The following is a 56,846-nucleotide window of genomic DNA, read 5'->3' as shown; positions in this document are numbered from 1 at the left end:
CTGAAGACTATTAAGTGTATGAAAGAAATCTTTTTTCAATATAATTTGAGGGCTTGTTCTAAGCCAGAAAATGACACTTAGAAGGGTAAAATTATGATCAGAAAGTTATTAATTGCCAACCGTGGAGAAATTGCAGTAAGGATCATCCGGGCATGCAGGGAAATGGGAATAGAAGCTGTGGCAGTCTATTCTGAAGCAGACAAGGAAAGCCTGCATACACAGCTTGCAGACGAAGCCATCTGTATTGGCCCTGGACCTTCCGCCGGAAGCTATCTGAATATGGAAAGCATTATCAGTGCGGCTATGATCTCTGGTGCAGATGCCATACATCCCGGCTTTGGTTTCTTATCCGAAAATGCCAGATTTGCCCAGATCTGTGAGCAGTGCTGCATTACTTTCGTAGGACCGCCATCCCAGGTGATCCAGAATCTTGGAAACAAGCAGATTGCCAGAAATACCATGATGGCAGCCGGAGTACCTGTCATTCCTGGAACAGAAGAGGCTATTCTGGACGCAAAAACAGGAGCTGAAAAAGCAGCTCAGATTGGCTATCCTGTCATTATAAAAGCAGCTCTTGGAGGCGGTGGAAAAGGGATGCGGACTGCGTTTTCCCCAGAGGAATTTGAACTGGCATTTCTCACTGCCCAGAAGGAATCCCAGATCGCATTTGGGGACGGAACCATGTATATCGAGCACTTTGTGGAGCATCCAAGACATATTGAATTTCAGATCCTTGCAGACAGCCAGGGAAATGTAGTACACCTTGGGGAAAGGGATTGTTCCATTCAGAGAAACCACCAGAAAATGATCGAGGAATCTCCGTCTATGGCAGTGTCAGAAGATCTGCGAAAAGAGATGGGAATTGCGGCTGTGAAGGCTGCAAAAGCAGCCCATTATGTGAACGCCGGAACCATTGAATTCCTTCTTGAAAAGACTGGAAAATTCTACTTTATGGAGATGAATACCCGTATTCAGGTGGAGCATCCGGTGACAGAATGGGTGACCGGACTGGATCTGGTAAAAGAACAGCTAAAGATTGCATCCGGGGAACCCTTAGCCTTTTCCCAGAAGGATATCCGCATTCAGGGACATGCCATTGAGTGCCGCATCAATGCGGAAAATCCATGGAAAAACTTCCGCCCGTCACCTGGAACCATTACAGATCTGCATCTTCCAGGCGGTCAGGGAATCCGTGTGGATACGGGAATCTACAGTGGTTATCAGATCCCGCCGTACTACGATTCCATGCTTGCCAAGCTGATCGTGCATGGCGATAACCGGGAGGAAGCAATTGCAAAAATGAAAAGTGCTCTTGGAGAAGTGATCATCCAGGGCGTTGATACAAATGTAGACTATCAGTTTGAAATTATGAACGATCCGGACTATCAGAAAGGCGAATTTGATATCGGTTTTCTGGAAAGCCACCAGATCGGAGGAGTGAAGGTAAATGAAGCTTAGATATGCCTTTAAACGTACAATTGCAAACAGATCTGCAAATGCAGAAAAGGAAATAAGACCGGAAGTACCAGATGGTATGCTGAAGAAATGCAACGCCTGCAAGGCGGCTGTTTTTGTAGATGAGGTGAAAAAGAATGCCTATATCTGCCCTCATTGCGGCAATTATTTCCGGGTTCATGCAAGGCGTAGAATCGAAATGTTGGCAGATGAAGGAACCTTTGAAGAGTGGGATCCGGTAATGTCTGTAAGTAATCCGCTGTCCTACAAAGGCTACGAAGAAAAGGTGAAAAAGCTTCAGGAAAAGACAGGTCTTGATGAAGCAATTGTGACTGGAAAGGCAGAGATCGGCGGAGTTCCGGTAGCTCTTGGGGTGTGTGACAGCCGTTTCCTCATGGCAAGCATGGGGGAAAATGTGGGCGAAAAGATTGCAAGAGCAGTGGAAAAAGCCACAGAAAAACGGCTTCCGGTGGTCCTGTTTGCATGCTCTGGCGGCGCCAGAATGCAGGAGGGAATTGTATCTTTAATGCAGATGGCGAAGACCTCCGCAGCATTAAAAAGACACAGTGATGCAGGGCTTCTTTACATCAGTGTTTTAACCAATCCAACTACTGGCGGAGTGACTGCAAGCTTTGCCATGCTTGGAGATATTATCCTGGCAGAGCCAAATGCGCTGATCGGTTTTGCAGGTCCAAGAGTCATTGAACAGACCATCCGGCAGATGCTTCCGAAAGGATTTCAGAGGTCTGAATTTCTGCTGGAGCATGGTTTTATCGACCAGATCGTAGAACGAAAAGACATGAAGGAAACCCTGGCAAAAATCCTGAAAATGCACTGTGGAAGCGGTCTCAATGAACGGAGAAAAAAAGCAGAAAAGAAACTGGGAAGCGTAGTTGGAACAACACAGAACGATACTGACGATAAAGAATGCAACGTAGAGAAATCCGCCTGGGACCATGTCTCCCTTGCCCGCAGCAAAGAACGTCCCACAGGAAAAGACTACCTTCCATGGCTGTTTGATTACTTCACAGAATTTCACGGCGACCGGCTTTTCGGCGACGATCCGGCACTCATAGGGGGAATTGCATACTTCGCTGGAATGCCTGTAACTGTTCTTGTGCAGGAAAAAGGAAACGGCACAAGAGAGAATATCGCCCATAATTTTGGCATGGTTTCCCCGGAAGGCTACCGCAAGTCCCTGCGCCTTATGAAACAGGCAGAAAAGTTCCACAGGCCAGTGATCTGCCTGGTGGATACTCCTGGAGCCTTTTGTGGGCTGGAAGCAGAAGAAAGAGGACAGGGAGAGGCAATCGCCCGGAACCTGTTTGAGCTTTCCGGACTAAAAGTCCCCATACTTTCCATTGTGATCGGAGAAGGAGGAAGCGGCGGAGCCCTTGCTCTTGCAGCCGGGGATGAAGTCTGGATGATGGAAAATGCGATCTACTCCATTCTTTCTCCGGAGGGGTTTGCCTCTATTTTATGGAAGGACAGCTCGAAAGCAAAGGAAGCTGCCGAAGTAATGAAGCTGACTGCGGCAGACTTGAAAGAGCTTAGGATCATTGAACAGATGATCCCGGAAAAAGAGCCTCTTACCAGAGAAAATATGGCAGATACCATGGAGCTTTTGAAGAGCCGGATCAGTATTTTCCTGGAGGATTACAGTACTTTTGATTTGGAAAAATTACTGAATAAGCGCTATAATCGTTTTAGAAATTTGTAAAATTGTAGAAAAAAATATGAAATTGTGGTATACTTACCGTAAATATTTGCTTGAACGTTTTGCAGAAATGTTGTCACATTATAGGCTGCTGGTCATGTGGTGAACAGTGGCCATTATAGGAGAGAAAAGAGTGGAGAACAGAGAAGTTATTAATGATGTACTGGTGCATCTGTTTAACGAGATCATGGAGCTGGAAGAGCAGGCAATCATTACGGAAGAATATAAGGATATCACCAACAACGATATGCATATTATTGAGGCGGTTGGTCTTGGCGGAAATAAAATGTCTGACATTGCAGCCAAGCTGAATATTACCGTAGGTTCCCTGACGACTTCCATGAACAGTCTGGTAAAGAAAGGCTATACTACAAGAGAGAGAAGCGAACAGGACCGCCGTGTGGTATTCATCCATCTTACCTTGAAGGGAAGAAAAGCATATCATCACCATGCAGAATTTCACCGGAAGATGACCGATGCAGTACTGGAGGTACTGGATGAAAAAGAGGCTCTTGTTCTTGCAAAAGCACTGGACAGTCTGGCACTTTTTTTCAGACAATATAAGGCATGACAGCAGCAGAAAGCTCAGCAGCAAATCAAAAACAAATCCTATGAAATGGATCGGGACGAGATCCGGAAAGGAAGTTTTATGAAGAAAAAAACATTGTCATGGCTTATGACCGCAGTACTTGGTGTTGGAGCATTAACAGGCAGTATTGCAAGTGCAGATATTGTATTTGCAGAGGAGCAGAGTGAGGAAACAGAAGCCGCTGGTGAAGAGGCAGAGGAAGCAGATGCAGCTGCAGATGAAACGGATTCAGATGGTTCTGTAATGAAAATCGGAGCTATGAAAGGTCCTACCGCAATGGGAATGGCGCAGCTTCTTGATGACGAAAATTACGATTTTTCCATTGTGGCATCCCCGGATGAGATCGTTCCAATGATCGTTCAGGGACAGGTGGATGTGGCAGCAGTTCCTTCCAATCTTGCCTCTGTTTTGTATCAGAAAACAGACAAAAATGTCAGTGTTCTGGCAGTTAATACCCTGGGTATTCTTTATCTGGTAGAGAACGGTGACTCCATCCAGTCTGTGGAAGATTTAAAGGGAAAAACCATCTACGCCAGCGGCAAAGGTGCCACTCCTGAGTATGCCTTAAATTCAGTCCTGGAGTCCAATGGATTAGATCCGGAGAAGGATGTCACCATCGAATATAAATCTGAACATGCAGAGGTTGTAGCGGCTCTTGCAGAAGACCAGACTGCAGTGGGTCTTCTTCCACAGCCGTTTGTAACTACTGCACTTATGAAGAATGAGAATCTTCGTGTAGCCCTTGACCTGAATGAGCTTTGGGAGTCTTCTGTAACAGATGGCAGTAAGCTGGTAACCGGTGTTGTGATTGCCAGAAATGATTACCTGAAAGAGCATGAAGCAGATGTAGATGCGTTTATGGATGCCTATAAAGCTTCTGTAGAATTTGTAAATTCAGATACAGAAGCCGCAGCTGAGATCATTGGAAACCACGATATTATTCCAGCAGAAGTTGCAGCAAAAGCCATTCCGGAATGCAGCATTGTATTCATGGAAGGTGACGAAATGCAGACCATTCTTTCTGGTTATCTGAACACCTTAAATGAGCAGAATCCGGAAACCATCGGAGGCCAGTTGCCAGATGAGGACTTCTATTACAAGCGCTGATCGCGTCAAAAAACATCGTACATTATATAAAATCCTGGCAGCTGCTGTATGGATCATGATATGGCAGCTGGCCAGTATGTGGTTGAAACAGGAGATCCTTCTGGCATCTCCTGTTTCTGTTATAAAGAGGCTGACGGAGCTGATCGTACGGACGGATTTCTGGAAATCAGTGGCATTTAGTTTTGGAAGGATCATTCTGGGATTTTCCCTGGCACTGGTTCTGGGAACTGTTCTGGCCGCACTTTCCTGTGCCTTTTTTGCAGTGGAAGTGCTGATGGAACCCTTGATCATTGTCATAAAAGCTACCCCGGTTGCCTCGTTTATTATTCTGTGCTTAATCTGGATCCCGTCCAGAAATTTATCTGTTTTTATTTCGTTTCTTATGGTTTTTCCTGTGGTATATACGAATATCCTGGAGGGCATCTGGCAGACGGATAAACAGCTTCTGGAAATGGCAGATTCCTTTGGTGCAGGCGTAGGGAAAAAGGTGCAGTTTGTGTATCTTTCCCAGGTGATGCCTTATGCAGTGACTGCCTGTAAACTGGGACTTGGTCTTTGCTGGAAGGCGGGAATCGCAGCTGAGGTGATCGGTATTCCAACTGGCTCCATCGGCGAAAAACTATACAAAGCCAAGGTCTATCTGGAAACCCCGGATCTGTTTGCATGGACCATTGTGATCATTGCGGTGAGTGTGGGGTTTGAGAAGATTTTTATGTTTGTATTGAAAAAAATTGTTGGAGAACAGCACTAGAGCCTGAAAGCCTTTTCAAAAATGCTCTAAAAAAGGAAGCATATTTGCTATGATATTTCAAGCAATATGTTTCCTTTTTTCGTGAACATGCAAGTTTAAAATTATGGTTAGTCTACTCCATTTTTTGCGCAGATATCAGCCAAACAACATCTATCGCAATATGGTTTTGTTCGTGCTGTACAGACTTCCCGTCCGTGGTTAACCAGGCGGTGGCAGAAGTCATTTCCCTCTTCTGGCGGAATGATCTTCCACAGTGCCATTTCCACTTTCTTAGGATCCTTGATACCGTCAACAAGCCCGATCCGGTTGGTAAGACGGATACAGTGTGTGTCTGTGACAATAGCTGGTTTTCCGAACACATCCCCCATGATCAGGTTTGCACTTTTACGTCCTACGCCAGGGAGGGCAAGCAGTGCATCGAAGTCACAGGGAACATTGTCGTGGTATTTTTCATGAAGGATTTTCATACAGGCGCTGATATCTCTTGCTTTACTTTTTCCCAGTCCGCAAGGCTTTACAATCGCCTCGATTTCTTCTGGAGCAGCAGCTGCAAGTGCGGCTACATCCGGATATTTTGCATACAGATCCTGGACTACTACATTGACTCTGGCATCTGTACACTGTGCCGCCAGCCGTACACTTACCAGCAGCTTCCAGGCCTCATCATAATCAAGAGTACAGTCTGCCAGCGGGTATTCTTTTTTTAACCGGTCTATTACTTCAAGAGCAAGTTCTTCTTTTGTCATCTTATAAAATCCTTTCGTAAATCCTGTGTAGTTCTGTTGTTACGCTCCACCTTTTTGAACCTTAATCTAACGTCCATTGTAATTGGAAATTCTCAATTTTGCAAGTTTACGCTGTTTTATTTTTGTGCTAATATAAGGAAAAGGAGGAAGCAACAATGAAAGTACGTATGTATAATGTAGGCTGCGGCGATTGTTTTTGCCTGAAAGACCGCAAGGGGAGTTTATTAGTAGATTTTGGTACCAGCAATAACCGCATTGACGGGCGTCCGAGAAGCGATATTTTTGACGTGATCATCTCAGATTTTACTACAATTTCCCACAAAAGCTTTCTGCTTACCAACTTTCATCTGGACCACATATCCGGTCTTCTTTACATGCTGAAAAAGTACAAAGGAAGCAATGATTTCAACACTATTTATCTTCCAGATGTATTTAGAGAGCCTTCCATGAGCCGCACACTTACCCTGCTTTTACTATCGGACCTTTTGAAAAATACCTATCTTCCCAGTCGTCAGATCAGCCTTTATGCTTTCGTAGAAGCCCTTCTGAAGCAGCCCCAGCACATTGAATTTTTGAAAAGAGGAGATGTTTTCGAAGGAAAATATCAGGCATTATGGCCAGATTGCAATGTGATTGAAGAAGAAACACAGGCGGCACTGAAACATATATTGAGTTTGAAAAAAATAGGATCTGAAGAGAAAACCGAAGCGCAGAATAGAGGCACGTACCAGGAAGCTCTGACACTATTGGAAAGTTTCGCAGAAAAGCTCCGTCAGATCGTCTGCGATACTTTGAAAACCAACGCCTTTGCCCTGGAATGTGAGTTCCGTGACCTGCGGGAAAAGCCGGAAATTGCAGAACTGATCCAGGCTTTAGAGCAGGAAAACATCCATCTCCGGCAGTTCAAAAATAAGATCAGCCTGGTCTTTCAAAGCAAAAACGACGGTGAGATGAATGTACTTTTTACCGGTGACATTCCACAAAAGTACATGAACATGATCGCTGCCAACTATGACGACACTCTTCCCCTTTACGAACATTACTGGTGTGTCAAAGTCCCCAATCACGGCATTCAGGCAGACTACTTTGACTTCACCGATTGCACCCCGGAGAACATGCTCATCTCCAACGGCATCTACTACGCAGACAACAAAAAACAGACCAAAGCTTACCGGACTTCTGCCCAATACGCCGGTCTGTTCTACATCAACGACACCCACATGTACTGCTCCAGCAGCGACTGCTGTGACGGCTACCGCAATGGCTGTACCTGCAAAGAATGTGACGTAATTTCTCCACAATACTATAAAGATATTTAAGATCCTCTTTTTATAATATATTCTAAACAGTCCGCCAGGAAGAGATATTTGGCGAAAGTCAGACGGGGAGAGGGTGTGCGTTGCAGACAGTTAGTCAAAAAAGGCGATTTCGTGAGCATAGCGACAGCCGCATGAACACTGTCTGAGCCCTTGGGCGAATTTGTTCATGCGGCTGTCAATAGGCGGCGGAGCGAAATCGTCTTTTTTGACGTTGTCTGCAATGCACACCCTCTCCCCGGTGTCCGTTTTGAATATATTTTTTTCTATTTTAGTTCAAATGCCAGATATCTTTATTATACTGTGCAATCGTCCTATCAGAGGAGAAGAATCCAGCCTCCCCAATATTCACCAGCATCTTCTTAGCCCAGTTATTGCGGTCCTCATAATCCGCAAACACCTGATCCTTTACCTTAATATAATCCTTCAGATCCAGCAAAGTCATAAACCAGTCTTTATTCAGAAGTTCATTATAGAAGTTTCTCAGATGCTCTTCCTTGCCAAGCTTCAGCATCGGCTCGCTGACAATGAAATCCACATACTTCTTAATGTCAGCATCGCTCTCATAAATCGCTCTGGAATTGTAATCCATCTTCTCATAATGCTTGATCACTTCATCACTGGACTCGCCAAAGATATAGATATTTTCTTTGCCAACCAGGTCGCTGATCTCCACATTTGCACCATCCATAGTGCCAAGAGTAACAGCACCATTGAGCATAAATTTCATATTTCCAGTACCGCTTGCCTCCTTGGAAGCCAGGGAAATCTGCTCAGAAATATCACAAGCTGGGATCAGTTTTTCAGCAGCACTGACATTGTAATTCTCTACCATAACAAGCTTCATATAAGGAGCTACATCCGGATCATTCTGGATCAAAGTTTCCAGAGTCAGAAGCAGATGAATGATATCTTTTGCAATGTAATAAGCAGGAGCTGCCTTTGCACCAAAGATGAAGGTGATCGGTCTTTCTGGTTTCTTTCCACCCTTGATCTCCAGGTATTTATAGATGATATAAAGGGCATTTAACTGCTGGCGTTTGTACTCATGAAGTCTCTTGATCTGGATGTCAAAAACACTGTTCTCATCGATCTCAATACCAGTATTTTCCAGTACAAAATCCCTGCAGATCTTCTTTGCGTTTGTCTTGATCTCAAGAAGCTGATCCAGAACTTTCTGGTCATCCTTGTAAGCCAGAAGCTTCTTCAGTTCATCAGCATCCTTCTTAAAACCATCTCCAATTAGAGAAGAAATAAACTTGGTAAGAGGCTGGTTGCAATACATTAACCAGCGGCGGAAGGTAATACCATTGGTCTTATTATTGAATTTTTCCGGATAGATCTCATAAAACTGGTGAAGCTCAGAGTTCTTCAGGATCTCTGTATGAAGGGCTGCAACACCGTTGATGGAGAAGCCATAATGAATATCCATATGAGCCATGTGAACCAGGTCATTGCTGTCAATAATAGCAAGATTCTCAGCCGGATATTTTGCTTTTACCTTCTCGTCCAGTTTGCGGATGATCGGAACCAGCTGCGGAACAATGTCCTCCAGATAGTGGATCGGCCATTTCTCAAGAGCCTCAGCAAGGATGGTATGGTTGGTATACGCGCATACATGGGAAACGATTTCAGCTGCCTCGTCAAAGGCAATTCCGCGCTCGCCAAGGAGACGGATAAACTCCGGAATGATCATACTTGGGTGTGTATCGTTGATCTGAACCACTGCATAATCAGCCAGATCATGAAGATTGCTTCCCTTAGAAACTGCTTCGTCCAGAATCAGCTGGGCTGCATTGCTTACCATGAAATACTGCTGGTAAACACGAAGCTTGCGTCCATCCTCGTCACTGTCATCCGGATACAGGAACAGTGTCAGATTGTGCAGGATGTCTTTTTTATTAAAGGTAATCCCGTCGTGAACCATGGACTCATCAGCCAGGTCAATATCAAAAAGACGAAGGCGGATGGCCTTATTTTCATAGCCGGCAACGTCAATATTGTACATGGTAGATTTCAGGGAAAAGCCTCTGAATGGAACCATATAAGTCACATCTGTAGCACTCAGCCAGGACTCCGGAGTGATCCATGGGTTCGGTACTTCGTGCTGAAGATTGTCCTCAAAAACCTGTTTGAAAAGTCCAAGATGATAGTTCAGTCCAATACCTTCGCCTGGCAGTCCAAGTGTTGCAATGGAGTCCAGAAAACATGCAGCCAGACGTCCAAGACCGCCGTTTCCAAGGGATGGTTCCGGTTCAACAGACTCAATTTCTGCTAAGGATTTGCCGTTCTTTTTCAGGAACTCTGCAACCTCATCGTAGATTCCAAGGTTGATCAGATTGTTGGAAAGAAGCTTTCCAATCAGGAATTCTGCAGAAATATAATAGATTTTTTTCTTGCCATCGTGATAGCCCTTTGCGGCTAATTGTTCCTTTGTATATGTGAGAAGTGCTTCGTATACTTCCTGGTCTGTACATGCTGCGCAGTCTTTGTGGAACATGTCCTGAATCATAGTTTCTAAAGCTTTCATGATTTTCTCCTTTCGAGAGTGTATGAATGTTGATCAAAGTCCACTGATCAGTCAAGTGTCATGGACCTTACCTATGTTTGATGCTGTTATATTAGCATATGCAACTCTGGGAAAAATACAACAAAACTGTTCTGTTATGACATTTTTTTGCGAAATTTATGAGGGGAAAGCTGATTAGCCTCCTGGAATTTTTTTATAAAATAACTGGTATTGTTAAAGCCAACATCCAGGGCAATGTCTGTTACAGAGGCATCTGTGTGCAAGAGCAGGGACTTTGCCTTTTCAAGCCTGTAGTCATTTAAATAGGCAGCAGCTGTTTTTCCAGTATACTGTTTAAAAAGCTTCATAAAATAAAATTCGCTGTAATTGGAAAGCCCGGACAGCTCTTTTACAGATAAAGGTTCCCGGTAGTGGGTGCTGATATAGTCCAGCACCTTTTTCATGGATAAAAGATTCCTGTTCTGGTCTGCTGCGATGGTAATAATGTAATTTCCTGCCAGCATTTCATAAAAAAGCCCATAGAAAAGGCCCTTTAATTTCATATAATAGAAAGGCGGTTTTTCATTATGGCACTTATGGATTTCACAGAAAAGATGGAAAATATTGTCATAGTTTTCATGGGAAGGGGTGATCAGATGAGTGAACTCTGCACGGTTTTCCATAAGCAGGGAGATCACTTTTTCCTGGCAGAGATCCCCTGCAGGACCAGCCAGAAAATTCAGGTCAAACACCACACTTCTATAATATAAAATATGTCTGGAATCGGATTTGATTCCATGGAGAACACCGCTGTTCACAATAAGAAGATCCCCTTCCTTCAGACGCAGCGTTTCCCGGTTTAACCTGGCCAGACCGCTTCCCTTGTCGATACAGATGATCTCCATTTCTTTGTGCCAGTGATTGTATAAGGAACGGAAAATCTCACAGTTATCGGTATAAGTTTCCACAGGCAGTTCAAAAGAGCCATGAGTTTCCAGCTCCTTCATGGTTTCGTCTACATTTGGTGAATTATCTGGTGTTTTATCTGCCATGGGTATCCTCCTTTTTTCCAGATCCGTGATAATGTGATGCAAACTATAGTGTGCGAAACAGTCTTTTCTAGAGCGTGATTTCTGCCTTGTATTATACGTTATGGACAGAGCTGGTGCAAGCTGTAGAAATTTCCGAAAATCCGAAGCTTCTATTGGAAAAGAAATGCTGGTAGTTTATAATAAGAGTGTAGCCGCATCTAAGATGCAGCAGAAAGGAAGACATTTTGAAAATCAATTTTAAACACGCAAGGGACGTTTTCGAAGCGTACCTGGATGGATACGACAGAGAAAATGAGAAGATAAAATTAAAGATCATCCACACATACGGAGTGGTAAAAAGCGCCCGGGAAATTGGGCACAGAATGCATTTAAATGAGGAGGACCAGCAGCTGGCTGAGTTGATCGCGCTGCTTCATGATATTGGAAGGTTCGAGCAGCTGCGTCTTTATGACAGCTTTTCCCCGGATACCATGGATCACGCAGCATTTGGTGCGCAGTTATTGTTCGAAGGGGAGAATCCTATGATCAGCAGGTTCTTGGAGGACCGGCAGTATGATGAGATCATCCACACTGCGATCGCCAGACACAGTGATTTCAAGCTGGAAGAAATCCAGGATGAGCGGACTCTTTTTCATGCAAAAATGATCCGTGATGCGGACAAACTTGACAATTGCAGAGTGAAGCTTGTGGACTCTGTAGAAGCCATGATCGGGGTGCCGCAGGAACGCGCAGGGGAGGGGAAAATATCCCCGAAGGTGTGGGAATCCTGCCTGAAAAAAGAAGCTGTTTTGTCCCAGGACCGGGTAACCTCTGTGGATTACTGGGTATCCTATGTGGCACAATATTATGACCTGAATTTTAAGGAAACATGGCAGATTATGAAGGAAGAGAATTATATTTCCAGGATCATAAAGAGACTGGATTATAAGGATAAAGACACCAGGGAGAAGATGGAAATCCTGGACAAGCAGATGAACGATCATATGGAGAAAATCCTATGCTGAACCAGAAGATTTCCTATCAGATCATCCGCAGCAGCCGCAGAACAATGAGCCTGGAGATCAAGCCGGATGGCAGGATCATCGTGCGTGCACCTCTTCGTTTGTCAGAAACCAGAATCCGGAAATTTGTGGAAGAAAAACAGGAATGGATTTTGAAAAATCTGGAGAAAATCCAGAAAAGGGACGAACAAAGAGAGCATGTTCCAAGACTGTCTGCACTGGAAAGACAGCACTTACAGAACAAAGCCTGTGTGGTAATTCCAAGACGTGTCGCTTATTTTGCAGAAAAAATAGGAGTCACTTATGGAAAAATTACCCTGCGGCAGCAGAAAACAAGGTGGGGAAGCTGTGCTGCGAATGGAAATCTGAACTTTAACTGGCTGTTGATCCTGGCACCCTCTGAGGTGCTGGATTATGTGGTGGTGCATGAGCTTTGCCACCGCAGGGAAATGAACCATTCCCAGGCATTCTGGAACGAAGTGGAAGCCATTCTTCCAGATTACCGGGAGCGGCAAAAATGGTTAAAAGACAATGGCTGGCGCTTAATGGAGGAGGGTATGTAATGAACGAGAAAAGAAAGAAATGGTTTGGATTGCTTCTTATGTGTTTGCTTTTATGCACACTTTGCGTGCCGGTATCTGCAGCTTCGAAGCTTTCAAGACTGCAGGTAAAAGGCACGAAGCTTGTGAACAGCAGTGGAAAAACAGTGCAGCTCCGCGGTGTGAGCACCCATGGCTTATCCTGGTATCCAGAGTATGTAAATCAGAGTGCATTTACTTATATTAAGAAGAACTGGAAAGTAAATGCAGTCCGCCTTGCCATGTATACTGCGGAATATAATGGGTATTGTACTGGTGATGCAGCCAATCAGCGCAAGCTGGAAAAGTACATCGACAACGGTGTAAAATATGCCACAAATGCTGGTCTGTATGTGATCATTGACTGGCATATTTTAAGTGATGGAAATCCACAGCAGCATCAGAAAGAAGCCTTAAAATTCTTCAAAAAAATGGCTAAAAAATATAAAAATAACACCAATGTGATCTATGAAATCTGCAATGAACCCAATGGTGGAACCTCCTGGAATACCATAAAAAAATATGCAGAAAAGATCATAAAAGGTATTCGCACCTATGATAAAAAAGCCGTGATCCTGGTTGGAACACCAAACTGGTCACAGGATGTAGACCAGGCTGCATTGTCCCCGGTTGCGAAAAAATACAGGAAAAATGTAATGTACACCCTGCATTTTTATGCAGCGACTCATAAGCAATGGCTGAGGGACAAAGCGCAGACAGCACTTAACAAAGGGCTTCCATTATTTGTTTCGGAATTCAGTATTTGTGATGCTTCCGGAAACGGCGGACTGGATAAAAATGAAGCGAAAAAATGGCTTACCTTCCTGGACAAAAACAAGATCAGTTATATGGCATGGAGCCTGTCAAATAAGGCTGAAAGCTCTGCACTTATTAAATCTAACTGCAGCAAGACCAGTAAATGGACATCCGGAAATCTGACTGCTGCAGGAAAGTGGATTACAAGCTGGTATAAAAAGAAGAAATAAAAAAGAAAATGTCAGGCAGAATTGAAAGCCTTGCGGTTTATAGAGCGCAAAGAAGATCAGAAGAGATAAATGCCTGAAATGGAGTAAAGAAAAGTGGAAATAATCGCAGATCTTCATATTCATTCCAGATATTCCATGGCAACAAGCAAGCTTGGAACCCCGGAATATCTGGATCTGTGGGCTAGAAAGAAGGGGATTTCTCTTGTAGGAACCGGAGATTTTACCCACCCTGCATGGCGGGAAGAATTAAAAGAAAAGCTGGTTCCGGCAGAAGCAGGATTATATCGTTTAAAGGAAGAATACGTTCTGGAAGAGGCAAAACTGCTTCCGGGACAGACTCCCAGATTTGTTATTACAGGAGAGATCAGCTCTATTTATAAGAAGAATGGTAAGTGCAGAAAGGTGCATAACGTGCTTCTTTTACCAGGGCTTGAGGCAGCAGATCAGATGGCTGGGAAGCTGGAACAGATTGGAAATGTCCACTCGGATGGAAGACCGATCCTGGGGCTTGACTGTCACGATCTTCTGGGGATTTTACTGGAAAACTGCGAAGACGGAATGCTGGTCCCGGCTCATATCTGGACGCCTCATTTTGGCCTTTTCGGTGCAGCTTCCGGCTTTGATACTATGGAAGAATGCTTCGAAGATCTTACCAAATATGTTCATGCTGTGGAGACCGGTCTTTCTTCAGATCCTCCTATGAACTGGAGATTATCTGCACTTGATGGGCTTCAGCTGATATCTAATTCCGATGCCCATTCCCCATCCAAACTGGGCAGGGAAGCCAATCTTCTGGACATGGAATTGTCTTATGAAGGCCTTTATAACGCCATTCAATATGGAAAAGGTCTTATGGGAACTTTGGAATTTTTTCCGGAAGAAGGGAAATATCATTATGATGGACACCGAAAATGCCACATTTGCCTGAGTCCGGAGGAAGCCGAAAAATATCATGGAAAATGTCCTGTATGTGGGAAGAAACTGACCATGGGAGTGGATCACAGAATCCTGGATCTGGCGGACCGGGAGACTGGTTTTGTAAAGAAAAATGCCAGACCTTTTGAAAGTATCGTGCCTCTTCCGGAAGTGATTTCTGCCTGTGTTGGCAAAGCTGTGACAACCAAAACAGTGGCCGGTGAATACGAAAAAATGCTTCAGAAGCTGGGAAATGAATTTCAGATTTTAAGGGAAATTCCCATTGAAGATATAGAGAAGGAAAGCAGTGAAAAGATTGCAGAAGGCATTGGAAAACTGCGAAGGAAAGAAGTGATCTGTAAGCCGGGATTTGATGGCGAATATGGAAAAATATGTCTGTTTACCCAGGAGTAGGAGAAAAAATGACCGAAACAAAAAAGATAAAAATTGGAATTATTTCAGATACCCATGGACTTCTGCGGCCGGAAGTGGTGGCAATACTGAAGAACTGTGATTATATTTTTCATGCAGGAGATGTAGACCGGCCGGAACTTCTGGATGCCCTCAGACCGCTGGGGGCATTATATGTTGTGCGGGGAAATAATGATGGATACTGGGCGCAGAATTTGAGAAGAAGCCTGAATTTTACTGTTGGAAATGTGAAATTTTTTATGGTTCATGATAAAAAGGATGTGGCCTGGGAACTGGGAGACACGCAGGTAGTGATCTTTGGACACAGCCATCAGTATTTTTCAAAAGAGATTGACGGACGGTTGTGGTTAAACCCTGGAAGCTGCGGCAGAAGCCGTTTCGGAGGAGATGTGACCATGGCTGTCATGACAGTGGAGAATGGAAGCTGGACGGTGGAAAAGGTTACATTTTAAATCCTTGTCATGTGGAAAAAGAGATATACCGAATAAGACTTTCAAATTATATTGTAGAAAAAACAGGGAAAACAGGCTGCAGAATTGTCGAAAGATGACATTGCAATTTTAACGAGATAAGGTATAATGGGGCAGAAGAAAAATGCCATGAAAGAAATGAGGATTTGCAGTGGAGAAAAAAGAAATTGATGTGAAATTCATTGTAGGGATTGTCATTCTTCTGGTGATCTTTGGCGTAGTTGGCGGTTCTTTCTGGAATCTGGTTGCAAAACAGGCAGAGAAAGACAAGCAGGAGGAAGCCCGTCTGGAAAAAGAAGCGATTCGGGCGATTTATGTAGAAGCCGGAGATGTACTGAAGGAAATGGTATTCGTAGATATGGACACCAAAACTGTCTTCAAGGCAGCGATTCCCAAGGAAGGAATTTATAATAGAAATGATAAATTGATTGCCGGGGACACGCTGGAAAATGGTGATATGGTCAAGATCTACGGTGATGGAAATATGACAAGATCCATTCCTGCACAATATCCAGGAGTTACGAAGATGAAGCGAAATGGAAGAGCTACTTTGGAAGAATTTCAGCCATATCTGGAAATTGCAAATGAACTTCTTTGTGGAGACAGCGAGGAGGAAGACGGAAATTGAAGTATCTAAGGCAATTTTGTATTATTTTGCTGGTTTCAGCATTAGGTGAGGGACTGCATATCCTGCTGCCCCTTCCGGTACCAGCCAGTGTTTATGGACTTGTATTGATGCTGGGAGCGCTTACAAGCGGGATTCTGAAGCTTGAACAGGTGGAGGATGCAGCGGATTTTCTGGTTGAGATCATGCCGGTTATGTTTGTCCCGGCAGGTGTGGGCTTACTGGAAGCATGGGGTGACCTGCAGCCGATCTGGATTCCTGTTGTGATCATCACAATTCTGACTACGGTTATTGTAATGGTAGTAACTGGCCGCAGTACGCAGTTTGTGATCAGAAAAGACAGGAGGAAAGATAAGAAATGATGTCCTTTATTGAGAATTCCCTGTTTTTCGGGGCAGCATTAAGCCTGGTCGGATATGAGATCGGTCTTTTGCTGAAGAAAAAATTTAAGATGGCGCTGTTTAATCCTCTTTTGATCGCAATTCTTTGCGTAATGGGAGTCCTTCAGCTGATGCAGGTGGATTATAAGACTTATAATGCCGGTGGCCGGTATATCAGTTATCTGCTTACTCCGGCTACAGTATGTCTTGCAGTGCCTCTTTACAGACAGCTTACCTTGCTTCGCAAGAACCTGAAAGCGGTTATTATCGGGATTGTTTCCGGCGTGCTGGCAAGTATGGTAAGTGTTCTTATTTTTGCAAAACTGTTCGGACTTTCCCATGCCGAGTATGTTACCCTTCTTCCGAAATCCATTACAACAGCCATTGGAATGGGCGTATCAGAGGAGCTTGGCGGACTTGTAACGATCACTGTCGCGGTTATCATCATTACCGGTGTGCTTGGAAATGTGATCGCGGAAGCGGTACTTAAATTGGCGAAGATAGAGGAGCCCATTGCCAAAGGCCTGGCTCTTGGAACTTCTGCCCATGCCATCGGTACATCCAAGGCAATGGAACTGGGACCTGTAGAGGGTGCAATGAGCAGTCTTGCAATAGCAGTTGCCGGTCTTCTGACCGTTATCACAGCTTCTGTGTTTGCAGGATTTATGTAAAACAGAATCTGCCTGAAAGCCAATATATTGTAATGAATACCGTCTGAAAATGCCTGGAAAGGTGTTTGCAGGGCGGTATTTTTATGAATGAAAAAACGAACAAATATTCGGAAAAAGTAAACTCGTTCCGTTTTATAGGACTAATAATGTGGTAGACTAATCTCATAAAAGAAAACATGTTCGGAAAATATGTTCGGTATTTGAAGAACAGATGATGGTGATGTTTGGGAAACGGAGGAGAGATTATGTGGAATTCAGGCAGAAATTTAAATAATAGAAAGGCAGCTCTCGCAGAAGGATACATAGAAGAAGCGCAGGAGAGCCAGGGCAGAAAGTTTTCTGGAAGTACAGCCATGGTACTGGGACTTTTTATTACATTGGAGATCATGATCGGGGGAGCTATGATCTTTAATTATGATTTTCATGGTGGGGATATTGTTGCCCTGATATTTGCTTTTGTGGTATTATATTCTGGAGTCGTAGCAGTATTGACAGATAAATAGGAGTAAGGACATGCCGAAATCTTTCCAGCAGAAACTGAAAATTTTATATCTTATGCGCGTCTTTTCTGAGAAAACAGATGAGGCACATCCCATGAGTGTGAAAGATCTGATTTCCTATCTGGAGAGTCTTGGAATCCATGCAGAGCGAAAGACCATATATGACGATATAGAGACTTTGCGCGTATTTGGAATGGACATTGTGAACCGCAGGGAGAGACCGGCTGGCTTTTATCTGGCGAGCCGTGAGTTTGAGACTGCAGAGCTGAAATTGCTTGTGGATGCTGTTCAGTCCTCCAGATTTCTGACCAACGGAAAATCACGTCAGCTGATCCAGAAGCTGGAACATCTTACCAGTATTTATCAGGCCAGGGATCTGCAGCGGCAGGTGATCGTACAGAACCAGGTGAAGAATACCAATGAGAGCATCTACTACAATGTGGATGAGATCCATAGAGCAATTTCACAGAACCGGCAGATCAGTTTCCAGTATACAGAATGGACCGTATCCAAGGAACGGCATTTGAAGAAGAACGGAGAACGATACCAGATCAGTCCCTGGCAGATGATATGGCAGGATGGAAATTATTATCTGGTAGGAGTTGATGAGAAGAGCGGCATTGTGAAGCATTATCGTGTAGATAAAATGCTGAAGATCGTCACTGAGAAGGAACTTAGGAACGGTGCTGAACTCTTTGAGAAGTTTGACAGTGCAAAGTTCGCTTCCGGTACCTTTGGAATGTTTGGAGGCAGGGAAGAGAATATCAGTCTGGAATTTGAGAACCATCTTGTGGGAGTAATGATAGACCGCTTTGGACAGGACATCATGATCATGGCGAAAGATAATGAGCACTCTGTGACCAGAGTACAGGTGAGTGTGAGTTCCCAGTTTTATGGTTGGCTCGCAGCTCTTGGAAATGGTGTGAAGGTGCTCTCACCGGAGAATGTACGGAAAGAATACCGGGACTTTTTAAAGAAAGCCCTGGAGAATTATGAAGGATGAGAGCATGACAGTGAAATCCAGACTTTTGGAGTTGTTGGAGCAGCATAAAGGGGAAACTTTATCTGGCGAGGATATTGGCAGAGAGCTTTCCTGTACACGGGCTGCCGTGTGGAAGGCAGTGAACAGTCTCAGACAGGAGGGGTATCCCATAGAGGCTGGACCGAATAAAGGGTATATGCTTGCAAGGGAGAGCAATCTGATTTCAGCAGAGGGAATCCGGCTTTTTCTGGAGCATCCCCAGGTAGAAGTGCGGATCTTTGATGAGATCAGTTCTACCAATCTGGTGGCCAGACAGATGGCTGTGAGCGGTCAGGCAGGACATGGTTCTTTTGTAGTTGCCATGGAGCAGACTGCTGGCAGAGGGCGCAGAGGCCGGGAGTTTTATTCCCCGAAGGGCAGCGGTATTTATCTAAGTGTGATCCTGGAGCCACAGGGGACACTGGAGGGAAGTCTTTTGATCACAACTGCGGCAGCCACTGCGGTATATAAGGCCGTAAAGGAAGTGTGCGGCGTAGAACTTGGGATTAAGTGGGTAAATGATCTCTACAAAGAGAACCGCAAGGTTTGCGGAATCCTGACAGAAGCTGTAACTGATTTTGAGAGTGGAAATATTGAGTTTGCTATTGTGGGGATCGGGTTGAACCTGTACGTGGAACCTGAATTGTTCCCGGAAGAATTGCAGGAGGTGGCTGGTGGAATCTACGAGGACCAGCAGTCCGCGAAGAAGGCAGACCGGAATCGCCTGGCAGCCCAGATCGTGAATCATCTGCTTGAGGAGACCAGAGAACTGAAGCTGTCAGAAGAATATGTGGAGCATAATATTGTTCCAGGAAATGAAATTACAATTATAGATAATAAAAGCAGCCGAAGTGCCAGGGCATTATCCATCTGTCCAGATGGGAAACTGCTGGTTCAGGAGTCTGATGGGACACAGAGCAAGCTGTCTTTTGGAGAAATTTCAATAAAAATACCGCCGATGAAGAAATGATTCATCGGCGGTAACGTTATCTTAGACACTTTTGGGACATGCGCCAGCGTTAATCTGCATTGTCTGTGTTGGCATTGGAAGGAGCAGCGGCAGCAGATGGCTGAGCTGGGGTATCTGTGACTCTTGCAGCTGTGTTGTTATTGTCTGACTGCTGATAAGGGCGATATGGCTGCCAATAGTGCTCCTGTTCGTTTTTCTTATTATCTGTTTTTTCTTCCAGTGAGAAGCTTTTAATCTTTCCAGTAAGAAGATGACAGCCTGCAATAATGATCAGGATTCCAATGATGACAGATGGAATCTGGTACATGATGTCCTGTACAATAATAGCCAGCGCGTTGGGAAGAATCCAGAACAGCAGGTCACGGAATCCGTTCCAGAGGATAGCAGCACCGAAAATGATCAGAAGAATAGCAATGATTTTCGTATGCTTTTGAGCAATCTTTTCGGAACTTTGGAATACACGGTCAAGGTTCAGAATGTAATTATCTTCTACAGCATAGAATTCTTCCTCTGGCAGCTCTTTCAGATTATGCACATGAAAGAAACTATAGAACCAGACTACTGGAAGGAAAATAACCAAAGAAGAGATATTTAATCCTCCGGCGATCGCGACCAGCGCCCAGAAAAGGGTCATAATACTGATTCCCTGTTTGAAGAAGCCCATATACATTTCTCCGGCTCCAGGAATCAGAGAACAGATAAACAGGAGAAAGCCTCTTTTTTGTTTTTGCATGTTAGTTACCTCCATTTGTTATAGTATTGGAAATAGAATTAATATAGTCAACAACTTTTTGGGATCCGTCCGTGAGTCCATCTGTCAGGCCATCTGAGAAATTACGGAAGGAAGTCTGGGCCTCCCTGCGGGCCTGGGCGGACCTGGCTGTGGACTGTGGAAGCTGTGGTGTGAACCAATCCATCTGTCCAAGGCTGAATAACATGATCAGTGCCAGTACAACTCCCACCACTGTGCGAAGTCCCTGGTAGAAAATACGCATTTGATGAGTTGCATTTACGGCTGTTTTCTGAACCTGTGTATCGGCAGCTGTGGCACGTTTCATGATCGTTTCTTTCATGTAAGCAGGAGCGGGAGCCGGGGACTCTGACTGAGCATCTATTAATTGCTCCAGGCAGTAATCGCAAGTGTCCAGATGCTGGAGAAATGCGATCAGTTCATCCGTATTCATTTCTTCGTCTTGAAAATTGCTTAGGTCATTATTATTGATATGCATTTACTCGCTCCTTTCTGCTAACATTTTTTTCAACATATTTTTTGCCCGATATAACTGTGTCTGAATAGTCTTTGGATTTTTTCCTTCTTTTTGCGATATTTCCGTTACGGACATTTGCTTACAGAAATGAGCAATGGCAATTTCACGATAAGGACTTTTCAGACTGCTGCATATTCGGAATACCTGCTGTTCAGAATCAGACTGCAGGCATTGTTCCTCTGGTGAGGACTGATTTTCCTGATCTGGAACCTGGGAAAAATAAACGTCTTCCGTTGGAATAGAACGGCGCCCGGCTGCTTTCAGAAAATCAAGACATTTACGTACTGCAATCTTGCTAAGCCAGGCTTTTTCATAAAGCCCATCGAAACTGGCAAGATTTTTGTAGGCGGACAGGAACACCTCTTGGGTAAGGTCTTCTGCATCGAAAGGGTTGCCTACGGATTTCAGACAAATGGAATAGATAAGATTCTGGTATTGCTCAATTAAATATTCCAGATATTGTTCCTGTGAAATGCTATCAGCCCCCTTCCTGTCCGTTCTCTAATTATAACGCGGCTGTAGGGAAAAGTACTTCAGAAATTTATGAAAATTTTTATTTTGTAAATGAAAGGATAAAAATTGCAGGAAGGAAACAAATAGACTATAATCAAGCTTGTGAAAAAGCTTAGAAGAATATTACCGGCAAGTAAAGCGAAAGAAGGAGCATATATGTACGAGACAACGAAATTATACTATGAAGATGTTTATAAGAAAGAATTTAAGGCCAAGGTTGTGGAGTGCCGTGAGGGAAAGAAAGGCTATGAAATAATTCTTGACCAGACTGCTTTTTATCCGGAAGGCGGCGGACAGCCAAGTGATAACGGTACGTTAGGGGATGTAAATGTAAAAGAAGTGCACGAAAAAAATGGCGAACTGATCCATTATACAGATGGTCCGCTGGAAGTTGGCACAGAAGTAACTGGGAAAATCAACTGGGACAGAAGATTTGATCTTATGCAGCAGCACTCTGGGGAGCATATTGTAAGTGGCCTTGTTCATGAGGCGTTTGGATACGATAATGTAGGCTTTCATATGGGAAGCGATGTGATCACCATTGATTTCAGCGGAGTGCTGGATGAAGAACAGATGGCAGAGATCGAGGCAAAAGCAAACCAGATCATCTGGGAGAACCAGGAAGTTGAGATCTTTTATCCTACAGAGGAAGAATTAAAAGTACTGGAATACAGAAGCAAGAAGGAACTTTCTGGGTGGGTACGTATTGTGCGGTTCCCTGGAGCAGATACCTGCGCATGCTGTGGAACCCATGTGACACGTACAGGAGAAATTGGAATGGTGAAGCTGCTTTCCGTAGTAAAATTCCGCGAAGGTGTCCGTATGGAAATGCTGTCAGGAAAAAGGGTTCAGGATTATCTGAACATGGTAAATGAACAGAACCGCCAGATTTCTGTGAAGCTTTCTGCGAAAATAGATAAAACAGCTGCAGCAGTGGCAAGGCTTCAGGAAGAGAATTTTGTATTAAAGGGGAGGGTGCATGCGCTGGAGGAAGAATTTATTGCCAGTGAAGCTGCCAAATGGAAAGAAAAAGAGAACGTGCTTTTATTCCAGGAGGGAATGGAAGCTGGAAGTGTACAGAAGCTTACAGATGCAATCTTACAGGTTTGCAAGGGACGCTGTGCTGTATTCTCCAGAAATACAGACGGAAGCTATAAATACGCAATGGGAGAGAAAGACGGCGATTTACGCCAGTTTACCAAAGATATGAATGCGGCGCTTAATGGAAGAGGCGGAGGAATGCCGTTCTTTGTGCAGGGGTCTGTGCAGGCATCGGAGAAGGAAATACGTGATTTTTTTGGTAAATAACAGATTCTGCTATAAAATACCTGCCTTATCAGGAGAAAGGAAGCAATCCAGCTGAAATATGAAAGAAATATTTGGAGAATGCCATGCGCATATCATTATGGATGGAGTGAACTATAAAGAAGCAATTTCTATTCATAAAGAAAGTATAAATGATATGGTAATCCGAGCACATCTGAAGGCGTATCAGAAGCTGGGAATTACCTTTGTAAGAGATGGCGGGGACGCTTTAGGTGTATCCAGAAGGGCCAGGGATCTGGCATCAGAATATGGAATTGATTATCGGACACCGGTTTTTGCAATCCACAAAAACGGCCATTATGGAGCTATTGTGGGAAAAGGGTTCGATGATATGAAGGAATATTATGATCGGGTGAAGACTGCAAAAAAACAGGGCGCAGATTTTATTAAAATCATGACAACGGGACTTCTGGATTTTAACAATCACGGTCAGGTTACTGGGACACCTCTGGAGCAGAAAGAGGTTCTGGAAATGGTACACATTGCCCATGAAGAGGGAATGGCAGTCATGAGTCATACCAATGGTATTTACGGGGTACAGACAGCGGTGGAAGCTGGTGTGGATTCCGTGGAACATGGCAATTATATTGATGAAGAAACAATTAAAATGCTGGCGGATAGTGATACCGTGTGGGTTCCAACTCTTGTGACAATACGTAATCTCCGGGGATGTGGACGATATGAAGAGGAGACTCTTATGCCGATTATAGAGCTTGCGCAGAAGAATCTGCAGCTGGCATGGCGATATAAGGTAAAAGTGGCTCTTGGCAGTGACGCAGGTGCTTATATGGTTCCACATGGAACCGGTCTGCGAGATGAATATCAGGCTTTTAAGGATATTCTGGGAGAATCAGATCAGGTATGTTCATGGCTGAGGGATGGAGAAAAAAAGATTCAGGACACTTTCAGGCGTCCTGAATCTTAATGGAAGTATAGATATTAGATTCTTTGGATTTGGTAGGATCAAAGGTAATACGAATACCAGCACCAGCTTCCATGCTGCTGGTAGAAGTATCCTTTGCGCCTTCTGTAAAACAGGTGATAGTTGCTCCGTCACCAGTCTGAAGGGTAACGGTATTGGCGGTATGTCCGATGATCGTGCCGCTGACGGTATAGGAAAGATTGCGGGTAGCAAGGGAATCTGGATCATCTCCGGTAACAGAGGTGATCGTAACGCCTTCCAGTGAATTTCCCTGATACTGTCCCTTGTAATTGATGGTCACATAGGAGCCAGGTGCTGTTCCTCCTTTGAAGTAAGAGGGAATCTGGGAGAGGTCTACATTCAGTGAGCTCTGGGAAGTATCTGCTCCTGTGGGCTGGATAGTCAGAATATTGGAAGAGATATTCTGAATTACTGCATGCAGCTGTTGCTCTTTCCCTGATTCATCAGCAGAATCCTGTGCAGGATCTGGGGTTGGTGTTGGATCTGGAAGTGTCAGCGGATCAATATCTGAAATACTAAGTACTTTCAAGTGGCTGGCATTAAGGGAAGAACCCTGCCCATCCTGATTGGAAGCAAATTTTCCCTTAAAATGAATGTATACCCATACCCCGGCGTGGACACCGTTCTGGTAGTATTGTTCCGTTCCGGTAATGGGGTAGGTAGCTGTTTTGCCCTTTTTATTTTTGATGGTTATGGTGTTGGGAGTTAGGCTCTGGACTTCTCCGTAAGCCTTTCTTTCTTCCAGCTGATTCTTTTTATGAAAGTCATCCACTACTTTTAATGCTTTTACGGTGCTGGTATCGTCATTGGACAGCTGCCCCTCGTAAATCACGCTGATTTCGTCTCCTGTGATCATGCCATCTTCACATTCCAGAGTTGCCTCTGAAACATCAAAGACATAGGTCTGCTCCTGGCTTGCCATAGTGAGCGTAGCACCAGTGAAGTCCTGGAGGGTTCCCTTGATTTCATCCATATAAACCCGCTGTTTGGGGGTATCTGAAGTTTCCTGTGCAGTACTATTATCTGGCTGGGAAGAAGTATAACTGGCAATCAGGTCGCCAGCCGTACATCCAGACAGAGAGAGCAGCACGCAGGAACTAAGAAGTAGCTTTGCGAATTTCTTCATGATTGGTTTATATCCTCCGAATTCAGAAATGGTACAGGAAGAAAGTCAAAAACCTGCCGGTATGCATCCCATTCCTCCAGATTATCAGGCATACGATAGCCAAGTCCTGTACATTCTGTTGTGGCGTTTGTATTCAGGTAATTATCATAAAAAATATTATAAGGGTTTTGAAGAAGCGACTGTTCCCGGGAAGACGATGGCTGTTTTGATCTTATACTCATACGGATACTCCTTTTATCTGATATTTATCCCACATAAGGGGAGCTATTCTTAGAGTATGCGAAAAAGGAAAAAGTATACACAAGGTTACAGCGAACAGTACCTTCAATGTGAATATTATAACAAATACATATTGAAATTTCCATATTTTGTGCTATAATCAGCTTAAATAAATAATAGCGAAGTAGGAATTTATGCGTTAAGTGTTCATTGGCTGGGGAGTCGCCGTGAAACGAAAAGCAGCAGGACTGCTTACGATATATTTTCCGCACCCGTTGCTACATGTGAGAACATCTCATAATGTGGAGGGATTATTATTTATGGTAACTACTCTGTTATTTTAATCATTATGGAGGTGTTTTTTTTATGCGTAAAAACAAACAGACATGGAGCGTCAAGACTCTTGTATTTCTGGCGCTGCTGGTTGCAATCCAGCTTGTATTATCCCGTATCCTGGTAATTGATCTTGGTGTATACCGTATTACACTTGGAACCATTGCTACCGTATTAGCTGGTCTCTGGATGGGACCTGTGGCAGGTGGTGTGGAAGGTGCAGTTGCCGATATTATCGGATGTTTTATGAAAGGCTATGGTGTTAATCCGCTGATCACATTATCTGCTGTGACCTGGGGCGTTGTTGCCGGAGTAGCAGGTAAGCTGATGGCTGAGAAGAGCAGAAAAGTAAAAACAGCGATCATGTGTGCTGGAATTGTAATTTCTGGTGTGGTTGGTACTCTTGGATTTACGACTGCCGGACTGGTAATGATCGGAGCAAACTTCTATGCAATTATGCCGGGACGCCTTGTGCAGTTTGCAATTATGACTCCAATCTATTGTGTGCTTACAAGCCTTCTTTATTTCAGCCCGCTTACAAGTATGGTTGTTGGAAATGTAAGACCAGCGAAGCTGGAAAAGAAGACCGTGTAAAGTTACTGTTGACTGGTAATATTCCGCGAAAAGGTTACTGGTTACAGAATGAAGTGTGACGGTACAAAGAACAGTGCCATACATAGAATAAATAATGAAAATTGAATAATGTGACGTAATATAGATAAGACTGGCTAGTTCATAAATCTATAAAATACGATTCCCCAATAAAAAGACTGTGAACCATTTGTAACTTTACAAATTGGATTCACAGTCTTTTTTAGCAGAGTCTTTTTCAGACAGGCTTTAGTCCGTATGTGTCTGTACCCGGAACCAATATGTATAAACATAATGAAGTCCCAGGGATTCATAAAGATTGCGGGCAGGTGTATTCCCTTCAACCACTTGGAGATAAGCCTTGGTTGCCCCCTTCTTTTTGCCCTCCTTCAGAAGTGCAGTACAGATTTGGCGGGCATATCCCTTGTGGCGAAAATCTTCGCGGACATGAATGGCATAAAGTCCAATATAATTACGATCCAGGATTCCAAGTCCCGTGGCAATGATCTTTCCATTATTCCAGATAGAAGCACACACCGTATCTTTCACAATGGCGTGATACATGGAGGGAACTACTGCGCGGTGAACGGGATTAATGGTTCCCTTCAGATCAAAGAGACTTTCAATCCAGATATCAGGAATGTCATCTGTAAGCGTCACCAGATCACATGGAGCAGAAAGATCTGTTCCATCTAAGGAAGCAGCCATAACATTGGTGGTATGCTGGATTTCATAGTCGCGGTTTTCCAAAAGGTAATCAAAGTCAGGAGAGACCAGAGGGCTGATCTTAAAAATTGCCGGACTTCCCAGGCGCGCATACTCTGCCTCACAAAAAGAAACCTTTTCTCTCCAGGAGAGGGTAGAGGTTCCAAATTGTTCGACGCTGTTGGTTCGGTGTGTATAGAAATAGGAAAAACGGAGGATCCACCCATCATAAAGCTCCATTTTATGGGAGGGCCAGGCATTTAATGACATATCTTCGATTTCTTTGATTATCTTATCCATTGAAAAACCTTCTTTTACTTTAGAATTTAAATGTAATTATACATAAATCATGTGGGGAATGCAACTACACCGGAGTGTGTTTAAAAATCATTCGCCGTAAAATGAAAGCAGCAAAGGATACAATTTGTCCGCAATAAGCTTCTGTCCCTGTTCTGTAAGATGAATTCCGTCGACTGTAACTGCGGCATATCCATAGCGGTGTACCTCTTCATTTAGTTCTTTATGTAAGGAAATATAAGGCAGTTGAAAACTTTCTGCAAGTTCTTTTATGATTTCCTGCATGTCAGAAAGAAGGGGAAGCCACGTTTTATAAAAGGCTGGCCAGGAAAAAAGAAAAGGCTCCATCAAAATAATATGAGGGATGGATTTTGTTAATATTGTTAAAAGTTCTGTATAGTGCAGCTTGAAGGAAATAAGCATTTTAGATTGCTGTTCCTTGGTTCTGCACATATCTTCTATCATTCCGATATCGTTGATTCCAATCAAAATTGTTATAATATCACTGGAAAAAACATTATCGTCTTTTATTCTTTGCAAAAGCCTGTTTACAGTGAAGCCGTCTGTACCATAGTTGCGTACCTGACATGGAATTCCTTCTTTTTCAAAACGCCTGGACAGCATCTGCACATAGCCATTCCCAAGAAAATCAGCAGTAAAGCAGTGATCACAGTCTGTGATGCTGTCACCCAGACATGTTAATATTGTCATAATTTCACCTTCTTTTTGATTCTGTATAGAAACGATTTTTTATAATATTGATTATACTCTTTTTTTCAAAAGGGTTTATAGTTTTTTTACAAACTTTTGAAAAAAAGGACTGGACAAATGGAAAGGGAGAACCTATAATAAGACTCACCAGAAGTCATCTGGTATCGAAAGTCATCCTTTCGGATCGACTATTCCCTATTCTACGAAAGATAAAATAGCAGAATTTTTCTGCGCCAAAATACGAAGGATACCCTCCTGTTACGGATAAACACTACATCAAAGAAGGGATGGATCCGTCTATGCTTTTTTACAGAATATTTCCTGCCATAGCAGCGGGATGTGCCGTCCTGATGGATGTTCAAAGGACGAAGGTAGACAATGGCTGGCTCCTGTTCTGCATGCTGATCAGCCTGTTTACACGACTATGGGAAAAGGATGTGGGCAGTCTGGGAAACTGGATTTGCGGTCTGCTGCTTCCTGTATTGCTTCTGGGGATTTTGTTCCTTTTCAGAATGCTGGGAGCCGGTGATATCAAGCTTCTAAGCGTACTTGGAAGCCTGATGGGGCCTGTAAAAATTCTAAACTGCATGTTCTATTCCTTTCTGATCGGAGCAGTTCTATCAGCAGCTCTTATGGTTTCAAGCGGTATTTTCAGCCAGCGGATCCTTTATTTACTGCGTTACCTTTGTGATTATCTTAAAACAGGAAAAAGAAAACCCTATTACAAAAGCGGCATGCCGCCAGAAAACTTTCATTTCACAGTTCCTATATTTCTAAGTGCATTGCTCTATGCAGGAGGTGTCTATTGAAGAATATTTTTGCAGTCTGCGATCTTGAGGTGGATTATGCCCTGAATTTTATGGACTATCTGAACCAGAAGAAAAACATTCCCTTTGAAATCCAGGCATTTACAAATGTGGAGAGTCTGATTGCCTATGGGAAAATTAACCGGATTGAGTTGCTGCTGATTTCCCAGAAGGCTATGTGCCGTCAGGTGCAGGAATTAAAAATTGGTAAAATTGTTATACTTTCGGAAGGTGTGCACCCTCCGGAACTGGATCGGTATCCAAGCGTTTATAAATATCAGGCTTCTTCCGATGTAGTCCGGGAAGTAATGGCGTGCTATGGAGCGGAGAAGGCAGTTGCGCCGGTAGTCTTTCCTGTGCTGAAAAAGACCACAGAGATTTATGCTGTATATTCTCCGTTAGGACGCTGCCTGAAAACTTCTTTTGCCCTTACTCTGGGGCAGATCCTGGCAAGAGGCCGGGCTGTGCTGTATCTCAATCTGGAAGAATACTCTGGCTTTGAAGAAATGATGGGGAAGGGTTTTGCCCAGAATTTAAGTGATCTTCTTTATTTTGTGCGCCAGGAAAATGGAAATCTGATCTATAAGATGAACAGCATGATACAGACCATCAATAATCTGGATTACGTTCCGCCAGTGCGTACACCAGAAGATATACGGGGAACTGGATGGGAAGACTGGGAAAAACTGCTGCAGGAGATCATACTTCACAGCAATTATGAGGTGGTGATCCTGGATATGGGAGGGGCAATAGACGGCACATTTCAAATGCTGGATATGTGCCAGCGGATCTATATGCCCGTACTGTCTGATCCGGTATCCGTCTCAAAGATTTCCCAGTTTGAAAATCTGGTAAGAATCTGGGACTATCCTCAGATTCTTACCAGAACCGTAAAGGTACGTCCTCCATTTCATGGAGGAAATACCCCACCGGAAAATTACATTGAGGGACTATTGTGGAGTGAACTTGGAGATTATGTGAGAGAGATTTTGAGAAAGGAAAAGGAATGAGCCAGGAAATATTTCGTAAACTGAGAAAAATGCTTATGGAAAAGCTGGATGTTTACCGGGAGCTTACCGACCAGGAGATTTTGGAAACTATTGATGAGCTCATTGTAAATACTCTGCGTGAATCTGGAGTAAGCCTGAAAGAAAAGGTACAGCTTCGCCAGGAATTGTTTTATTCTGTGCGGAAGCTGGATGTGCTGCAGGAGCTGATCGAAGACGAAACTGTAACTGAAATCATGGTAAATGGTCCAGATGCCATTTTTGTAGAACGGAAAGGAAAGCTCACAAGATGGCAGAAGTCTTTTACCGATCAGGAGAAGCTGGAGGATGTGATCCAGCAGATTGTTGGAAAATGCAACCGTATTGTAAATGAATCCAGTCCGATCGTGGATGCCAGACTGGAGAATGGCTCCAGAGTAAATGTGGTTGCCTCGCCAGTTGCCCTAAATGGACCTATCTTGACGATCCGGCGCTTTCCGGACAAGCCGATCACCATGGAGCGGCTGATCGAGCTGGGAAGCATAACGCCGGAATGTGCCAGATTTCTGGAAAAGCTGGTGGAAGCCAGATATTCCATTGTGATCGGAGGCGGAACCGGATGCGGGAAGACCACTTTTCTGGGGGCGCTGTCGGAATACATACCCAAGGATGAGCGAATCATCACAATCGAGGACAATGCCGAATTAAAAATCCAGGGAATCGATAATCTGGTCCGCCTTGAAGCAAGACCGGCAAGTGTTAACGGTGCACCTCCTGTAAGTATCCGGGATCTTATCCGGACCGCCCTTCGAATGAGACCCTCACGAATCATTGTGGGGGAAGTACGTGGAGGAGAAGCTATGGATATGCTACAGGCTTTGAATACAGGACATGAAGGAAGCCTTGGAACTGCGCATGCAAACAGCTGCCGCGATATGCTGGCCAGATTGGAGATCATGACTTTGATGGCCGAACTTGATCTGCCTCTTGCGGCGGTTCGGAGACAGATTGCTTCCGGAGTAGATATTTTGATCCATCTTGGCCGTATGCGTGATAAATCCAGAAAGCTTCTGGAGGTTTCAGAAGTATGTGGATACGAAGACGGTGAGATAAAAATACAGCCATTATACCAGTGGCAGGAGGAAAAAGGATTGGTGCAGGCCGCACCTCTCATGCATAGAGAAAAGCTGGAACGTGCGGGGGTAAAGCTATGAACGGAAAGAATCCGGATTATGAGAAATATCATTATTCTGCAAAGGAGATTGTAAGATACGTGGCAGAATGTGCAGCGTTATGTTGTGTGGTGGATTATCTTTTTTATAAAACACCATGGGTTCTTGTGGTCATGCTGCCCCTTCCGGTGTTTTACCTGAAATGGAAAAAGAAGCAGCTGATCAGAGAACGGAAACGCCGTCTTAATTATCAGTTCCGGGATGCATTGAATTCCATGAGTGTGGCGATCCAGGCTGGCTATTCTGTGGAAAATGCCGTTTCAGCCTGTGTACGGGATCTGGAACAGCTGTATACGAAAAGCGAAGATATTGTAATGGAATTTCGCTACATAGAAACCCAGCAGAAAGTAAGTGTACCTGTGGAAGAACTGTTCCTGGACCTGGGAAAAAGATGCCGGATCGAGGACATCGAGAATTTTGCGTCTATTTTATACACAGCTAAAAGAAGCGGCGGTGATCTTGGAAATGTGATCCAGAAGGTTGCAAGAATGCTAGGAGATAAGATTGATGTAAAAAAAGAAATCGAAGCTACACTGGCGGCGAAAAAGTCAGAGCAGATGATCATGAGCATTATGCCAGCAGGGATCATTCTATATCTTCAGCTGACCTCTCCCGGATTTTTGGACATGCTTTATGGAAATCCATTTGGAATCTGTGCCATGACAGTCTGCCTTGCAGTGTATGGAACGGCATACTGGATGGGCAAAAGAATTGTAGAAATCGAGGTGTAGTGGATGTGGCTCCATATTGTCATTTTTGTTATCGTTTTAGTCCTGACCGCCGGGAGCATTCTGGGCTGGATCCGGGTAGAGCAGATTGGCACCCCAAAGGGAAGAAAATTATTTCTTGTGGTTGTTCTGGCGGGAAATACGATTGGAATGCTTCTTACCTATACCAAGGGCGGCGGTCAGCTATTAAAAGATGGTTATGAACTGAAAAGGGAGGAAGACCCCTATGAAGAAAAATTTATGGTATCCATGGAAGGAGAAGAAACAGGCAGCGTATACATACAGATCCCGGAAAAAGAACTGGAAGAGAAAGATGCCGGGGAACCGGAGGAGCTGATTGCAGATGAGAAAAGAGAGCAGCTGCTTTTGGAATATGTGGAAAGCTATAACAGCGAACTGGAAAATCCAGATTATTATTATCTTCCAGACAACTGGGATGGAAAAAAGCTGGAATGGAAAACACCTTATGACAACACCGGGAACCTTCTGGCTGCTATGACCATTGCAGCGGCTTTGATGGTGATTGTTATAACTGCCAGGGAGGAACAGAAAGCCAGAGCGAAAAGATATGAAGAGCTGATGATGGATTACCCGGGGCTGATCATGAAGTTTACCCTGTTGGTTCAGGCTGGTATGACAGTTCGAAATGCCTTTCGCAAGATGGCAGCAGATTATAAAAGAAAGAAGGAAAAGCGCATCGCATATGAGGAGATCGTCACGGCCTGTTATGAAATGGAAAGTGGAATTTCCGAGATGGAGGCATACAGGCGCTTCGGAGAGCGGTGCGGACATGTGAAATACAAAACATTTGCTACACTTTTGATCCAGAATCTTCAGAAGGGCAGCCGCCATATGGGAGAAATGCTGGAAAAAGAATCTGTGGAAGCCTGGGATGACAGGAAGAGAAAAGCAAAAGTCCTTGGAGAAGCAGCAACTACAAAGCTGCTGGTACCAATGATGCTTATGCTTGGTGTGGTAATGGCAATCGTCATGCTGCCAGCCTGTCTGTCCTTTTATGGATAAATCCAATCTGAGGGGATGTTCTGGCAGGATAAAAGCTCCAGAGGATGTCCGCAGAAATTTATCAGGCAGAGGGAGGTGAACGGTATGAGAGAGCTGCGCAGACTTACAAGGGAATTTCTGCAGGAGGAAGATGCAGTAGGTGTTGTGGAAATTATTCTGATCCTTGTAGTTCTTATTGGCCTGGTCATGATCTTCAAAGACCAGTTAACCAGTCTTGTAAAGAATATTCTGTCGAAGATCACAAAACAAAGTAACTCTATTTAACGAAATCCAAAATAGCGAACAGATTCAAAAAGGAGAGGTGCTCCATGGTAAAAAGAGGAAGTATTACAGTTTTTCTGGCGTTGATCCTTGGACTTATTTTGTCCCTTCTGAGCTCAGGACTCGAGTCAGCAAGAATGGCTGCGGCCAGAACACAGATACTAAATGGGATGGATATTGGACTGTACTCATTGTTTGGACAATATAATAAGTCCCTTTTAAAGGACTTTGATCTATTTGCGGTTGATGGATCTTGCGGGGGAAAGGAACTGGATCTGGCTTCTGTGTACGATAATCTGGAATCTTATATGAAGCCTGTGATGAAGCAAAATAGTCAGAAATTGTCAGTACAGCAAGGCGGGATATCCGGTTATCTGCTGATGACAGATTCAGATGGCGAAGTTTTCTATCAGCAGGCAGTCCAGTATATGAAAGAAACTCTTGGCAGCCATGGGGCAAAACTCCTTTTAAACAAAATCCGCGGCATGCAGAAAAAGACGATTGCGGCGGAAAAAAGGGGAAATGAGATCGAAAGTAAAGGAACCATTGAAAATTATGAGAGTGAGATGGATTCTGCCCAGCAGAAAAGTCAGGCTTTGCTGGAAGAAAAGAAAAAACAGGAAGAGCAGAACCAGCAGGATCAGAACGGGTTCACAGATGGAAAAATGCTTCCTTCTGTTGTAGAAGAAAATTCTCCTGCGAAAGTAGAAAACCCAATTCCGGCAATCCGAAGGATCAGATGGATGGGAATCCTGGATCTTGTACTTCCGGCAGGAGCAGAGGTTTCTAATAAAAAAGTAAAGAAAAAAGAATTGGTATCAGGTCGAAAACTGGAAGCGGGGCTTGCAATGGAGGATACGGTCAAAACCGATGGAACCCTTATTTCACAGGTTTTATACCAGCAATATCTGGTGGAAAAACTGGGAAATTATATGGAGCCTGGAAAAGGCGGATTAAGTTATCAGATTGAGTACATTATAGGCAGAAAAAACAGTGATGAAGCAAATCTGAAATCTATTGCAAAAAAACTTTTGCTGGTAAGGGAAGGAATCAATGCTGCATACATAATGTCGGATTCTCTTATGATGGCGCAGGTGCAGGCATTAGCGGCTGCTATAGCAGCAAGCTTTCTCATTCCGCCTGCCGCAGTTGTGATCGAAGGGGCTTTGATCCTGTGCTGGGCATTTGCAGAAAGTATTCTGGACGTAAGAGAATTGTTTGCTGGTGGAAAAGTACCGCTTACGAAAAATGCATCAAACTGGCAGTTGTCCTTGCAGGGAATGCCGGCACTTGTAGATAAGCTGGATACAGACCGGCAAAATGATGAAAAGGGATTGTCCTATGAAGACTATTTGCAGATTTTTTTGCTTACCTCATCTAAGGCACAGAAAATCGAAGGGGGTATGGATATGATCGAAAGTTCCTTCCGTGAGACTGAAAACTGGGAGGAATTTCAGCTGGATCACTGTATTACCGCACTGGAGGCCTCTGTGGATGTGAAGGCAAATGGAAAGAAAACTTATACAGTAGCTCGTGAGTATCACTACATTTGAAAACGGTACAGCGAAAAATAAATGATCGCTGCGGCAGGTCCAAAAGGTGCAGAAAGACGCTTTTCCGGAGAGGTGATGAAATATTGATCAAAAAAAGACTGAAAAAAGATATATATTTTAAAAAAAGAAGAACAAGAAGGAATAGTTCTCTGGGGAATCAGTCCGCCGGAACATCCCCGGTTTACGGCGGAACCCTTTTCGGCAAAGTGTCTTTGTGCACCTTTTGGAGAAAGATAGGAAAAAGACTGAAAAAAGCCAGCTTAATAATAGAAGCCGCTTTTGCGCTGCCCTTATTTTTCTTTGGAATGCTATCCATGATTTCCTTTATGGATGTTTACAGGGTTCAGACAGAACATTTAAGCAAACTTTGCCAGAATGCAAAAACCGCTGGGATGTATGCTTACGCTGCTGGCGGAAGTGAGGTGGGAGACATTACGCTGCCTGATCTGTACAAGTATGAACCCATCAGTGGGCTTATACCACTGCCGGCAATCTGGATGCACAATACTGTGAAAGTACATGCATGGACAGGGGCAGACAGGGGAAAGGGCGGAAGCGAAAACGATGGCACCACTGAGAAAATGGTATATGTTACGGTTTCTGGTTCTGTTTATCATAAGAAGCTGAACTGCAGTCATCTGAACCTGTCTGTTTCTAAGGCTGCAGGAGCAAATATTTCTTCACTGCGAAATGACTACGGAGAGAAATATCATGCCTGTGAAAGCTGCAGCAGAGGGCAAAAGCCTGGAAATACAGTGTATATTACAAAATCAGGGAACCGATATCACAACAGCAATAGCTGCAGCGGGTTGAAAAGGTCTGTAAGACTGGTGAAAGAGTCTGATGTGGGAAATCTGCATGCATGTAAGCGATGTGGCTGATAAGAAAATATAGATCTTTAGCGGAAAACAAATATCTGCGCAGCAAGAAAAGAAAGTGTTTGAGGTGAAAAATATGGAACAATTATGTATTCTTACTTTCCTTGGAATTAACAGCTGGAAAGATATACAAACCAGAGAAGTTTCTCTTTTGACAATCTGGATATTTGGAATTGTTGGATTGGTGAGAGCCTGTTTTTATGGTTCTGTCAGTATGGAATGGGCTGCCACAGCATGTGTCGGAGGGGCTGTGATCCTGCTCAGTATATTTTCAAAAGGCGCGGTGGGAATGGGAGATGGATTTTTGCTGCTGGCACTTGGAACGGTTTTGTCCTTTGGAGAACTTTTGACCTCTTTTTTACTGGGGCTTTTGTGCTGCAGCTTCTGGGGAATTATTTTGCTGTTTTTGCCAGGAAACGGAAAAAAGAAAGAGGTACCTTTTGTTCCATTTCTTTTGCTTGGATATATTGGAGGATTGATCTATTGAAAAAGGCTGCGAAAAGGGGAAGTATGACCATAGAGGCTGCACTTTTAATGCCTGTGATCTTATTGGTGCTGATGGTAACTTTGTACTTGTTTTTTTACATACATAATCGTGCATGGCTTACGGCGGCTGCATATGAGGCTGCTCTTGACGGAGCCATGGAACCGTTAAGACCAGAAGGAAAAAGCAGGGACAAAGCCCTGAAAAAAGGAAAAGAGCTTGGAAACACAGGCTTTTTTGGAAGCAAAAACCTGAAACTGCAGGCAAGTGAGGGAAAACAGGTTCAGGTCACTTATGATCTTGATATGTTTTCTATTTATGGAGGATTTAACAGTCATTTGCAGGTTCAGGGAAAGGTAAAAGTGATCAAACCGGTATCCTGGATCCGGAAAATAAAAGGTGCTGCAGATGCCATAAAAAATTAAAGGGGAAAAAATGAGAGCGGAATATAAAAGAGATATAAATGGAAATTATTTGGTGCTATATGAGAAGGAAGAGCCGGATACCTCATCCTATCAGATGAGAATGCTGGTGGGAAATACGATTCCATCGATCCTGAAATGCAGGGTACAGGGAGTTGACGGCCAGTTTATGGTGTGCTATGACATAACCTCGAAACAGTCCGTGTTATCGTTGTATGAAGAGAAAAAGATGGGGTATGAAGATCTGCAGATGATCCTTGGGGGCTTCGTACAGGTTATGGAGGAAATGTCGGAGTATCTGTTGAATCCCTGCCGCCTGCTCCTGAAACCGGAATATATGTATGTGGATGTGGAAAAAAGACAGCTGTATTTCTGCTATCTTCCTGGTTATGATCAGGATGTCCGCCAGAAATTCCAGGAGCTGACGGAATACATTCTTCCCATATTGGATCACGAGGATCAAAGAGCAGTAATGCTTGGATATGGAATTTATCGAAGAGCTCTGGAAGACAGTTTTCATCTTGAGTATATAAAAAAAGAACTATATCAGGAAAGAGATGAGATCGAAAGGACAGATCATTTATCAGATACACAGGTGACAAAGGGATATTATGAAATGGGTCAACAGCAGGATAGTAAAGCTGAGGCCATTTATACGGAGGGAGAGGAGAAAGCAGGACTGCAAAGGGAAGAAAATATAGAAACGCTTATGTGGCAGGATGAAGAAGAGGCAAAAAGAGCGAAAGCTTCTGGCAGCACCAGACACGGAATTATAATATGGTGTGCAGTAGCTGCGCTGCTTTCCCTTCTGGTTGTGGCAGCGGAGACTTTTGGATATCTTCCCAGGGTATCGGTAGCAGTAATTCTGGGAGTGATTATAGCTTTTATGGGAATTGGAATGCTGTGCAGCTGGCTCCTGTCTCTTAGAAAGAAAAAAGAAGAGGCTGCAGAGGAAAATCAGGGGAATGCAGGAACCAATATACCAGAGCCTGCTTCAAGTGGAAAAGAAAATTTTAGCATGGAAATTGAGAACGGGATATCTGAGAAAAAAAGTAAAGAAATAAAGGAAAATAAAGCAGAAAAACCAGATGAGAAAAGAAAAATGTCAATATTACAAAAGAATTGCGGTGAAACAGTGGTATTATCTGCAAATATTGTCAATGGACCGGCGACTCTTGTGAGCAGGGAGCCTGGGGAACTGGCTACCATTTATTTACAGGAGGAGTTGACGGTAATTGGAAAAATGGAGACAGCAGCAGATGCGGTAGTCGATCTTCCTACTGTAAGCAGAATCCATGCAAAAATCCGAAAGCGAGAAGGGGAGTATTACCTTACAGATCTTAATTCCCGCAATGGTACTTCCGTAAATGGAAAGATGTTAAAGGGAGATGAGGAATACTGTCTTCAGGACCAGGACGAGGTGGATTTTGCTCAGGCCAGATATGTATTTTTGAAATAATATTGAGGTATCAGAGAAATTGTGCTATACTTACGCTATTATCAGAAAGTTTAAAACAAAACAGACATGCCGTTTTCTGGCGGCATTAATATATTGAGGTGGTTGAGTGGAAGAAATAAAAAAAGAACCCATGACGGTTCTTTTTATACTTCTGAATATACTGATATTTCTTGTTGTAGATTTTACTGGCGGATCAGAGAATACGGTTCACATGATAGAATGCGGAGCGGCTTATCCGCCACTGATCCTTGAAAATGGTGAGGTATACAGATTGTTTACCTGTATGTTTCTCCATTTTGGAATTTACCATATTGCAAATAATATGCTGGTCCTTTTTGTTCTGGGCCAACGGCTGGAACCGGTAGTTGGTAAGCTCAAGTTTGTTCTGATCTATCTCCTTGGAGGCCTTGGAGGGAATATTTTTTCCATTGCAATGGAGATGAAGAAATCAGAATATGAGGTATCCGCCGGTGCATCAGGTGCCATATTTGCAGTAATGGGTGCTATGATCTATGTAGTGATCCGGCATCGTGGGAAAATCCAGGATCTTTCCGTAAGGCAGATGATGATCATGGCAGGTTTTTCCCTGTATTTTGGATTTACAAGCACAGGTGTTGATAATGCTGCGCACGTTGGCGGAATGGTCTGCGGATTTATACTGGCAGCACTCCTTTATCATCCACGGAAATCTTCTGGAAGAAGCATGTGGAAGGAGGCACCGGAATCCGGTTCATTCTCAGCATAAATTTTTCCGCCATGTGCCTGAATGATCTGGCTGGTGATCGAAAGACCAAGCCCCGTTCCATTTTTCTTAAAGGTTACAAAGGGGGTAAAAATCTGTTCCAGCTGATCTTCCGGTATGCCGCAGCCATTGTCGGTTATGGAAATATGGACTGCCTTTTCGGAAGAAAATGCACAGAATTTTACTTTTCCGTCTGAAGCAGGGACAGCTTCTGCTGCATTTCGGAACAGATTCAAAAGTGCCTGTTTCAGTTTGATCCGGTCAATATATAGTGCCGGAAGAGCAGGTGAAATTTGTTCCGCCAGTGAGATCCCAAGATATTCATAGGTGGGATGTATACTGGAAATGATTGCTTTCAGATACGGGAAAAGCTCTGTTTTTTTCGGTGAAAGTTTATAAGCATTATTATAATCCGAAAGATTATTCAGGAGTTCCTTTGTATATTCCAGATTTGCAGTGATGTCATTCCAGTAATCGTATGCAGAAACTTCCGGATGTGTATCTTCGATCAGCTGAAGCTCACTGCCGATCAATGCTATAGGATTACGGATCTCATGAGAAAATCTGGAAAGTATCAAATGAAATTCGTCCTGTTTTTTATTTAAAATATTACTATTTTGCATAAGCTCACCTCATGTGAAGTGTAACATCTGGTGCAGAAAATGACAAATAAAATCGTACTTAAAAAATCGAGATTATTCGACGAAATAGCCTGATTTGTTCTTCGAAAAAATTTTTTTAAAATTTTTTGAAAAAAAGTGTGATTTTCATTGCTGACAAACGTATAATTTATATATTCTTTTGGGAGGAATAAGACTATGGATAATTGTATTTTTTGTAAAATCGCCAATGGAGAAATTCCAGCTGCAACATTGTATGAGGATGATGATTTCAGAGTGATTCTGGATCTTGGTCCGGCAAGTAAGGGACATGCTTTGATCTTGCCTAAGGCACATGCTGCAAACATCTATGAAATCTCTGATGAGATGGCTGCAAAGGCCATGATCCTGGCAAAGAAAATGGCAACTAAGATGACAGATGCACTGAAGTGCGATGGCTTCAACATTGTACAGAACAATGGAGAGCCGGCAGGTCAGACTGTTTTCCATTTCCATATGCACCTGATCCCAAGATATAAAGGGGATAAAGTGGGAATTACCTGGGAACCTGGAACTTTGACCGACGAAGTGAAGAATGAAATCCTGGAGAAACTGAAAAACTGAGAAAAAACGGGGTACAAGAGATGAATAGTGAAGAATTTAAAGCGTTTTATGATCGCTACTATGATGTCTCAGTTAAAGTTGCAAGTGCAATTGTACAAAGCCGTTTTACCGCAGAAGATGTAACACAGGAAGTATTCATGTACTTCTATGGAATCAGGGAAAGACTGGATGTTTCGTGTGAAGCGAGGCTTCATGCACTGGTAGTGTGGAAAACAACCAACAAGGGAAGAGATTATCTGAGAAAATCATATGTAAAGCGTGAAGTAATGTATGACAATGATGTGGCAGAATTGCAGTATCGTACTACAGAAAGCGCAGAAGCTGCATTACTTGGAATGGAGAAAAGACAGTATTTATCAATGGCGTTCGAGAATCTCCACAGGAAAAATCCTGTAAACTTCATGATTTTCATGAGAGTTGTAATGGAAGGCGCTTCCACAGAAGAGGTAGCGCGGGAATTTGGCTATACCAGAAATAATGTGAATAACAGAGTCCTTAGGGCAAGAAACTGGCTCTTGGAAGAACTGGAAAGATTGGAAAAAGAATAACTTTAACTGAAAAAAGCATACCTCTGTATTTTACAGAGGTATGCAAGACTACAGGTCTGACTTTCTTTGCTGCCCGGGGTGAGTTGACATAAAAAGTTATGAACGGGCACACTCGTCAATCAATTTAACGATATGTTGAATGGAATTTAAGTTTTTACCTGCAGACATAGCCGCAATGTATTTATCACGCTCCTGATAGAGCTTACGGATTGCTTCCAGAAGAGTGGATTCTGTAATCTCTTCTTCTTCCAGCACTACACTGTACCGCTGGCGCTCAAAGGAACGGGCGTTAAGGATCTGGTCACCGCGGCTTGCTTTTGCAGATAATGGGATCAGGAGATTGGGCTTGGAAAGCGCGGCAAGTTCGCAGATTGCATTAGCTCCTGCACGGGAGATTACCACATCTGCAAGTGCAAACATGTCAGGAAGCTGTTCCTGAACATATTCGTATTGAACATAACCTGTCATCTGGATGCTTTCATCCATTTTTCCTTTACCACAAATATGGATCACCTGAAATTCTTTCAGCAGTTCAGGAAGGATTTTCCGAACATTTTCATTTACAGAAGCAGCACCAAGGCTTCCTCCGATAACCAGCAGAACTGGTTTCTCAGAAGTGAAACCGCAATAGGTGCGGGCACGTTCTTTGTCCCCATGGAGAAGCTCCTGACGGATCGGAGTGCCAGTGAGAACTGCTTTTTCTTTTGGAAGACTGTTGACAGTTTCAGGAAAATTACAGCAAATTTTAGCAGCAGAAGAAAGACATAATTTGTTTGCAAGGCCAGGAGTCATATCAGATTCATGGATGATTGCAGGAATATGACGTTTTCCCGCTGCGATTACAACTGGTACGGTTACGAAACCACCCTTGGAAAACACAACATCGGGTTTCAGCTGTTTCATGAGTTTTTTTGCCTGGAAATAACCTTTCAGAACACGGAATGGATCTGAGAAGTTTTTCCAATCGAAATAGCGGCGTAATTTACCGGAAGCGATTCCGTAATAAGGAATTCCAAGCTCTTCGATCAGCTTTTTCTCAATGCCATCGTAGGAGCCAATATAAGAAATTTCATAACCTTTTTCCTTTAATGCAGGAATCAGGGCAATATTCGGGGTAACATGTCCGGCAGTACCACCGCCGGTAAGGATAATATGTTTCATAGGATCCTCCTGAATAATTGTTTTTGTTATTGGTCACATTGTGAGCAGTAACGGTTTATTTTATAAATATGAACCCCTGGAGGGGAATTGTCAAGAAAATAAAAATCCGGGAGAGAAAAATGAACAAAGAAATAAGTGATGAAAAGGCGGATAAACTGCTGGAAGAGGAGATGATCAAGGAGGCGAAAATGATAGAGGACAGCCTTCTTGGAGATCGGAAAGACGATACTCCTATTTCAGCAGAAGAAATTGATAAATCCTATCAGCGTTTTCTGAAGCGTCTGAAAGCAGAGGGAATGCTTGAAGAGAATGGAGATGGGGCAGAGGCTGCACTGAAAACTGCAGAGATTGTAAGATTTCCAGGAAGCTGGGAAGAAGAAAAAGCAGAGGAAATTTCAGAGAGTCCTGAAGAGAGAACTGAAAAAGCAACTGAAGAAATAATTGAAAAAACCGAAGAATCCATTCAGAAAAGTGATATTGATATGATTGTTGAATTTTCTGACAAGCTTCTGGCACTTGAAAAAGAAGAGAAAAAAACATGGTACCGGTATGGGGTGACGGCAGGAATTGCTTTGCTTGCTGCTGTGGGAATTTTGGCAGGAAGTATGGCTGGCCAGGCGGATTCTGCTAAATTTGTCAGTACGATCCAGCATATTATATACAATCAAAATTAAAGCTTAGCGTACTGTTTCTAAAAGGAACAGTAACAAGTTCTGGGTAAAAGGGGGAATCTGTATGAAGATCACTTTTATTGGAGCAACACATGAGGTTACCGGAAGCTGCTACTATCTGGAAGCCGCCGGAAAAAAATTCCTTGTAGACTGTGGAATGGAGCAGGGACCAAATTATTATGAAAACAAAGATATTCCTGTGCCAGCGGGAGATCTGGACTTTGTGCTGTTAACCCATGCGCACATGGATCATTCCGGAAATCTGCCTGCGCTATATGCAAAAGGCTTCAAAGGTCCTATATATGCTACAGAAGCTACCTGCAATTTGTGTGATATCATGCTTCGTGACAGTGCCCATATCCAGATGTTTGAGGCTGAATGGCGTAACCGTAAGGCAAAACGGCAGGGCAAGCCGGAATTTGTACCGGCGTATACCATGGAAGATGCTATGGGTGTAATCCATAATTTTGTGGGCTGCCCATATGAAACTGGCATTATTCTTGGCGAGGGCATCCGGGTAAGATTTATTGATGCAGGACATCTCCTGGGGTCCAGCAGTATTGAAGTAAACATTTGTGAAGATGGAGTAGAAAAGACGATTGTATTTTCCGGGGATATTGGAAATACCAATCAGCCTTTGATAAAAGATCCTGTCTATCTGAAAAAGGCAGATTACGTGGTAATGGAATCTACGTATGGAGATCGAAGCCATGGTGAGCGACCAGATTATGTGCGTCTTCTTGCAGATATTATCCAGGAAACCTTTGACAGAGGAGGCAATGTGGTCATTCCATCCTTTGCAGTTGGAAGAACGCAGGAAATGCTGTATTTTATCCGACAGATCAAAGCAGAGGGACTGGTTCATGGACATGACAATTTCAAAGTGTTTGTGGATAGCCCCCTTGCAATTGAGGCAACCACTATTTTCGGCAATCACAAATATGATTGCTTTGATGAGGAAGCACTGGAACTCATCCGGAAGGGAATCAACCCCATCAGCTTCCCTGGCCTGAAGATATCAGTAACCAGCGAAGATTCACGGGCAATTAATTTTGATGAGGAACCTAAAGTTATCATCTCTGCAAGTGGAATGTGCGATGCAGGAAGAATCAAGCATCATCTGAAACATAATCTGTGGAGAGAGGACAGCACTATTCTTTTCGTGGGATATCAGGCTGTCGGAACTGCCGGTCGTGCACTTATAGAAGGTGCCGAGGAAATCAAGCTGTTTGGCGAACCTGTGCATGTGGCTGCGAAGATTTGCCGTATGCCGGGAATTAGCGGCCATGCGGATGTAAATGGACTGATAGACTGGATCAAAGCTTTTGAGGAAAAACCGCAGAAAGTGTTTGTGACACATGGTGAGGACAGCGTAACGGAGCTGTTCGCAGCCAGGCTGCATGACGAATTTGGCTATGACACGTATGCTCCATTTAGTGGAACAGAATTCGATCTTGCTACAGGTGAGTTTGTTTATGAAGCAGAAGGTATCAAAATCCAGAAGCCATCTACTGTTCAGAAAGCTTCCAAAGCAGCCAGGGCATACGAGAAGCTTCTTGCTCTTGGACATCGTCTGCTGTCTGTTATCCGAAAGAATGAAGGCTGTCCGAATAAGGATCTGGAGAAGTTTTCCAGAGAAGTGCAGTCCCTGTGTGACAAATGGGATAGAAATGATATTTAGAAAGGATAAAATAGTTTCGGTTAAAAGCTGGAAAATGTGCAGAATTGTTGTAGTGTAATATAAAAAAGTCCCCGGGATTTTATCCCGGGGCGAAATAATCATGAAAGCGCTTCTTTTAAAGCGGTAGCAAGCTGGTCTGGACATGAAGTTGGTCTGCGTCCGCACTGGATTCCCTCCAGGCGTGCGATGACTTCTTTCGCCGGCATACCCTCTACAAGTTTGGCAACACCCTGTGTATTGCCAGAGCATCCCCCGATAAATTTCACGTTGTGAACTTTCTGTTCATCATCAAGATCATATTGGATTGCCATAGAGCAAACACCTTTTGTTTTATATTCCATTGTTTTTTCCTCCATTATTTTTTCGGGAGCTGGATAAATCCTTCTCTCATAGCATTCTTATTATAACAGAACACAATATAAGTTTCCATGCCAAATTTAAGTTGGACATAGGAAGAAGTTTTGGTATAATGTCAGTTGAAGAATTTGTTTACTTTTTAATAAGAGATAAAATAGAGGAGAATGACAAATGAAAACAATCGGTATTATTGGCGCAATGGAAGTGGAAGTTGCGATTTTAAAAGAAAAAATGGAAGACGTGCGAATTATCAAAAAAGCTTCCATGGATTTTTATGAAGGAACACTGGCTGGTAAAAAGGCTGTGGTAGTCCGTTCTGGAATCGGTAAAGTAAATGCAGGTATCTGTGCCCAGATTCTGGCGGATGTATTTTCTGTAGATGCGATCATTAATACAGGAATTGCAGGCAGCCTGAATAAAGACATTAATATTGGAGATATTGTTCTTTCTACAGATGTGGTACAGCATGATATGGATGCCACCGGATTTGGTTACCGCAAGGGACAGATTCCGCAGATGCCGGTATTCTTCTTTGAGGCAGACGAGAAGCTTCGTAAGCTTGCAAAAGAGGTATGCCAGGAAGTAAATCCGGAGATCCAGGTGTTTGAAGGAAGAATTGCTTCTGGAGACCAGTTTGTCTGTGACCAGGATGTGAAGGATAGAATCGTATCGGAATTTTCTGCATATGCTACAGAAATGGAAGGAGCAGCAATTGGACAGGCTGCTTACCTGAATGAAATTCCATTCCTGGTTGTACGCGCTATTTCTGACAAAGCGGATGGCAGTGCCCAGATGGATTACAGTGAATTTGAGAAGGCAGCTGTAGAGCATAGCGTGAAGCTTACTCTGAATATGCTGGCAAAAATGGCATAATGAACCGGAAACAGGGGCACTGCATATACTGGAAGTGAAATGGAAAAGGAATCAGATTGCTGATATGATATATAAAGATTTTTATCCATTTTACGCCAGCTTCGCAAACCCCATGCTTTACAGAGGGGAAATGGAACTGGAGGAAGAATTTTCCCTGATGAAATCATACTATCCGGAAACGGCCAGAAAAATCCAGGAGAAGGTGGAAGAAGAATGTGATCTTCTGGATTACGAAGGCAGCAGGATGTATGATGAATATCCAGACCGATATATGTTGTATCATCTTGGAAAGAAAATCGTAGATGAAGTGAAACAGGAGGCGGATCTTGAAACCATGTCAGACAGTCTTCTGGGGGATCTGGCGGAAGTACTTCTTTTTCATGAGATATCCAGAAGGCGCTGCCGGAGAAGAAGGTGTCGGGGAGCTTTTTACAGATGATATGGAACCTGCAATAAGTGATTACAGAATTTAGAAGAAAACAATTATAATAAATATGAAAACAATAGACGAATATTTAGAGGAACAGATTAATGAGCGGCTGTGTCAGGCTGTTTTAAGCGGAAGCAGAGGAGATGGACCATCGAAGGTTAAGATACGCCCGGTTGAAATAAAGGGGCAGGTGGTTTATCAGGCTTCTGAGACAGTGGGAACGAAAGTACTCCACAAAAACTATCCAAGAGAAGAACTGATAACGTATTTGAAAACAGAACTTCTGCATAATTTTTCACAGCTTCAGGCCAGTGGGATGGCGTTGGACGGAACTGTTCTGGTAAGTAAAAAAGGAAAGATGACCATAAAGACCAGACGTCATCCCGGAAACAGCCAGGGGAAAAACCTGGTGTCAGGGAAGGACAAGCTGGGACAGTCGGGAGAAATGCCGCAGATACTGGCACATAACCGTGTGAAACAGTACATTCTTAAGGAAAATATTCCAGTTCCGTTTCTGGTTGACCTTGGAGTTATGAACAAAGAAGGCAGGATCATTACCCAGAAGTACGATAAATTCCGGCAGATCAACAGATTTTTGGAATTTATCCAGGACATTTTGCCAAAGCTGGATCAGCAGAAGGAAGTAACCATATTGGATTTTGGATGCGGCAAATCATATCTTACGTTTGCTATGTACTATTATCTTAGAGAACTGAAGGGATATGATGTAAATATCATAGGCCTGGATCTGAAAACAGATGTAATTCAGAAATGTAATCATCTTGCTGAAAAATATGGCTATGAAAAGCTTCATTTTTATCAGGGAGATATTGCGGATTATGAAGGCGTTTCTTCTGTAGATATGGTGGTCACACTTCATGCCTGTGATACAGCTACGGACTATGCACTTGCAAAGGCTGTGGAATGGGGAGCAAAAGTAATTTTGTCTGTGCCATGCTGCCAGCATGAGGTAAATCGTCAGATCAAAAATGAAATGTTAGAACCCATATTGAAGTATGGGATTCTGAAAGAGAGAATGTCAGCGCTTCTCACAGATGGAATTCGGGCAAACCTGTTAGAAAGTATGGGATATGAAACACAGATCCTGGAATTTATAGACATGGAGCATACACCCAAGAATCTTCTTATACGCGCAGTCAAAACTGGCAATAAGAAAGACCTGGAAAAAGCAGCAAATCTTATGGAGGTGCTGAATATCAGTCCTACATTAGAAAGACTTCTGTACCCGCAGGGGGAGGTACATGCAGAAAATTAAGGGGAGAAAAAATGATTAAATTTTTACGCAGAGCAGTGATCCTCCTGTTTATTTTTGTTCTTGGTGTGGCAGGAAGTTCTTTTCTGCTGAACAGTGAGACCACGGATGACCGCTCTGATATGAATGATCCGGTTTTTCCGGAAGTAATGGTTGATTTTGACGGGGAATATGCCAATCGGATGTATGGCTATGCACAGCCTATGCAGTCGGATTTTACCAGAGACAGTGTGACACCTTTGGACACTTCCAGAGAATTGTCTCTTGTTATAAATCCCTATGATACAAAGGTAAAAAGTCTTTCCTATGAAATCCGTACTTCAGATGGTAGCAAGGTCCTTGAGAACCGAAAAGTGAAAAGTTTGGATAAAAAAGACAGCTATCTGGCAACAAAGATCCAGATAAACAGTGACCTTCTTATGAATCAGGAATATTCTTTGCAGATATCTCTTGAGACAAATAAAGGAACTGCTTATTATTATACCAGAGTGGTCTCACGATCCAATGTAAATACCGCCCAGTATGTAAAGTTTGTAAAGAGTTTTTATGAGAAATGCATGGACAAGGCAACCGCAGAAGATCTGACCAGTTATCTGGAACCGGATACCTCCAATACAACTACTAATTATACAGATGTTGACATTAATTCCACATTTGCAGAGATCAGCTGGGGAAATTTAAGCCCGCAGATTTACCGAAAAGGGATTCCGGTTGTAAAAGACATAAATGAAACGACCGCCAGCTTTTCCCTGGAATATCAGATTGCGGCAACAAATACAGATGGAAACCAGGAAATTTATGACGTAACAGAATTTTACCGGATGCGTTATACAGAGACAAGGATCATGCTTCTGGATTTCAAAAGAAGTGCATCACAGGTATTCTCAGAAAATTCCATAAGCATTTCAGATAAAGGACTTCTTCTGGGAGTGCGGGATAAAAATGTGGAATATATGATGAATGAAACTGCCGGAGTCATTGCTTTTGTTCAGGAAGGGGATCTGTGGTCCTATTCACCGAACGATGGAAAGTTTTCCAGGATTTTTAGTTTCCGTAAGGAAACAGATGGAGACTTCCGGGATTCCAGATGGCAGCATGACATAAAGATCATTCGTGTGGAAGATAACGGAGATGTGGATTTTGTTCTGTATGGATATATGAACCGGGGAATACGCGAGGGATACTGCGGTGTCTGCGTATATCATTACAGCAATGACCAGAATGTGGTGGAAGAAAAGGTATTTATTCCATCTACAGAATCCTATGAATTCCTGAAGAAGGATCTTGGAACCTTATCCTATGTAAGTACAGATAATTCTCTGTTCCTGCTGTTTGCACAGAAACTTTATCAGATTCATATTACAGATGGAAGAAGTGAAGTCCTGGATCAGGATATACGAACAGATGCTTTTACAGTCTCTGATACGGGCGCTCATGCGGCGTGGGTGATCCAGAGCGGTGAAAGTGCAGGCTATATAAAGGAAATTGATTTTGAAACACTGGAGACAAGAACTCTTGCACCGTCCAGTGGACAGACGCTTATCTTAAACGGATTTATGAATGAAGATCTTGTTTACGGAATTGTGGTGGATGGGGATACCATTTCCGACAGCAACGGACATGAGATCACCGGAATCCATACGATCCGTATTGAAGGGTTTGACGGAACTGTAAAAAAGGAATATCATCAGGATGGACTGTATATAACCGATGTGACCATGGGAAATACCATGATGGAGTTTGAGTTGTCAAAGAAGACAAAGAAAGGTTATAAAGCAGTAAGCAAAGATAATATCCTGAATAATGTAAAAGCGGCAGCAAGTATTGCTTCTATTGAACTGGTAAGCAATAACAGAACAGGAACCCAGATTAGGCTGGCTCTTGATGAGGCACCGGAGATACAGGATGCGCTTGTAGTATATGCCAAGATGAAAAATGCAAATGATGACAGTATCATTCTGGATACCCAGATTCCGGAAGATGACATTTATTATGTTTATGCAAAAGGCGGTCTGGATGGTATTTACACAGATCCGGCACTTGCTGTTTTGCGTGCAGATGACCAGACGGGGGTGGTATTGAATCGTGCTCAGCAGTATGTATGGGAGCGTGGAAATAAAAAGACCAAGCTAACCCTTAATCTGGAGGATGTACCAGAGGCCATAAAGAGCGCATCTCTTGATACGAATGCTTTGCAGGAGGCGCTGGGAGATGAGGGAACGATTATTGATCTTTCTGGATGTACACTGGACAGCGTATTGTATGAGATCAGTGCCCAGAGACCTGTTATTGCAAAAACCGGCGATAATACAAGTGTGGTAATTATCGGGTATGATGAATACAACACCTATTTATATGATCCGGTCAAGGGTGAAACTTATCCGTATGGTATGAATGACAGTACGGATCTGTTTGACAAAGCAGGCAATATTTTTATCAGTTATGTTGAGAAATTAAATTATTAATAAAGCAACAGGAAAGGACAGAAAAAATGTTAAGCGAAAGTATTAAAAAACTGGTGCAGTATGGAATTGAGACAGGGCTGACTCCTGCCTGCGAGAAAAATTACACAACCAATCTTCTTCTTGATGTTTTTAAAGAAGATGAGTACACAGAACCGGCAGAAGAATATTCCAATATTGATCTGGAGCAGGTTCTGAAGGAACTGCTGGATGAAGCTGTAGAGAGAGGTCTGATCCAGGACAGCGTAGTTTACCGGGATTTATTTGATACCAGGCTGATGAACTGTCTTATGCCTCGTCCGGCTCAGGTACAGAAAACTTTCTGGGAAAAATACGCAAAATCCCCAGAAGAAGCAACCAATTATTTCTACAAATTAAGCCAGAATAGTGATTATATCCGTCGTTACCGCGTAAAGAAAGATCGGAAATGGACAGTTGACTCTCCTTATGGCGAGATTGATATTACCATCAATCTTTCCAAGCCGGAGAAAGATCCAAAAGCAATTGCCACTGCAAAACTTATAAAATCAAGCAGTTATCCGAAATGTCTTCTCTGCCCGGAGAATGAAGGCTACGCAGGACGTGCAAATCATCCGGCCAGAGAGAACCACAGGATTATTCCAATCACCATAAATGATAGTCCGTGGGGCATGCAGTATTCTCCATATGTGTATTACAATGAGCATTGTATTGTGTTCAATTTCCAGCATACACCAATGAAGATTGAGAGAAATACCTTTGTTAAGCTGTTTGATTTTGTGAAACTGTTTCCTCATTATTTCCTGGGCTCCAATGCGGATCTGCCGATCGTTGGCGGTTCTATTCTCAGCCACGATCACTTCCAGGGCGGACATTATACTTTTGCTATGGCGAAGGCTGAAATTGAGAAGCATGTAACCATCCCGGGCTATGAGGATGTGGAAGCTGGTATTGTAAAATGGCCGCTGTCTGTACTTCGTATCCGTCACAAAGATGAGAAGAGACTGATCGACCTTGCGACACATGTGTTGGAGGTATGGAGAGGATATACCGATGAAGCTGCATTTATTTTTGCAGAAACTGACGGTGAACCACATAATACCATCACTCCGATCGCACGTAAAAAGGGAGATATGTACGAACTGGATCTGACTCTGAGAAATAATATTACTACCGAGGAAAATCCTCTTGGTGTATATCATCCTCATGCACAGTATCATCACATCAAGAAAGAGAATATTGGTCTGATCGAGGTTATGGGACTTGCCGTACTTCCTGCAAGACTGAAAGAGGAACTGGAGCTTCTGGCTGATTATATTCTGGAAGGCAAGGATGTTGCATCCAATGAAAAGATCGAGAAGCATGCAGACTGGGTAAAAGAATTCCTGCCGAGATATGACCATCTTGATCGTGATAATATTGAAGAAGTGCTGCACAAAGAAGTTGGAAATGTATTTGTTCACGTTCTGGAGGACGCTGGAGTTTACAAGTGTACAGAAGAGGGAAGAGCAGCATTTATGCGCTTTATTCAGTCATTGTAAAATATGCAAAAAAACAGCTTCTTTGCAATATGTCAGTAACAAAAATGTAACAAATTTATAAAAATACCCGTTTTAAGGTTGAAAGAAAAAAGGATTTCTATTATACTGAAAGCAGCATAAGAAATAGAATTTATTTCTGTTATAGCTGTAAATGGGAACAGCAAAGGCATTTAATAGCAGAGGAGTGTCTATGAGAAATAAAACAAAGAAGAACATGATCTTCTGGATATTACTGGCCGTAATGCTGGTTGTATCCGGAGTGCCTGGCGGGGAAAAACAGGGAGTCTCTCTTGGCGGAGCACAGACCGTACAGGCAGCTACCAAGTATGTGACAGCCAGATTCTGGAATACAAGTGGGAAGCCTTATTATAGCAGTTTGCGGATCAAAGTAAAATCTGGTTCCAAGATTCAGCTTCCGGCTGTTCCATCTGTAACCGGTTATAAGAATCTTGGCTGGTCCACGAAGAAAAATGCCACCAAAGCTACATACGCAGCAGGTAAAAAGATTCAGCTGAAAAAAAACATAAGTCTGTATGCGGTCCGAAAAAAGGTTGGCGTATATAAGGTTTATTTCTATAATACCAATGGAAGTGCCAGCAGCTCATTTAAGGCGCTGAATAAATCTGTTACACGCAATGGATACCTAACCTTGCCGTCTGTTCCAACCAAAAGCGGATATGAGGCATTGGGCTGGAGTACAAGCAAGAACGCTTCCAAAGCCACATATGCAGAGGGACAGAAGGTCCGGATCAAAAAGACACAGAAGCTTTATGCGGTATATAAGACCAGCAAGGCTTATACCGTAACTCTTTGTAAAAACAATGGAACTACCTATAAGACAGAGAGCGTTTCTGCTGGAACCACCTATACCCTTCCATCTGTAAGGAACGCATCGGGATATACGTTTATGGGCTGGGATGTTCAGCCTGGTAAGCGTACAGCTCCCCGTTATGAAGCGGGAGAAACCATCACGGTGAATGGAAATCTGAAGCTATATGCGGTAGTATTTAACCGTTCCTATGAGGAAGATTTAACAGCTTCCGATCTTCTCGCGTCCAGCGGCTGGAGAATTGGAAATGGAAGCGGCAGCAGAGGCTACAGCCACATTATTTTTGTGGGAGATTCCAGAACAGTCCGTATGGAACTTACTCTGCAGAGACAGTTTGGCTCTGATTCTGGCATTACCAGGGATATCGATTTTGTGTGCCAGGAGGGAAAAGGCCTTGACTGGCTGAAAGAAAACGGATTCAGTTCCATTCTCAAGCTGGCAGAAACAAATTATTCTGTACAGAGACCAACGGCTGTAATTTTCAACCTGGGAGTGAATGATCCTGGAAATATGTATAATTATGTAGAGTATTTACAGGAGATTGCAGGAACTCTTCAAAAGAAAAACTGCAAGCTGTTTATTATGTCGGTGAACCCGGTCAACAGTAAAACAATCGAATACCTGGGAAGAAATGCCATAAGAAAAGAAGAAGTGATCCGCAAGTTCAATTCCGTTTTAAAGAGTGGACTTGGCAGCACATATGGATATATTGACACCTATTCCTATCTTCTTGAAAATGGTTATGGAACTAATCTTGGCGGCGGTGGTCAGGATGTTGCGACAGACGATGGATTGCATTACACCACGAAGACCTACAAGCGGATATTCAAGTATTGTCTTGATTATCTTACGGCCCGGTAAGAAGAACAGTTCCTGGATGAAATTTATAAAGTAAATACAGAATATTAAATTTACCAAAGAGAAGACCAAGGCTTAAATTTACAAGCCACGGTCTTCTTTTGCATTTATTCATCGCATTTATCTGGCAAAGTAAACATTGAAATAGGTAAAACAGTCCCTGTTCTTTTATGAAAATAGCCTTGCGCGAAGAACCGGAATAGTCTATACTATAGAGAAACGAGTGTTTGGAAAAATGAGGAGAAAGAGGAACTAATTATGAAACTTACAACGGTAAAAGAGATTTATAGAGAACGGGAGAAATACCTGGACAAAGAAGTCACAGTAGGCGGCTGGGTACGAAGCGTTCGTGATTCTAAGACCTTTGGATTTATTGTGCTCCATGACGGAACCTATTTTGAGACACTTCAGGTGGTTTACCATGATACAATGGATAATTTCGCTGAGATTTCCAAACTGAATGTAGGAGCAGCGATCATTGTAAAAGGAACACTGGTAGCGACTCCACAGGCGAAGCAGCCATTTGAGATCCAGGCGACAGAGGTTTCTGTTGAAGGAGCTTCTGCACCAGATTACCCACTTCAGAAGAAGCGTCACAGCCTTGAGTACTTAAGAACGATCACACATCTTCGTTCCAGAACAAACACATTCCAGGCTGTATTCCGTGTACGTTCCCTTTGTGCGTATGCAATCCATAAATTCTTCCAGGAGAGAGGATTTGTTTATGTACACACTCCACTGATCACTGGAAGTGACTGTGAAGGTGCAGGAGAGATGTTCCAGGTTACAACAATGGATCTGAACAATATTCCGACTGATGATAAGGGAAATATCGATTACACTCAGGATTTCTTTGGCAAGGAGACCAACCTGACAGTAAGCGGCCAGCTGAACTGTGAGACTTTTGCACAGGCATTCCGCAACGTATATACATTCGGACCGACCTTCCGTGCAGAGAACTCTAACACCACACGTCATGCTGCTGAGTTCTGGATGATCGAGCCGGAGTGTGCATTTGCAGATCTTGAGGATAACATGAATCTTGCAGAGTCTATGCTGAAATATGTGATCAGCTACGTTCTGGAGAATGCTCCGGAGGAGATGAATTTCTTCAATTCCTTCGTTGACAAGGGACTTCTGGACAGACTGAACCATGTTGCAAACTCTGAGTTTGGCCGTGTTACCTACACAGAGGCCATTGAACTTCTTGAGAAGAACAACGATAAATTTGATTACAAGGTATCCTGGGGATGCGACCTGCAGACAGAGCATGAGCGTTATCTGACAGAGCAGATCTTTAAGAAACCTATTTTCGTTACAGACTATCCGAAGGAAATTAAAGCTTTCTATATGAAAGCAAATGAGGATGGCAAGACCGTTGCAGCTATGGACTGCCTGGTTCCTGGAATTGGTGAGATCATCGGCGGAAGCCAGAGAGAGGATGACTATGGCAAGCTGAAAGCGCGTATGGATGAGCTGGGATTGAAGGAAGAAGATTATGACTTCTATCTTGACCTGCGTAAATACGGTTCTACACGTCATTCTGGATTTGGTCTGGGATTTGAGCGTTGTGTTATGTATCTTACCGGAATGGGCAACATCCGTGACGTAATCCCATTCCCGAGAACAGTTAACAACTGCGATTTATAAAATGAGGTAAAAGAATGAGATTTATTCATCTTGCAGATGTACATCTTGGGGCGGTTCCAGACCGGGGCTGCCCATGGAGTGAGAAGCGGGAGAATGAAATCTGGGAAACATTCCGCCGGGTTATTGCGGGCATCCGCGAAAATCCGGTGGATTTGTTATTTATAGCCGGAGATTTGTTCCACCGTCAGCCTCTTCCATACGAATTGAATGAAGTAAATAAATTATTCTCCAGTATTCCAAATACCAGTGTCTATCTGATGGCGGGCGACAGCGATTATCTGAAAGGGGATTCCTTTTACCGAGGGTTTTCCTGGGCGCCAAATGTAACCTTTTTTCAGGAAGAAAAAGTTACCTGCGTGAAAGATCCCAAATCTGATGTCTATGTATATGGAATGAGCTATGAGCATCCTAAGATCGAAGCTCCTGTCTATGACAGTGTAAGACCGGCAGGAAGAGAAGGGGTTCATATTCTGCTGGCTCATGGAGGAGATGGAAGTCATTGCCCTGTAAATGTGGCTGCTCTTGCGGGGGCTGGTTTTGATTATATTGCGCTTGGACATTTACACACACCGCAGAGCCTGATCCGGGATGCGGCGGCTTACAGCGGAGCCTTGGAGCCTGTTTGCAGCAATGACTTTGGAGAACATGGCTATATAGAAGGCAGAATAGAAAATGGCAAGGTGAGGATCCGATTTGTCCCATTTTCCATGCGTACCTACAATCAGCTTCTGATCAACGTAAATGAGGAAAGTACACAGCTTTCCATAGAAGATACATTGAAAGATGAAATCTTCAGAAGCGGCGGACTGAACATATACCGTGTGATCCTTCAGGGAAAAAGAAAACCGGAGCTGTTTCTGATCCCGGAGAAATTGAAATCTTTTGGAAATATTACAGAAGTATTGGATGAAACAAGGCCTGCTTATGATCTGGAAAGTCTGCAGAAGAAATATACAGGAACGCTGATTGGAGATTACATCCGCTTCTTTCAGGAGAAAAACAGAAATACAGTGGAGGACAAGGCCCTCTATTATGGACTGCAGGCATTGCTGGAAACCCGACGCTCCAGTTGAGCTGTTTTGGACCGCAGGAAATAAGAGGCAGCAGGATATTAGGTGAATGCATGAGTTGTGGTGCGAGGTAACAGGATTATATGATTTTAAAACGCATATTCATTAAAAAATTTGGCGGACTTCAAGATAAAACCATAGAATTCTCATCAGGAGTAAACGTGTTTTATGATGTGAATGAAGCCGAAAAAAATATTGTGTTTATTTTTATGAAAGCTATGTTATTTGGAATGCCGGGAGAAGGCGTGAGAAGGAATGAATTTTATACAGAAAAAGACGCCCAGGAATCTGTAGAAAAAGAGGGCGGAACGATATGGTTCCGGTCCGGACAAAAGAATTACCGTTTAACACGGGAATTTGGGGCAGAAACAGATGATTGTCAGCTGTTCTGTGAAGACACCGGTAAAATGCTGGACGGGGGAAATGAGACGTTAGAGAAGCTTCTGGGGGAAATCAGTGAAACCACCTTTGATAATGCAGTTCTGACAGAGGCTCTTTCTGGAAATTCTCCAGTGGAAATGGCAAGAGAGATTCAAAATAAACTTAGCATTCTCAGTAAGAGCGGCGATGGCCTGCTTGATCTTGGAAGATCGGAGCAGATGCTGAAAATGTGGCGAAAGGGCTATCTTTCCCAAAAAGAACGTGGGCAGAAGGCTGTTTCAAGAGAAAAGGAAAAGCTGGCCACAGAGCTGGAAAATCTTGAGAATGAATTAGATGGCCTTCGTGGGCAGAAAGGGCAGGTAGCTCAGGCCCAGGCGAAGATATATTCCACAGAGGGAAAAGAAGAGGCAGCAGTCATTGAGGAACAATTGCAGGCAATCGAGAAAAAGAATCTGGGAATGGTAATTGCAGGAGCACTGGCAATCATTGTTGGAATTGTAGGAATTGTTGGAAGTTTCCAGTTAACAGATGAAATGTCGAAGCTGGGCATGGAGGTATGTATTCTTGCGGCAATCGCAACGGTGATCTATACACTTACTGCCCGAAGAAAACTGCGTATGGAATTTGTGAAGCACAAGAAGAAAAAGGCGTATCTGCAGTCCCAGCAGGAGAAATTGAAATCCAGCCAAGAAGATATTGACGGAACCTATGAAGAAAAACTGACTGCGTTTACCAATTTGCAGAGTGAATATCAGGAGTATGAGACCGAGACTTCTCTTCCCACTTCGGAAGACTTGGAAACACAGGCGTTGAATCTGGCTATGGATACTATTGGAGAACTGTCCAGAAATATTTATCTGCAAAAGGGCAGAAAAATACGTATCCGGGCTTCCAGAATCTTACGGGAGCTTACAAATGGCAAATTTATGGAATTCTACGGGGATGAAGGGCAGCGCATGGAGCTGAGCATGGAAGAGGGCACTGTTGGAGCGGAAGAGCTGGAGAGGGAAGAGCTTGAAATTTTGTACTTTTCCATTCGCATGGCGGCCAGCGAACTGCTTACGGACGAAAAAATACTCCCGGTGGTTCTGGATGATGTTTTTTATGGAAAAAGAAAAGAGAGTCTTATGGCAATTTCCAGGTGGATGAAAAAGCAGCCGCGGCAGATCATACTTTTTACAGAGAACGAAGATGTAAAGAGTATATTCTCTGGAAAGCAGTAAATTTGCTGCATTGAGGAAAGCTGAAAAACTATAGGATAAAATAAAAGTAATCCTATATTATTCACGGCACAGCCGTGAAAGTGGCTGAAAGCCATATAGTTACTGTATTTTGCTGAATATTGCTTTTCACCTATCAAGTGAATGAAAAAAGAGCATCCATTTGTGGTAAAATTAAGGTGTTCAAAGTCTTAACAATCCCAAACAAAGGAGCCCTTTATGAGTATTGTAAACACCTTAGC

57 protein-coding genes, 1 pseudogene and 1 riboswitch are annotated in these 56,846 nt (G+C 43.3%); of the genes and pseudogenes, 45 read left to right on the top strand and 13 right to left on the bottom strand.

The features are described from left to right. Positions 1-93: 93 nt before the first annotated feature. The 5 genes from ACTQ50_RS08145 to ACTQ50_RS08125 all read left to right on the top strand — a co-directional run bounded on the left by ACTQ50_RS08145 (position 94) and on the right by ACTQ50_RS08125 (position 5,619). The gene (locus ACTQ50_RS08145; protein WP_441483778.1) at positions 94-1,458 is read left to right on the top strand and encodes an acetyl-CoA carboxylase biotin carboxylase subunit; all 1,365 of its coding nucleotides are present in this window, start codon (positions 94-96) and stop codon (positions 1,456-1,458) included. Beyond that, positions 1,448-3,175, top strand: coding sequence for an acetyl-CoA carboxylase, carboxyltransferase subunit beta (gene accD / locus ACTQ50_RS08140; RefSeq protein ID WP_441483777.1), 1,728 nt, complete (start codon positions 1,448-1,450; stop codon positions 3,173-3,175). Before ACTQ50_RS08145 ends, accD begins: the two co-directional genes overlap by 11 nt. A 130-nt stretch (positions 3,176-3,305) precedes the next feature. After that, on the top strand, positions 3,306-3,743 hold the full coding sequence (locus ACTQ50_RS08135; RefSeq protein ID WP_331469443.1) for a transcriptional regulator, SarA/Rot family: 438 nt from the start codon (positions 3,306-3,308) through the stop codon (positions 3,741-3,743). Positions 3,744-3,821: 78 nt separating this feature from the next. Beyond that, complete coding sequence (locus ACTQ50_RS08130) at positions 3,822-4,868, top strand: ABC transporter substrate-binding protein (protein WP_441483776.1); 1,047 nt, start codon at positions 3,822-3,824, stop codon at positions 4,866-4,868. Further along, complete coding sequence (locus ACTQ50_RS08125) at positions 4,843-5,619, top strand: ABC transporter permease (RefSeq protein ID WP_441483775.1); 777 nt, start codon at positions 4,843-4,845, stop codon at positions 5,617-5,619. Before ACTQ50_RS08130 ends, ACTQ50_RS08125 begins: the two co-directional genes overlap by 26 nt. A gap of 107 nt (positions 5,620-5,726) precedes the next feature. Here ACTQ50_RS08125 and ACTQ50_RS08120 read toward each other — a convergent pair whose 3' ends face one another. Continuing rightward, the gene (locus tag ACTQ50_RS08120; RefSeq protein WP_441483774.1) at positions 5,727-6,365 is read right to left on the bottom strand and encodes an endonuclease III domain-containing protein; all 639 of its coding nucleotides are present in this window, start codon (positions 6,363-6,365) and stop codon (positions 5,727-5,729) included. Between the two features lie 155 nt (positions 6,366-6,520). Here ACTQ50_RS08120 and ACTQ50_RS08115 point away from each other — a divergent pair, with 155 nt between their 5' ends. Next, positions 6,521-7,684 (top strand): hypothetical protein, encoded by a 1,164-nt coding sequence (locus ACTQ50_RS08115; RefSeq protein ID WP_441483773.1) that lies wholly within the window; start codon positions 6,521-6,523, stop codon positions 7,682-7,684. A 268-nt stretch (positions 7,685-7,952) separates the two neighbouring features. On the opposite strand, the gene ACTQ50_RS08110 is transcribed toward ACTQ50_RS08115, so the two are convergent. Both ACTQ50_RS08110 and ACTQ50_RS08105 read right to left on the bottom strand, forming a co-directional pair. Next, the gene (locus ACTQ50_RS08110) at positions 7,953-10,211 is read right to left on the bottom strand and encodes a glycogen/starch/alpha-glucan phosphorylase (RefSeq protein ID WP_441483772.1); all 2,259 of its coding nucleotides are present in this window, start codon (positions 10,209-10,211) and stop codon (positions 7,953-7,955) included. 134 nt (positions 10,212-10,345) lie between these two features. After that, positions 10,346-11,242 carry an AraC family transcriptional regulator gene (locus ACTQ50_RS08105; protein WP_441483771.1) on the bottom strand — a complete coding sequence of 299 codons (897 nt, stop codon included), beginning with the start codon at positions 11,240-11,242 and terminating at the stop codon, positions 10,346-10,348. A gap of 224 nt (positions 11,243-11,466) precedes the next feature. Here ACTQ50_RS08105 and ACTQ50_RS08100 point away from each other — a divergent pair, with 224 nt between their 5' ends. The 11 genes and pseudogenes from ACTQ50_RS08100 (at position 11,467) to ACTQ50_RS08050 (ending at position 19,791) form a co-directional block, all read left to right on the top strand. After that, entirely contained in the window at positions 11,467-12,246 is a 780-nt protein-coding gene (locus ACTQ50_RS08100) for an HD domain-containing protein (RefSeq protein ID WP_441483770.1), read from the top strand. Next, entirely contained in the window at positions 12,240-12,806 is a 567-nt protein-coding gene (locus ACTQ50_RS08095) for a M48 family metallopeptidase (protein ID WP_441483769.1), read from the top strand. Before ACTQ50_RS08100 ends, ACTQ50_RS08095 begins: the two co-directional genes overlap by 7 nt. Beyond that, positions 12,806-13,807 carry a glycoside hydrolase family 5 protein gene (locus ACTQ50_RS08090; RefSeq protein WP_441483768.1) on the top strand — a complete coding sequence of 334 codons (1,002 nt, stop codon included), beginning with the start codon at positions 12,806-12,808 and terminating at the stop codon, positions 13,805-13,807. The genes ACTQ50_RS08095 and ACTQ50_RS08090 overlap by 1 nt, the downstream gene beginning before the upstream one ends. 135 nt (positions 13,808-13,942) lie before the next feature. Further along, positions 13,943-15,124: pseudogene (locus tag ACTQ50_RS08085) on the top strand (endonuclease Q family protein); the annotation flags it as partial. A 20-nt stretch (positions 15,125-15,144) separates the two neighbouring features. Continuing rightward, positions 15,145-15,606: a metallophosphoesterase family protein gene (locus tag ACTQ50_RS08080; RefSeq protein ID WP_441483767.1), complete on the top strand. Its 462-nt coding sequence runs from the start codon at positions 15,145-15,147 to the stop codon at positions 15,604-15,606. Between the two features lie 169 nt (positions 15,607-15,775). Beyond that, positions 15,776-16,252, top strand: coding sequence for a hypothetical protein (locus tag ACTQ50_RS08075; RefSeq protein WP_441483766.1), 477 nt, complete (start codon positions 15,776-15,778; stop codon positions 16,250-16,252). After that, entirely contained in the window at positions 16,249-16,611 is a 363-nt protein-coding gene (locus tag ACTQ50_RS08070) for a CidA/LrgA family protein (RefSeq protein ID WP_441483765.1), read from the top strand. The genes ACTQ50_RS08075 and ACTQ50_RS08070 overlap by 4 nt, the downstream gene beginning before the upstream one ends. Then, positions 16,608-17,300 (top strand): LrgB family protein, encoded by a 693-nt coding sequence (locus tag ACTQ50_RS08065; protein ID WP_441483764.1) that lies wholly within the window; start codon positions 16,608-16,610, stop codon positions 17,298-17,300. The genes ACTQ50_RS08070 and ACTQ50_RS08065 overlap by 4 nt, the downstream gene beginning before the upstream one ends. A 245-nt stretch (positions 17,301-17,545) precedes the next feature. Further along, the gene (locus tag ACTQ50_RS08060; protein WP_441483763.1) at positions 17,546-17,803 is read left to right on the top strand and encodes a hypothetical protein; all 258 of its coding nucleotides are present in this window, start codon (positions 17,546-17,548) and stop codon (positions 17,801-17,803) included. 10 nt (positions 17,804-17,813) lie between these two features. Beyond that, positions 17,814-18,803, top strand: coding sequence for a helix-turn-helix transcriptional regulator (locus ACTQ50_RS08055; RefSeq protein ID WP_441483762.1), 990 nt, complete (start codon positions 17,814-17,816; stop codon positions 18,801-18,803). After that, entirely contained in the window at positions 18,793-19,791 is a 999-nt protein-coding gene (locus tag ACTQ50_RS08050; protein WP_441483761.1) for a biotin--[acetyl-CoA-carboxylase] ligase, read from the top strand. Before ACTQ50_RS08055 ends, ACTQ50_RS08050 begins: the two co-directional genes overlap by 11 nt. Positions 19,792-19,840: 49 nt before the next feature. Here the strand turns inward: ACTQ50_RS08050 and ACTQ50_RS08045 are convergent, their stop codons facing one another. From ACTQ50_RS08045 to ACTQ50_RS08035, 3 genes are read right to left on the bottom strand one after another with little or no spacing between them, the layout of a single operon-like run. Beyond that, entirely contained in the window at positions 19,841-20,524 is a 684-nt protein-coding gene (locus ACTQ50_RS08045; protein ID WP_441483760.1) for a hypothetical protein, read from the bottom strand. A 1-nt stretch (position 20,525) separates the two neighbouring features. Further along, positions 20,526-21,020, bottom strand: coding sequence for a hypothetical protein (locus tag ACTQ50_RS08040; protein ID WP_441483759.1), 495 nt, complete (start codon positions 21,018-21,020; stop codon positions 20,526-20,528). After that, entirely contained in the window at positions 21,021-21,503 is a 483-nt protein-coding gene (locus ACTQ50_RS08035) for an RNA polymerase sigma factor (protein WP_441483819.1), read from the bottom strand. It abuts the gene before it with no gap. Positions 21,504-21,728: 225 nt separating this feature from the next. On the opposite strand from ACTQ50_RS08035, the gene ACTQ50_RS08030 reads away from it, so the two are divergent. Beyond that, positions 21,729-22,880, top strand: coding sequence for an alanyl-tRNA editing protein (locus ACTQ50_RS08030; RefSeq protein WP_441483758.1), 1,152 nt, complete (start codon positions 21,729-21,731; stop codon positions 22,878-22,880). Between the two features lie 58 nt (positions 22,881-22,938). After that, positions 22,939-23,823: an amidohydrolase family protein gene (locus ACTQ50_RS08025; protein WP_441483757.1), complete on the top strand. Its 885-nt coding sequence runs from the start codon at positions 22,939-22,941 to the stop codon at positions 23,821-23,823. Here ACTQ50_RS08025 and ACTQ50_RS08020 read toward each other — a convergent pair. Both ACTQ50_RS08020 and ACTQ50_RS08015 read right to left on the bottom strand, forming a co-directional pair. Beyond that, a complete protein-coding gene (locus tag ACTQ50_RS08020) occupies positions 23,804-24,967 on the bottom strand; it encodes a hypothetical protein (RefSeq protein ID WP_441483756.1) in 1,164 nt (387 codons plus the stop codon). The genes ACTQ50_RS08025 and ACTQ50_RS08020 overlap by 20 nt on opposite strands. Beyond that, positions 24,964-25,188, bottom strand: coding sequence for a hypothetical protein (locus ACTQ50_RS08015; RefSeq protein ID WP_441483755.1), 225 nt, complete (start codon positions 25,186-25,188; stop codon positions 24,964-24,966). The genes ACTQ50_RS08020 and ACTQ50_RS08015 overlap by 4 nt, the downstream gene beginning before the upstream one ends. A 176-nt stretch (positions 25,189-25,364) precedes the next feature. After that, positions 25,365-25,466, top strand: a riboswitch (THF riboswitch). Positions 25,467-25,552: 86 nt separating this feature from the next. Between ACTQ50_RS08015 and ACTQ50_RS08010 the strand changes: the two genes are divergently transcribed. Continuing rightward, positions 25,553-26,113 (top strand): folate family ECF transporter S component, encoded by a 561-nt coding sequence (locus tag ACTQ50_RS08010; protein WP_441483754.1) that lies wholly within the window; start codon positions 25,553-25,555, stop codon positions 26,111-26,113. 246 nt (positions 26,114-26,359) lie between these two features. On the opposite strand, the gene ACTQ50_RS08005 is transcribed toward ACTQ50_RS08010, so the two are convergent. Beyond that, positions 26,360-27,115 carry a GNAT family N-acetyltransferase gene (locus ACTQ50_RS08005; protein ID WP_441483753.1) on the bottom strand — a complete coding sequence of 252 codons (756 nt, stop codon included), beginning with the start codon at positions 27,113-27,115 and terminating at the stop codon, positions 26,360-26,362. 87 nt (positions 27,116-27,202) lie between these two features. After that, a complete protein-coding gene (locus ACTQ50_RS08000; protein ID WP_441483752.1) occupies positions 27,203-27,823 on the bottom strand; it encodes an SGNH/GDSL hydrolase family protein in 621 nt (206 codons plus the stop codon). Between the two features lie 299 nt (positions 27,824-28,122). Here ACTQ50_RS08000 and ACTQ50_RS07995 point away from each other — a divergent pair, with 299 nt between their 5' ends. The 12 genes from ACTQ50_RS07995 to ACTQ50_RS07940 all read left to right on the top strand — a co-directional run bounded on the left by ACTQ50_RS07995 (position 28,123) and on the right by ACTQ50_RS07940 (position 38,400). After that, positions 28,123-28,632 carry a prepilin peptidase gene (locus tag ACTQ50_RS07995; protein WP_441483751.1) on the top strand — a complete coding sequence of 170 codons (510 nt, stop codon included), beginning with the start codon at positions 28,123-28,125 and terminating at the stop codon, positions 28,630-28,632. Beyond that, entirely contained in the window at positions 28,629-29,639 is a 1,011-nt protein-coding gene (locus ACTQ50_RS07990; protein WP_441483750.1) for a hypothetical protein, read from the top strand. Before ACTQ50_RS07995 ends, ACTQ50_RS07990 begins: the two co-directional genes overlap by 4 nt. After that, entirely contained in the window at positions 29,636-30,829 is a 1,194-nt protein-coding gene (locus ACTQ50_RS07985) for a CpaF family protein (protein ID WP_441483749.1), read from the top strand. Before ACTQ50_RS07990 ends, ACTQ50_RS07985 begins: the two co-directional genes overlap by 4 nt. Beyond that, positions 30,826-31,578 (top strand): type II secretion system F family protein, encoded by a 753-nt coding sequence (locus tag ACTQ50_RS07980; RefSeq protein WP_441483748.1) that lies wholly within the window; start codon positions 30,826-30,828, stop codon positions 31,576-31,578. Before ACTQ50_RS07985 ends, ACTQ50_RS07980 begins: the two co-directional genes overlap by 4 nt. Before the next feature lie 3 nt (positions 31,579-31,581). Beyond that, positions 31,582-32,598, top strand: a complete 1,017-nt coding sequence (locus ACTQ50_RS07975; protein WP_441483747.1) for a type II secretion system F family protein — start codon at positions 31,582-31,584, stop codon at positions 32,596-32,598. Between the two features lie 84 nt (positions 32,599-32,682). Next, positions 32,683-32,862 (top strand): Flp1 family type IVb pilin, encoded by a 180-nt coding sequence (locus tag ACTQ50_RS07970; RefSeq protein WP_226819355.1) that lies wholly within the window; start codon positions 32,683-32,685, stop codon positions 32,860-32,862. A gap of 44 nt (positions 32,863-32,906) precedes the next feature. Next, positions 32,907-34,412 (top strand): DUF5702 domain-containing protein, encoded by a 1,506-nt coding sequence (locus tag ACTQ50_RS07965; protein ID WP_441483746.1) that lies wholly within the window; start codon positions 32,907-32,909, stop codon positions 34,410-34,412. A gap of 314 nt (positions 34,413-34,726) precedes the next feature. Beyond that, positions 34,727-35,293 carry a hypothetical protein gene (locus tag ACTQ50_RS07960; RefSeq protein ID WP_441483745.1) on the top strand — a complete coding sequence of 189 codons (567 nt, stop codon included), beginning with the start codon at positions 34,727-34,729 and terminating at the stop codon, positions 35,291-35,293. A 73-nt stretch (positions 35,294-35,366) separates the two neighbouring features. Beyond that, the gene (locus ACTQ50_RS07955) at positions 35,367-35,777 is read left to right on the top strand and encodes a prepilin peptidase (RefSeq protein WP_441483744.1); all 411 of its coding nucleotides are present in this window, start codon (positions 35,367-35,369) and stop codon (positions 35,775-35,777) included. Then, positions 35,774-36,199 carry a TadE family protein gene (locus ACTQ50_RS07950; RefSeq protein ID WP_441483743.1) on the top strand — a complete coding sequence of 142 codons (426 nt, stop codon included), beginning with the start codon at positions 35,774-35,776 and terminating at the stop codon, positions 36,197-36,199. The genes ACTQ50_RS07955 and ACTQ50_RS07950 overlap by 4 nt, the downstream gene beginning before the upstream one ends. A 10-nt stretch (positions 36,200-36,209) precedes the next feature. Then, a complete protein-coding gene (locus ACTQ50_RS07945; protein WP_441483742.1) occupies positions 36,210-37,655 on the top strand; it encodes a DUF6382 domain-containing protein in 1,446 nt (481 codons plus the stop codon). 106 nt (positions 37,656-37,761) lie between these two features. Next, on the top strand, positions 37,762-38,400 hold the full coding sequence (locus ACTQ50_RS07940; RefSeq protein WP_441483741.1) for a rhomboid family intramembrane serine protease: 639 nt from the start codon (positions 37,762-37,764) through the stop codon (positions 38,398-38,400). Here ACTQ50_RS07940 and ACTQ50_RS07935 read toward each other — a convergent pair. Further along, entirely contained in the window at positions 38,331-39,020 is a 690-nt protein-coding gene (locus tag ACTQ50_RS07935; protein ID WP_226819344.1) for a sensor histidine kinase, read from the bottom strand. The genes ACTQ50_RS07940 and ACTQ50_RS07935 overlap by 70 nt on opposite strands. A gap of 195 nt (positions 39,021-39,215) precedes the next feature. Between ACTQ50_RS07935 and ACTQ50_RS07930 the strand changes: the two genes are divergently transcribed. Both ACTQ50_RS07930 and ACTQ50_RS07925 read left to right on the top strand, forming a co-directional pair. Then, on the top strand, positions 39,216-39,620 hold the full coding sequence (locus ACTQ50_RS07930; RefSeq protein WP_441483740.1) for an HIT family protein: 405 nt from the start codon (positions 39,216-39,218) through the stop codon (positions 39,618-39,620). 20 nt (positions 39,621-39,640) lie between these two features. Next, positions 39,641-40,168, top strand: a complete 528-nt coding sequence (locus tag ACTQ50_RS07925; RefSeq protein ID WP_441483739.1) for an RNA polymerase sigma factor — start codon at positions 39,641-39,643, stop codon at positions 40,166-40,168. Positions 40,169-40,264: 96 nt separating this feature from the next. On the opposite strand, the gene ACTQ50_RS07920 is transcribed toward ACTQ50_RS07925, so the two are convergent. Then, positions 40,265-41,329, bottom strand: a complete 1,065-nt coding sequence (locus ACTQ50_RS07920) for an undecaprenyldiphospho-muramoylpentapeptide beta-N-acetylglucosaminyltransferase (protein ID WP_441483738.1) — start codon at positions 41,327-41,329, stop codon at positions 40,265-40,267. 119 nt (positions 41,330-41,448) lie between these two features. On the opposite strand from ACTQ50_RS07920, the gene ACTQ50_RS07915 reads away from it, so the two are divergent. Both ACTQ50_RS07915 and ACTQ50_RS07910 read left to right on the top strand, forming a co-directional pair. Then, a complete protein-coding gene (locus ACTQ50_RS07915; protein WP_441483737.1) occupies positions 41,449-42,003 on the top strand; it encodes a hypothetical protein in 555 nt (184 codons plus the stop codon). Between the two features lie 61 nt (positions 42,004-42,064). Next, entirely contained in the window at positions 42,065-43,681 is a 1,617-nt protein-coding gene (locus ACTQ50_RS07910) for an MBL fold metallo-hydrolase RNA specificity domain-containing protein (protein WP_441483736.1), read from the top strand. Between the two features lie 98 nt (positions 43,682-43,779). On the opposite strand, the gene ACTQ50_RS07905 is transcribed toward ACTQ50_RS07910, so the two are convergent. Beyond that, on the bottom strand, positions 43,780-44,022 hold the full coding sequence (locus ACTQ50_RS07905; RefSeq protein WP_021925966.1) for a TIGR03905 family TSCPD domain-containing protein: 243 nt from the start codon (positions 44,020-44,022) through the stop codon (positions 43,780-43,782). Between the two features lie 187 nt (positions 44,023-44,209). Here ACTQ50_RS07905 and ACTQ50_RS07900 point away from each other — a divergent pair, with 187 nt between their 5' ends. From ACTQ50_RS07900 to ACTQ50_RS07860, 9 genes are all read left to right on the top strand, one after another. Continuing rightward, positions 44,210-44,911, top strand: a complete 702-nt coding sequence (locus ACTQ50_RS07900; RefSeq protein ID WP_441483735.1) for a 5'-methylthioadenosine/adenosylhomocysteine nucleosidase — start codon at positions 44,210-44,212, stop codon at positions 44,909-44,911. 64 nt (positions 44,912-44,975) lie between these two features. Further along, the gene (locus tag ACTQ50_RS07895) at positions 44,976-45,350 is read left to right on the top strand and encodes a hypothetical protein (protein ID WP_441483734.1); all 375 of its coding nucleotides are present in this window, start codon (positions 44,976-44,978) and stop codon (positions 45,348-45,350) included. Between the two features lie 55 nt (positions 45,351-45,405). Next, complete coding sequence (locus ACTQ50_RS07890) at positions 45,406-46,617, top strand: methyltransferase (RefSeq protein ID WP_441483733.1); 1,212 nt, start codon at positions 45,406-45,408, stop codon at positions 46,615-46,617. Between the two features lie 11 nt (positions 46,618-46,628). After that, positions 46,629-49,079: a hypothetical protein gene (locus ACTQ50_RS07885; protein ID WP_441483732.1), complete on the top strand. Its 2,451-nt coding sequence runs from the start codon at positions 46,629-46,631 to the stop codon at positions 49,077-49,079. A 26-nt stretch (positions 49,080-49,105) separates the two neighbouring features. After that, positions 49,106-50,596, top strand: a complete 1,491-nt coding sequence (galT, locus tag ACTQ50_RS07880; protein ID WP_441483731.1) for a UDP-glucose--hexose-1-phosphate uridylyltransferase — start codon at positions 49,106-49,108, stop codon at positions 50,594-50,596. Between the two features lie 190 nt (positions 50,597-50,786). Further along, complete coding sequence (locus ACTQ50_RS07875; protein ID WP_441483730.1) at positions 50,787-52,286, top strand: InlB B-repeat-containing protein; 1,500 nt, start codon at positions 50,787-50,789, stop codon at positions 52,284-52,286. Between the two features lie 255 nt (positions 52,287-52,541). Next, positions 52,542-53,933 carry an asparagine--tRNA ligase gene (gene asnS / locus ACTQ50_RS07870; RefSeq protein WP_441483729.1) on the top strand — a complete coding sequence of 464 codons (1,392 nt, stop codon included), beginning with the start codon at positions 52,542-52,544 and terminating at the stop codon, positions 53,931-53,933. A 14-nt stretch (positions 53,934-53,947) separates the two neighbouring features. Continuing rightward, complete coding sequence (locus ACTQ50_RS07865; RefSeq protein ID WP_441483728.1) at positions 53,948-55,006, top strand: metallophosphoesterase family protein; 1,059 nt, start codon at positions 53,948-53,950, stop codon at positions 55,004-55,006. 158 nt (positions 55,007-55,164) lie between these two features. Continuing rightward, positions 55,165-56,607, top strand: a complete 1,443-nt coding sequence (locus tag ACTQ50_RS07860; RefSeq protein WP_441483727.1) for a hypothetical protein — start codon at positions 55,165-55,167, stop codon at positions 56,605-56,607. Positions 56,608-56,846 lie beyond the last annotated feature (239 nt).

The organism is Blautia sp. Sow4_E7 (assembly GCF_052116245.1).
Classification (GTDB): domain Bacteria; phylum Bacillota; class Clostridia; order Lachnospirales; family Lachnospiraceae; genus Blautia_A.
This window is presented reverse-complemented; position numbering and strand designations above follow the sequence as displayed.

Coding starts and splice junctions, on each gene's coding strand:
- ACTQ50_RS08145 (WP_441483778.1), top strand. CDS start 94: ATGATCAGAAAGTTATTAATTGCCAACCGTGGAGAAATTGCAGTAAGG.
- accD (WP_441483777.1), top strand. CDS start 1,448: ATGAAGCTTAGATATGCCTTTAAACGTACAATTGCAAACAGATCTGCA.
- ACTQ50_RS08130 (WP_441483776.1), top strand. CDS start 3,822: ATGAAGAAAAAAACATTGTCATGGCTTATGACCGCAGTACTTGGTGTT.
- ACTQ50_RS08125 (WP_441483775.1), top strand. CDS start 4,843: ATGAGGACTTCTATTACAAGCGCTGATCGCGTCAAAAAACATCGTACA.
- ACTQ50_RS08120 (WP_441483774.1), bottom strand. CDS start 6,365: ATGACAAAAGAAGAACTTGCTCTTGAAGTAATAGACCGGTTAAAAAAA.
- ACTQ50_RS08115 (WP_441483773.1), top strand. CDS start 6,521: ATGAAAGTACGTATGTATAATGTAGGCTGCGGCGATTGTTTTTGCCTG.
- ACTQ50_RS08110 (WP_441483772.1), bottom strand. CDS start 10,211: ATGAAAGCTTTAGAAACTATGATTCAGGACATGTTCCACAAAGACTGC.
- ACTQ50_RS08105 (WP_441483771.1), bottom strand. CDS start 11,242: ATGGCAGATAAAACACCAGATAATTCACCAAATGTAGACGAAACCATG.
- ACTQ50_RS08095 (WP_441483769.1), top strand. CDS start 12,240: ATGCTGAACCAGAAGATTTCCTATCAGATCATCCGCAGCAGCCGCAGA.
- ACTQ50_RS08090 (WP_441483768.1), top strand. CDS start 12,806: ATGAACGAGAAAAGAAAGAAATGGTTTGGATTGCTTCTTATGTGTTTG.
- ACTQ50_RS08080 (WP_441483767.1), top strand. CDS start 15,145: ATGACCGAAACAAAAAAGATAAAAATTGGAATTATTTCAGATACCCAT.
- ACTQ50_RS08065 (WP_441483764.1), top strand. CDS start 16,608: ATGATGTCCTTTATTGAGAATTCCCTGTTTTTCGGGGCAGCATTAAGC.
- ACTQ50_RS08060 (WP_441483763.1), top strand. CDS start 17,546: ATGTGGAATTCAGGCAGAAATTTAAATAATAGAAAGGCAGCTCTCGCA.
- ACTQ50_RS08055 (WP_441483762.1), top strand. CDS start 17,814: ATGCCGAAATCTTTCCAGCAGAAACTGAAAATTTTATATCTTATGCGC.
- ACTQ50_RS08050 (WP_441483761.1), top strand. CDS start 18,793: ATGAAGGATGAGAGCATGACAGTGAAATCCAGACTTTTGGAGTTGTTG.
- ACTQ50_RS08045 (WP_441483760.1), bottom strand. CDS start 20,524: ATGCAAAAACAAAAAAGAGGCTTTCTCCTGTTTATCTGTTCTCTGATT.
- ACTQ50_RS08040 (WP_441483759.1), bottom strand. CDS start 21,020: ATGCATATCAATAATAATGACCTAAGCAATTTTCAAGACGAAGAAATG.
- ACTQ50_RS08030 (WP_441483758.1), top strand. CDS start 21,729: ATGTACGAGACAACGAAATTATACTATGAAGATGTTTATAAGAAAGAA.
- ACTQ50_RS08025 (WP_441483757.1), top strand. CDS start 22,939: ATGAAAGAAATATTTGGAGAATGCCATGCGCATATCATTATGGATGGA.
- ACTQ50_RS08020 (WP_441483756.1), bottom strand. CDS start 24,967: ATGAAGAAATTCGCAAAGCTACTTCTTAGTTCCTGCGTGCTGCTCTCT.
- ACTQ50_RS08015 (WP_441483755.1), bottom strand. CDS start 25,188: ATGAGTATAAGATCAAAACAGCCATCGTCTTCCCGGGAACAGTCGCTT.
- ACTQ50_RS08010 (WP_441483754.1), top strand. CDS start 25,553: ATGCGTAAAAACAAACAGACATGGAGCGTCAAGACTCTTGTATTTCTG.
- ACTQ50_RS08005 (WP_441483753.1), bottom strand. CDS start 27,115: ATGGATAAGATAATCAAAGAAATCGAAGATATGTCATTAAATGCCTGG.
- ACTQ50_RS08000 (WP_441483752.1), bottom strand. CDS start 27,823: ATGACAATATTAACATGTCTGGGTGACAGCATCACAGACTGTGATCAC.
- ACTQ50_RS07995 (WP_441483751.1), top strand. CDS start 28,123: ATGCTTTTTTACAGAATATTTCCTGCCATAGCAGCGGGATGTGCCGTC.
- ACTQ50_RS07985 (WP_441483749.1), top strand. CDS start 29,636: ATGAGCCAGGAAATATTTCGTAAACTGAGAAAAATGCTTATGGAAAAG.
- ACTQ50_RS07980 (WP_441483748.1), top strand. CDS start 30,826: ATGAACGGAAAGAATCCGGATTATGAGAAATATCATTATTCTGCAAAG.
- ACTQ50_RS07975 (WP_441483747.1), top strand. CDS start 31,582: ATGTGGCTCCATATTGTCATTTTTGTTATCGTTTTAGTCCTGACCGCC.
- ACTQ50_RS07970 (WP_226819355.1), top strand. CDS start 32,683: ATGAGAGAGCTGCGCAGACTTACAAGGGAATTTCTGCAGGAGGAAGAT.
- ACTQ50_RS07965 (WP_441483746.1), top strand. CDS start 32,907: ATGGTAAAAAGAGGAAGTATTACAGTTTTTCTGGCGTTGATCCTTGGA.
- ACTQ50_RS07960 (WP_441483745.1), top strand. CDS start 34,727: ATGATTTCCTTTATGGATGTTTACAGGGTTCAGACAGAACATTTAAGC.
- ACTQ50_RS07955 (WP_441483744.1), top strand. CDS start 35,367: ATGGAACAATTATGTATTCTTACTTTCCTTGGAATTAACAGCTGGAAA.
- ACTQ50_RS07945 (WP_441483742.1), top strand. CDS start 36,210: ATGAGAGCGGAATATAAAAGAGATATAAATGGAAATTATTTGGTGCTA.
- ACTQ50_RS07935 (WP_226819344.1), bottom strand. CDS start 39,020: ATGCAAAATAGTAATATTTTAAATAAAAAACAGGACGAATTTCATTTG.
- ACTQ50_RS07930 (WP_441483740.1), top strand. CDS start 39,216: ATGGATAATTGTATTTTTTGTAAAATCGCCAATGGAGAAATTCCAGCT.
- ACTQ50_RS07925 (WP_441483739.1), top strand. CDS start 39,641: ATGAATAGTGAAGAATTTAAAGCGTTTTATGATCGCTACTATGATGTC.
- ACTQ50_RS07920 (WP_441483738.1), bottom strand. CDS start 41,329: ATGAAACATATTATCCTTACCGGCGGTGGTACTGCCGGACATGTTACC.
- ACTQ50_RS07915 (WP_441483737.1), top strand. CDS start 41,449: ATGAACAAAGAAATAAGTGATGAAAAGGCGGATAAACTGCTGGAAGAG.
- ACTQ50_RS07910 (WP_441483736.1), top strand. CDS start 42,065: ATGAAGATCACTTTTATTGGAGCAACACATGAGGTTACCGGAAGCTGC.
- ACTQ50_RS07905 (WP_021925966.1), bottom strand. CDS start 44,022: ATGGAATATAAAACAAAAGGTGTTTGCTCTATGGCAATCCAATATGAT.
- ACTQ50_RS07900 (WP_441483735.1), top strand. CDS start 44,210: ATGAAAACAATCGGTATTATTGGCGCAATGGAAGTGGAAGTTGCGATT.
- ACTQ50_RS07895 (WP_441483734.1), top strand. CDS start 44,976: ATGATATATAAAGATTTTTATCCATTTTACGCCAGCTTCGCAAACCCC.
- ACTQ50_RS07890 (WP_441483733.1), top strand. CDS start 45,406: ATGAAAACAATAGACGAATATTTAGAGGAACAGATTAATGAGCGGCTG.
- ACTQ50_RS07885 (WP_441483732.1), top strand. CDS start 46,629: ATGATTAAATTTTTACGCAGAGCAGTGATCCTCCTGTTTATTTTTGTT.
- galT (WP_441483731.1), top strand. CDS start 49,106: ATGTTAAGCGAAAGTATTAAAAAACTGGTGCAGTATGGAATTGAGACA.
- ACTQ50_RS07875 (WP_441483730.1), top strand. CDS start 50,787: ATGAGAAATAAAACAAAGAAGAACATGATCTTCTGGATATTACTGGCC.
- asnS (WP_441483729.1), top strand. CDS start 52,542: ATGAAACTTACAACGGTAAAAGAGATTTATAGAGAACGGGAGAAATAC.
- ACTQ50_RS07865 (WP_441483728.1), top strand. CDS start 53,948: ATGAGATTTATTCATCTTGCAGATGTACATCTTGGGGCGGTTCCAGAC.